Source organism: Mobiluncus curtisii ATCC 43063 (assembly GCF_000196535.1).
Classification (GTDB): Bacteria; Actinomycetota; Actinomycetes; order Actinomycetales; family Actinomycetaceae; genus Mobiluncus; species Mobiluncus curtisii.
This window is the reverse complement of record NC_014246.1, coordinates 1,383,148-1,439,597: the sequence shown is the minus strand read 5'-3', so window position 1 is coordinate 1,439,597 and position 56,450 is coordinate 1,383,148. Positions and strand designations below refer to the sequence as shown.

The window sequence follows — 56,450 nt, the reverse complement described above, 5'->3', positions numbered from 1 at the left end:
GGTCGGCGGGTTGTTGATTTATACGCCCAACTAACTGATCAACCCCACTAAACCCTTAAGAGAGGAACTTTTTACCATGACTACTGTTACTGATCTTTATGCCCGCCGTGCCGAAACCTGGAATAAGGCGAAGGCTTTTCTTGATGGACACCGCAACTCTGAGACCGGCTGTCTGAATGCTGAGGATGACGCGGCTTACGCGAAGATGGAGGCTGAGATCGAGGCGCTTTCTCACGAGATTGCCCGGTCTGAGCGAGCCGAACGCCTCGAAAACTCCCTGGCTAAGGCGACTCGGGCACCCATCACAGCAACACCAGGTGCTGGATCAGACGAGAATGTGGGCAAGGCGAAGCCTGCCCGTGCTAGAGCTTCCTACAAGCGGGCGTTTTGGGATGCGATGCGGCTTAACACCTCCCCCATGGAAGTAAGGAATGCGCTAAGCGAGGGGGTGGATTCTGAGGGCGGATACCTAGTGCCTGACGAGTTCGAACGCACCCTAGTGCAGTCTTTAGCCGACCAAAACATCATGCGAAGCCTCGCCAAGGTTATTCAGACCACTAGCGGAGATCGTAAAATCCCTGTCGTGTCTACCCATGGCACCGCTACCTGGCTGGATGAAGGCAAGCCATATAGCGAATCCGATGAAGCCTTCACCCAAATCTCCCTGTCGGCATACAAGCTGGGAACCTTCCTGAAAATCAGCGAAGAACTGCTCAACGATGCAGCGTTTAACGTTGAACAATACCTAGCGAGCGAGTTTGCTCGCCGTATTGGAGCTGCTGAAGAAGAAGCCTTCCTAATTGGCGATGGTAAAGGTAAACCCACCGGCATCTTCAACCCAACCGGCGGAGCAGACTTAGGCGTGACCACCAGCAAGCCTACCGACATTAACGCTGACGAACTCATCGATCTGCACTATAGTTTGCGTGCCCCGTACCGGGCGCGTGCGGTGTGGATGATGAACGATGCAACAGTAAAGACCGTACGCAAACTCAAAGACGGTAACGGGCAGTACCTGTGGCAGCCAGCCCTGACCGCTGGCACACCAGACATGATCCTTGGCCGACCCGTTCACACTTCCGTTTTTGTGCCTGAACTGAAAGCGGGGGCCCGCACAGTAGCGTTCGGTGACCTCGGTTTTTATTGGATTGCTGACCGGCAAGGCCGCTCCTTCAAACGCCTAAACGAACTATTCGCCACCACAGGGCAGATCGGGTTCCTCGCCTCCCAACGCCTAGACGGCAAGCTCGTCTTACCCGAAGCGATCAAGGTACTTACCCAAAAGACCGCCGGGTAAACCATAAAAATAGTTAGGAGGTGGCAGCCATGAAAACAGACGAACTCATGGCCTTAGTCAAGCAAAATCTACTGGTCAACCATAGCGAGGATGATTCTTTGATTGCCTCGTTTGTGTTGGCTGCCATCTCCTATGCAACCGCTTACCAACATCTACCCGAGGGCTACTACCAAACGGAGCCCATGTCGCAGGCAACCCGGCAAGGCATTATCATGCTCGCCACCCATTTCTACGAATCCAGAGATGGAGCAACCGCCGGGTTTTGGGCAGACAAAACCGATGCTGCCCGCGCCGTGTGGAACGCAGTCAACACCCTGCTTCGTCTGGATCGGGACTGGAAAATCTAAAGAAGGACGCGCCTTGTGGCAACGCTAGGCAAAATGAGCGAGCACATCGACCTGATACAGCCAGTGGTTACCAAAGACGCTGCCGGGTTCGCCACTACTAGTGACGAGGTTATAGCTTCGGTGCGCGCATATATGGAAGTGCGGCACGCTTCACCGGCTTGGGTAAACCGCGCCGCCTACACCAAAGCAGACCTGTTATTTAGGATCCGAGCAATACCGCGCATAAAAATAACCGAGGCAATGCAAATCAGCTCCGCACATGGCAGGTACGTTATTGATGCGGTCGAATACCTCGGCCGCTATGTCGAGATCTTGGCTCACCGCACCGAACCAGAAGGAGCACTCTGATGGCTCGCGTACAAATAAAGCTTCCCAACGATTTCATTGACGCACTCGACTCAGCCAGCAGCCTCATTGATAACTCCGCTGAACAAGTACTTAAAGCCGGGGCTAACATAGTGGAGCCGCGTATGCGCTCTAACCTTTCTGCCGCCATCGGCAGCTCAACGAAACAGCCCTCCCGTTCTACCGGTCAGCTCGCCAAAGCGTTAGGAACCGCGCCAGTAAAAGTCAATAGCCGCGGAGACTATAACGTTAAAGTTGGTTTCGCCGAGAACCGAGACGATGGTAGAGCTAACGCACTAATCGCTAACGTTCTTGAACACGGGCGCTCCAACCAGCCCGCTAGACCCTTCCTAGCCCCCACGCGTTCACAAACCAGGCGAGCCGCAATCACCGCAATGAAACAAACCCTAGCCGCGCGAATCGAACAGGTGAAACCATGAGCGGGCTTTTAGAAAACCTAAGCCACATCGCTAAACAACTTGGGCTCGCCTATGCAGTCAGCTGCTACACCGATTCCCCAGCCCCAGACACGTATCTAGTCTTCACCCCGTTAACAGATTCTTTCGAGATCTTCGCCGACAACACCCCCGGTATTGAGGTCGAAGAAGTCCGCATCGCACTGTTCACGAAGACCAACTACCTGGGGCTGCGTAACCAGCTCACCCGAGCCCTAATTGATGCAGGGCTGACGGTGACCGCCCGCCGCTATATCGGATACGAGGCGGATACCGGTTTTCACCACTATTCCATCGATGTTTCGAGTTTTAGAGCCTGTCCTTAAGAGTTTGCAATGATGAGGAAAGTCAAAAATCCGATGAACAAGATCTCCAGGACTAACCCGATGACGTTAATGACTTTTTCGCTCTTTTCAGGCCAGAATCTGGCTAGCAGAGCAAAAACTACTAAGCCAGTAGCGGCTCCAGCAGTGTTCATTATGACATCGGTGATATCGCTGACCCCAATAGCGAAAACGTACTGAACGACCTCGAATGCCACGCTTGCTAAAAACGGTGGGAGCAATTGAATTAACCATGAGCGCCGTTTCAACAACATCCTCATGTACAAGCCAAACGGGATGAAAACAAGGAAGTTGACCACGATCTCATCAAAGAAGTTCGACCCGTAAAGATTCGCAGAATCTGTAAATGGGATCAGATTTAAGTAGCGCGCATGCCGCATGTCCAGTATGTCGTCAACGCTGGTGGCGAATTTGAACAGCACCATCCACAACAACAAGAGCAGATAAATCCCGAACACCGCATAGGTCAAGCATCGCTTTTTCTCTCTCATTCCCCAATTCTATCTGTCGATGACATCTAACGAAAATTACTACCCAAAAGGAGAAACATCATGGCAACTATTGGTTTAGACAAGCTCTACTACGCCACTATCACCGAAGACCCCACCACTGGTGAGGAAACCTATGCCACCCCGAAATCCCTCGCCAAAGCCATCAGCGCTGAACTCTCCGTGGAGGTTGCCGAGGCAATCCTTTACGCCGACGACGGGGCATCCGAGATCGTTAAAGAATTCAAGTCCGGGACGCTCACCCTAGGTGTCGATGATCTTGGTGCAGAAGCCGCCGCAGCACTCACCGGAGCCACCTTGGATGCCAACGGCGTGCTCATTAGCGCTAGCGAGGATGGCGGTACACCAGTAGCCATCGGTTTTCGAGCGGCACGTAGTAACGGAAAATACCAGTACTTCTGGCTCTACCGCGTCAAATTCGCCCTCCCAACCACGACCCTAGCTACCAAGGCCGACAGCATTACCTTCAGCACTCCGTCGATTGAGGGCACGATCCTGCGCCGTAACAAGCCCGACACGCAAGGTCGTCATCCGTGGAAGGCCGAGGTCACCGAAGGCGCTGCCGGAGTCAAGGCAGAGACGATCACTGGCTGGTACAAGCAGGTCTACGAACCCGCCGCAGCCTCCACGCCTAGCCGAACCAACAGCCACTAAAAGAAAAGGGAGACAGTAATCGTGGGAAAGAAAACCGCAGCCATCAATACCGTTGATTCGTCCCGCAGCGCCACCATCACTATAGGTGGCGAGGATTACGAGCTGGTTTTGACAACGCGTGCGACTCGGTTGATTGCGCAGCGCTACGGCGGACTCGAACATCTAGGCGAAGCTCTCGAAACATCGGAAGATGTGGACAAGTCGTTGGGTGAGGTGATCTGGCTAATCACACTACTAGCAAACCAGTCAGTACAGATTCACAACCTCACGCATCCCGATGATCAGAGACCTGAGCTTACTGAGGATGCGGTGGAGTTGCTGACTGTTCCAGCTGACCTGGCCGACTACCGAACCGCCATCAGCCAGGCTCTGCAGAAGGGCACTCGTCGGGCTATCACCACCGAGACACCAGCCCCAAAAGACTAAACCAAGGCAGAGTCCTAGACAGCGATGAGGCGGCCTTCACCCGCCTGACCTATATCGGCATAGCCCACCTCAACCTCACCCGCACCGAAATAGAGCTGACTGTATTTGGTGAGCTACTCGACCTGGTGGACTGCTGGCGCATAGAGACCGGACGGGCTGAGCAGAGGCGTGTTTGGTTTATTGATGATGTGATTCCAGCAGGTATCTAGGCATTTTGTGTAGCGAGAGTTATTTTGAGTCCTAGGGCTTTCATGATTTTCGTGATAGCCGCAAAGGACGGGTTGCCGTCTTTTGATAGTGACTTGTAGAGGGATTCACGGTTGAGTTGAGTTTCTTTAGCTAGCTGGCTCATGCCGTGTGCCCTTGCAATGTCACGCAAAACCACCTGTACGGTTTTCGTATCGCCGTCTTCGAGTGCGATAGCTAGGTAATCGTTCATTGCTTCTTGGCTATCGAGATATTTGCTTGCGTCGAACGCTGAAAATGTTACTTCCTTCATGACTGTTCCTTCCTTACCTGTTGTGCGAGCTTTTGAGCGGTTCGAATGTCTTTAGCCTGGCTGGATTTATCTCCTCCGGCCAGCAGGAAAACCGTTACTGCACCTAGTTGGGTGTAGTACACCCGGTAGCCGGGCCCGAAATGAAATCTCATCTCGTTAACTTTCTCGCCAACGGGTTTGATGTCTCCAACCATTGTTCCGTGTGCTTCGCATCGGGCTATTGCATGCAAAATGCGCCGCTGAGCATGTTTGTCTTTCAGCTCACCTAACCAAGCGTCAAACAAGCTACTAGAAATAATCTCCACACACCTAAGTGTAGCCTAAAAGCTACATGAGTCAAGAAGGGAAACACCTCTCATGGCCGACTCGTCTTTTGGTCTCAAGATTGGTTTGGAGGGTGAGCGGGAGTTTAAACGCGCGATCACCGACATCAACCGCGAAATGCGAGTACTCGGGTCTGAGATGAAGCTGGTGGCTTCTCAGTTCGATAAGAACGATAAGTCTGCTTCAGCGTTGACTTCTCGTAACCAGGTTTTGGGTAAAGAGATTGAGGCGCAAAAAGCCAAGATCCAGACCCTTAAGAGCGCTCTTGATAACTCTGCTACCAGTTTTGGGGAAAATGATTCTCGTACGAAGAATTGGCAGATTCAGCTCAATAACGCTCAGGCGACTTTGAATGGTCTTGAGGGTGAGCTTAAAGAGAATAATTCTGCTCTTTCCAAGTTTGGCGATGAGGCTGACGGCGCAGGTGATGACGCGAAAGATGCCGCCAAGGACACTAGCCATCTTGAGAGTGCTGTTGATGATCTGGGTTCCGAGATGGATGACACGTCGGGCAAGACCCGCATCTTCGGTGACGTGTTGAAAGCCAACATTGCAGCCGAGGCAATCGTTGGTGGGGTTAAGGCTATCGGGCACGCCATCGCAGGTATCGCTAAAGGCTTCGGGGCGGCAATGAAAGACGGGGTTGAGTACAACGCCCGGATGGAGCAATACACCACATCGTTTACCACCATGCTGGGTGATCAGGCGAAGGCCCAGAAACTCGTCAACGACCTCAAGCTGGAGGCCGCTCGCACACCGTTTGGTATGGAGGATCTGGCTAAGGGCACCCAGACTCTGATGGGTTTCGGGATGAGTGCCGAGGAGTCCCAAATCAGGCTCAAGCAGCTCGGCGATATCAGCCAGGGTGATGCCCAAAAGTTCGAGTCTTTGACGCTCGCGTTCGCCCAAATGAGCAGCACGGGCAAGCTGACCGGTCAAGATTTGAACCAGATGATTAACGCCGGTTTCAACCCGCTCGAAGAGATCTCCCGTAAGACAGGTAAGAGTATCGGCGAGCTCAAGGAGGAGATGGGTAAAGGCGCTATATCTGCCGATATGGTGGCTGATGCGTTCGCTTCCGCTACATCTGAGGGTGGGCGGTTTTATGGGGCGATGGATGCCCAATCCAAAACTTTCTCCGGTCAGCTCGCCACCTTGCAAGATGGTGTGGCTAATTTGAAGGGCCTGTTGGCTGGTGGGCTCACGACGGCTCTTGCTAGCACGGTGATGCCGATGGTTAACGGCTGGGTCGACGAACTCACAGAAGCCTTCGAGACCGGCGGGGCACCAGCCCTGATCGACACCTTCGGCGGGATCCTGAAAGAAGCACTGGCATTTATCGCCGAACAACTCCCACAAGTAGTTGAGACCGGCATGACAATACTGACCAGCCTGCTTGATGGGATTATTGCGGTGCTGCCGTCCCTGGCAGAAACCGCCGTAACCCTAATCGTGGCACTTGTAGAGGCGATCATTGAAGCCCTACCTTCGCTGCTTGAGGCTGCGGTGCAGATCATTACTACGCTGGTAGCCGGTATTGGTGAGGCGCTGCCGCAGTTGATTCCGGCGGCGGTCGAGATGTTGACCACCATGATCCAAGGCCTCGTCGACAACCTACCCTTGATCCTGGACGCCGCGCTGCAGTTGATCACGGGCCTGGCTGAGGGCCTGATCGCAGCGATACCGGTGTTGATTGATGCTTTGCCGCAGATTATTCAGGGGCTGGTGGATTTCCTTGTGGGTGCTATCCCACAGATCATCCAAACCGGCATCCAATTACTCACCAGCCTCGTAAGCGCGCTGCCAGAAATCATCACTGCAATAGTGGCAGCCCTGCCGCAAATCATCACAGCCATCATCAACGGCGTGCTCGGTGCTATCCCGCAACTGATTCAGGCTGGTATTCAACTGTTTGTCGCGCTGATCGGTGCCTTACCTCAGATCATCACCACGATTGTGGCCGCGTTGCCGCAGATTATTTCTGCTGTGGTATCGGCTATCGGTGGAGCTATACCGCAGTTAGTGCAGGCCGGTATCCAGCTATTAACAGCACTGATTGGTGCGCTACCGCAGATTATTGGCACGATTGTTTCCGCTATCCCGCAGATCATTGGCGGGATTGTTTCTGCTGTTCTGGGTGGTGTGGGCCAGATGGTTTCAGCTGGTGCCTCCTTGGTGTCTGGTTTGTGGCAGGGCATCCAGTCGTTGGCGGGCTGGTTGTGGGACAGGGTTTCTAGCTGGGTATCGAGTATTTGGGATGGGATCCTCGGGTTCTTTGGTATCCACAGTCCCTCCAAACAAATGGCGTGGGTCGGTGACATGCTCGTAGCAGGCCTGGCCGGAGCAATCACCAGTGAGGGTCATAAAGCAGCCGATGCAGCAAAAGACATGGCTAAAGACACCATGGGTGCCATGGACGAACTCGCGGCGGGCATTGATGTGCCAATCAACATCAACGACACGGACTTGCACCTACCGAATGTAGATCTGGCACCAGCAGCCATTCGACACCCCGATGTCAACCCATCACCAAATAAGGCTTCGCCTGTGGATGTGGAGGGCGTTGTCGATATCACTGCGAGGCGGATTCTCGGTGCCTTGGATGTTCAGGTGGTGCTCAATGATGGGACACTCGTCGGCAAGCTGGCTCCGCGCATCGATGCTCAGCTCTCGCGGCTATCAAGACGCAACAACCTAATCATGGCGGGAGCGTGAGGCGATGTATGGGTTTACTCTCGACCATAAGATCTCCTCGAAACAGTTGGGTTTGCGGTTCACCGCACCCGTAGAGATCCCAGCCGCCACACGGCGGGTAGACGACATTGAGGTGTCAGGTCGCGCCGGTTCTTTAACTCGGTTTGCTGGCTGGAAGGACACTGAAATCAGCCTGCCACTAGCGGTCAAGGGTGGCGTGGAGGCTTATCGGCAAGCATGTTTTGTATTGATGGATGCTTCGGCGATTTCGTTTAGTGGCGAGCCTGGCTTGTTCAGGTATTTGAAGCACGTCGAGGTGTCGCCACTGGTTCGTGAGATGGGTTCTTGGGGCATGTTCCAGGCAGATCTGACATGTGCCCCGTTTACCTATTTGGATGCCGGCCTGAAATCGGCCACGCTCGATGCTTCGGGAACCATCACGAATCCTGGGTTGTTGCCTGCTGATCCGGTCATCACTGTGTTTGGTACCGGGCAGTTGGAGTTGACGATCAACAGCACCAAGCATGTGGTGGCATCCCCAGCTGGACAGGTGACACTCGATAGTGCCCGGTTGGTGGGGCACGTGGCTGGTAAAGCCCAAAGCGACGCCCTAACCGGGGTCTTCCCACAATTGCAACCTGGTGCTAACCAAATCGAGTTCGGTGCGGGTGTCTCGAAGATTGTGGTGCAGCCCAACTGGCGCACTCTATAGCAGAAAGGCCTATTGATGATTAGCGTCCACAACCGCGCCGCCCAGACTTTTACCGCCACTGGTTTGGCTGTTCTCGACCGCGAGATTATTGATCCGGTTGTGACAGAGGAACTAAACGGGGGCTTCACGCTGAGGTTTAACTATCCGGCAGACGGCCCGGCCGCCCAACATCTGGTGTTGGAGAATATCGTCGCAACACCGGCGCCTGGCATACAGTCTCGTCAGGGTTTCCGCATCACCGAGATAACCACCACCCTGGACGGGCTACTAGAAATCACCGCGCATCACGTGTTTTATGACCTGGCAGCAAACCTGATCGCCGACACCTATGTCGTCAACAAGACGGCTGCTGATGCGCTAAAGCAGCTTCTTGATGCTGCTAATAGCAAGCACGGGTTTACAGCATCTAGCTCCGACACCAGCACTCGTGCTTCGGCTCGTATCGTGCGTCAGTCTCTAGCCGCTGCAATCCTAGACTCCAAGACAGACAATAGCTTTGTCTCGCGATGGGGCGGCGAACTGGCCTTCGATAACTGGCACATCCACCATGCACCCCGCAGAGGCCGAGACGCTGGCGTGGTGATCAGAGATCGTAAAAACCTCACCGGCTACGAATCTGCACTGGACTACACAACCGTAGTTACCCGGATTCTGCCGGTCGGTTACGACGGGTTGTTACTGCCGGAACTGTATGTCGACAGCCCCCGAATCAATGATTATGTGGCTCCGCGTATCAAGGTCATCCGCTATGGGCAGGTAAAAGCCATTAAAGATGCGGATAAACCGCGTGAGGATGAGCTGCCACTTGCGCAGGCTCACGCGAGATTGCGTGAACTAGCTAAAGCAGAGTTCTCTAGTTGTCATGTCGATCAACCGCATTGCGCTTACAAGATCTCGTTTGTGGATCTGGCTTCGACGAAAGAATATGAGGGTTTTTACGACCTAGAAACCGTGACCCTAGGCGACACAGTAACCGTCCGCCACGATGACCTCAACGTGGCACTCACCGCCAGGGTTGTTGCTTATGACTTCGACCCACTCGCAGGTGAATACATCAACATCGAACTTGGCAGTACTGCAGGAAAATTCACCGACATCACCCACACCATCACCGCTGCCCGCAGCGAAGCTAGCCAAGCCCAGCAGGCAGCAAGTATTGCGCTAGCTAGCGCGGATGGGAAAAACACCAACCACTATGGCACCACCCAACCGGAATCTGCACGGCTTGGGGATGTGTGGTTTAAAGACAATGGTGAGCAAGTAGGAATCTGGATCTACCGCGTTACTGATACTGGTCAGCCCGGGTGGGTCAGTCTTGCCACTGACCTTAACCACGCGCTGGTGAGTGCTGAGTTAGAGCAAGCAAAAACCGAGGTTGCCCAAGCTAAACAAGCCGCTAAACAAGCTGGCGATTTGGCTGGGCAAGCCCAAGCCAGCGTAGCGAAAGCAGCCAGTGATGTTGCGGCGGCGCGCAAACAAGCCGACCAGGCGGTCAAGACTGCTAGCCAGGCTAGTGAGGGCGTTGAGGGTTTGAAGATTACGCTGAGCGATAACCTGCAAAACGTGTGGGGCTCCATCGCCATGATGAGCAACAACATCAACCTGCGTGTGACTAAAGGCGATGTCATCAACCAAATCAACATTTCACCTGAAACCATCCTCATCGACGGCAAACGGGTGCATATCACTGGGCAGACCACTATCGACAACGGAATTATCGGCACGGCGATGATTGCCGATGCGGCGATCACAAACGCTAAAATCTCTCAGCTGTCAGCAGATAAAATAACCACCGGCACCCTAGCAGCAGCCAGGATCGCCGCAGGCTCCATCACCTCCGACAAGTTGACCATCAGCAATGGGTTTATCCAAACAGTGATGATCCGTGATGCGGCTATAACCTCGGCGAAGATTGCTTACATAGATGCCAGCAAGATCACCACTGGGTATTTGAACGCTGCCAGGATTCAGGCAGGCTCTATTAGCGCCGATAAACTCGCGGCTAACGCGATCCAGGTTGGATTGGCGGGGTGGAATCAGAATATTCGCATCAGCCCCACTCAAATCTCTTGGTATAACGGTTCCCGGTTGGAGGGAACAATTAGTTCTCGGGGTATGCAGTTTTGGTATGGCGAGCGTTACGTCGGTGAGCTGTCGCGTGGTGGCAAAAAGAACAACGAAAACATTCAAGGCATCTCTATGTCACTAGCCAACCAAGGCGACTACGTGGCATGGACATACCAAACACAAGCGAACGGTACCTTCTACACGTGCTTGACACTGGATCCTAAAGGCAAGTTCTACGGTTCAGCCGGCATCCATTTAGGTTCTGATCTGCGCACAAACGGTTACAAGTTCTACACCAATGGAAACCGCTATGTCACCTTGCAGGACGTGTCTTTGCAGGGGCGTGGTACGCATCCGGGCTGGGTGGGGCCAACCGCTTTGTCGAAGGTTGTGTTTCATACCTACGACGTCATGGTCGTTACCAACGGCTCGTTCTACAACATGACGAGATTATTCGACCGTGTTGGGGATTTGATGAACCGCGTTAACGGAATACTTGGGCTCTTGAACCAAGGCTGGATTTCTAAAATCACCTCCCGCGCTGATGGCTCCATCTCCTGGACCTATTTCGACAACACCGGCTACCAGAAAATGTCCACCAATCTCGCATAAAAGGAAACCAACATGAAAATTCTTCTTCCCAATGATCAGCTCGCCGCAGTCACCGAACTGCTGGCTGGCATGTCGCTGAAGCCAGCCGCCTCACGTGCGCGTACCAAACTACTGCATTTGGTACGTGAAGCTTCTACGCGCTTCGGAGTCGACGAATACGAACTAATCAGCCAATACGCGACCCTCGACGATGCTGGCAAGCCCATCATCGATACCGATGGAACATTCAATCTCGCAACCCCAGAAAAAGCGCAAGAGTTTTTAGCGGCTAGGAGTGAACTTTTTGAGTCTGTCGTCGAGGTTTCCGGGCCCACATACGGCCGTCACCTAACCGATATTAAAACTCTGCTTGATGGCTATGACGGTGAACTATCGGGAGAAGCAGCGGAAGCCTTCGACGTGCTTTACGACGCCGTCGCTGACGCACTAGCCAAGGAGACTGACGATGAGTGAAGAACCGATTGTTTCTATTCCCTCTGATCCCACACCAGCACCACCAGCACAACCTACCGACGAGAAATCAGGTGAGGTGGTCTGCCCGCGTGAAGCGCACCTCGATCTAAGATTGCCGATTTTAGAAGTGCTTACCAACCCCAATCTGCCAGACCTATAACCTCAAAGGTTATAGTCTCCAGCTACTTACGCCTGCCAGTTTTGGTGGGCATTTTTTATGCGCCCTACACCCTGTGTCGGGCGTTTTTCTTTGTCTTTTTGAAAGGAATCACTCGATATGTCCATTAAATCTATCTGGGTCACTATCCAAGGCGTCATCACCGCTATGGGTGCTTGGCTGGGAGCCTTTCTCGGTGGAACTGATTCCCTGCTATACGCGATAGTCGCATTCACTGTTATCGACTATCTAACCGGCGTGCTCGCCGCTATTAACACCCACAAGCTATCGAGCTCGGTAGGGTTTCGCGGTATCGCCCGCAAAATCTTAATCTTCGCCCTCATCGGACTAGCCCACTTATTGGATGTGCATGTTCTTGGTACCCCCGGAGTGCTACGCACCGCCACGATCTTCTTCTACCTATCCAACGAGGGCATCTCCATCCTCGAAAACGCTTCACTGCTGGGTCTGCCGATCCCGGGCGGACTAAAACAAGCATTAGACACAATCAAGCAAACCGGTCAAAACCAGCCCGCCTTCAAAACCAGTTCAACACCACCGGCTCGGGCGAGCAGTCCAGATAAATACTCCCCGCCCATCCCCCACGCAGGCCAGATTAATCCAGGCAAATATCTGCCCCAACATGCCCTCCCCGACGACACGGAAAAGCCATGAAAACCTGCTCGAAAACAATTCTTAAATTCCTGGCACTCCTAGCAGTCTTAACGCTACTTACCGCCGGGATCTGGCTCCTTTTCGCCTTATTCCTTTCATGGATAATGACCCCGCTTATCTACCTGATCGCACTTTTTATCTTGGCAACTGGCTAAGTCAGTTTACAAGGAACTACACGCAGACCACGAAACGGGGGCTGCTGACAACAAATAAAGGCTGAGTATCAAGCACCGGGAAAGTGCGAGATATTCAGCCTGTTTTGTTGTCCGGGGTTTCCAAAGGGGCTTACCCCTTTGGAGATATTGCGGGTATCCACGATACCCTTGCATATATCAATGAGAGGATGGATTTGGAGGGGGCTGGAGCTTCATCAGGACGGTGAATCCTATCCCAACGACTATTTTGAGAGCCCTCACTATGACTTCATCAGCCGTTGTGACGGAGATGAGTGGCCGGAATAAAAGGAGGCGTGACGGATGTATATCAAAAAATACTGGCTCATGACGCGGATGCCCTGCTGGACAAAATGAACGGCATCAGCTTTGTGGTGGATCCTGACCGTCAGGATGCTATCACTCGTGGCACCCTTTCCAATGATGATTTTGACGGTGAGATGGACGATGCCTCCTATCATATCGAGAGCATTGAGGAGAAGGGTCTGCCCATTGACCCCATCAATGCCTACAACCATATGGCCATCTACTTGCGTTGGTGCATGGAGCATGATTTGATGGGCGAGGAATTCCTGAAAGAATACGGCGAAGTGGCCAAACAGGTCAAAGCCGACCCTGCCAGTGTGGACCTGCGGGAATTTATCCAGAATGAGTTGGACGGCTGCTTGTTCTTTGTGCTATTCGATCAGAGAGGTCGTGCTTTTGCAGGCAATTACTATGGAGGGGGCGACAGCCCCTACTATCCTGCCGATGTTGATGACAACGCCCTCCGCTTCTTCGGCCCGGAGCGGTATCACTCCAATGAGTTCCAAGATGAAGCCTACCTGTTCATCCCCTTTGACGAGGACTACTACCAGGCCATGGCAAAGGTGATCGAGGAACGCTTCACCAACTGGCAGGGACAGGACTTCGACGAGGACACACTGGAGCCCTCTGAACTGGCTGAGGCGTTGATGGAGTATCTGGACTGTGAATGCACCTATTTCCCCTCCATGAAGGACGATGATCCCATCATGTCGGCATACAGCTATGCCAAACGGGAAAGTGTCAAAGAAGGCTTTGTGCCGGTACTCATCAAGGCGGATGACGAAACGCTGCTTGAGTGTCTGGTGATGAACGCCGACCCGAAGAATGATGCAGACATTTACGAATTTGACCTCAAAACTGTAACGGAGTACCGGAAGAAGATGCTCTCCACCTCCTTCAAAGACGGAAAGGCGGTTTTGCAGGAATTGACCGGCCAGCGCAAGGAAGAAGCCGAGGATGACGATATGGACTGGGATGAGGAAATCCTGGGCGAGATGGAAGGCGGCTATGAGAATAACCGTTTTTCCTGCTACTGGGATTCCGACACTGATATGACCTACCCTCTCATTCTGGCGAAAATCCCGGTCAAGAACCCCTGGGAGATCTTTGCCTACCTGCCCTTCGGAAACTGGAACGACTGTCCCGACACACCCCAGCTGATGGCAGCGGCCAAATACTGGTTTGAGCAGCACGGCGCGGTGCCTGTCGCCATGAGCCACGACGAACTGGAGTTCCTGCTCCCGGTCCCCGTTCCCAAGGAGAAGGCCGTGGATTCAGTAGTGGAGCTGTACAGTTTCTGCCCGGATGTGATCGACCAGGGGCCGGAGGACGCCACTGTGGGCGCGCTGGCGGATGTGCTGCGGCAGTCCACTGTCTGGTATCTCTGGTGGGATTGATGGGATTCCCGCGCCCTCTGGAACGGAGGAAGATCTTATGGACCAAAAAAACCTGACAGCAAAGCTTCTGGACTTGGTCGAAGGCCGGGAAATACCGGAAAGTTGGCGGAACTGGTGGGACGAGCATGAGCTGGAACTGGAAGCCCTGCTGAGTCGGGGTGAATTCCTGAAACTGAAGCCCTGCCGACACGGCTTTCAGTGGGTCCCGGTGTTTGGCAGCCAAAAGGGAGCCATCGCCATTCTGGAAAAGAGCGGCATAGCATTTGAAGCCAGCAATCTCTACTAGGAGCGGTATCTGGCCGAGCTGGACGCTTTCTGTAAGGAACAGGAGCGGGTGCAGCAGGAAAAGCAAAAGGAATTCAAGGCCAGCCACCCAGAACTATTTGGCCAATACCCCAAGTTTTGCAAGGCATTGGCAAAGGTGCTGGACCCCACGGATAAAATCCAGCCTGCCGCCGCGGAGGAACAGATCAGGGATCAAGAAAGCGTGCTGGACTTCACGCTCCCGTCCCAGGTGCGGAAGTTTTTCCTGCTGACCGCAGGTATCAATGTATCCACTGGCGTGATTCTTACCCTTTCCGGGATGTTTGATCTGACCATCCATGGAGAGCGGTATTGTGTGCTGGGCGAGTTCTGGAAAGAAGCGGACGGCGACCAGCTCCTGCTCCGCCCCGGAGAGGATACCATCTGGTACTACGCCCATGAGCAGGACAAGGTAAGGCGCCTCTGCAATGATATGACAGAACTGCTGGAGAAGAAACTGGCGAGGTATCTCAATGAACACTGAAAACATTGCCCATGAAAAACGCTATCGGGACTGGTGGGCGCAGTATGATGCTATGTTTGCGCCGGAGAACCGATCTCCTCAGCAAGACGAGCAGTTTCCGCTGACGGATGGGTATTCCATCCGCTCCAAAGCCTACCTTTATGTATGACGGCGATCTACATCATTCGTCCATCGGTAAAACCGCCTGTTGGAATTGAAGTCTGCCCTGTCCGCCATGCGTATCTGCTCAATGGTCGCTTCATCAACGCCGCACTCACGCAGCAGCTTTTCCTCCGCTTCTTTCCAGATACGCCATTTCCTGTCCTCCCGTCCGTGGTTGTATGCCATTCTTACTTCCTCCAATCAGAATTGATTGAGAGGGCAGAGAAAAGCCCCCTCATCTTCCCAAAGGAAAAAACAAGGGGGCTGAACGCCTTAAATTTTAATTTTCTATTATCTTTCTTAGTTTTATTAGGATTCTGGCTTTGCGTTTGTTTACAACGCTCTGGGTTATGCCCAACCTCGCCCCGACTTCACGCTCGGAAAGTCCGTCAAAAAAGATTGCCTGTATCAGCTCCTGTTCACTATCCGACAGCAAAGGCAGGGCGGCTTTCAGCCTGTCCACCATGACCGCATTGACAACGGTTTCTGCAATGTCCACCGCTTCATCAGTGATAAAGTCCAGAGGATTCCCCTCGCTGTCCGTAAATCCGTCGAGAGATAGCAGTCTATTCTTTGTATCTAATTTTTGCAGATAACGCCACCGTTCCTTGTCACGGTAGAAGTCTGTGTATTGCTCCCTCACGACTTCAAGCAGACAGCCTTGAATGGGGATAAACAGCTTGTCCATATAGGTCTGGTCGGATTCCCTGCAACGGCAGAACTCCGTGTAGGATAATTCCACATAGCCGCCACTTTCTCTGATATATACCTTTCTTGGTGCATATTTCACCATAAATACCTCCCATCTGAATTTTTGAAATGTAAAAAATCCAGATGGAGAGGCGGAGAACGACACCGCATATCAGAAACAGCCCTACGGCACTTTCCAACAAAAATCGACAAAAGAAAAACCGCAAAGGCTCTGTGACCTTTACGGTTATAGGAAATAGTAATTCTATTGTATGGAGATTGTACTTCTACTTTCAAGGTGAGAAGTACCGTTGCACTGGCAGAAATTTTTTTAACTGGTTTCCTGCCGTTCTCTGATATGCTATGTATTGATAAATTTTGCTTCGTATGAGCAGATAGATAACTGCCCGAAAAAAGGACATAAAAAAATCCCTCCAAATTTAAAAACAAATTCAGAGGGTAATTTAGGGTATAACAAAATAACCCACCCGAATATCGTTTTTTTTATTTGGTGAGTTTGTTCTTTCAAATACGAAACAAAAAGAGCCGATGATTCGTGAATTGTTCCACAATTTCATCGGCTCTGCGTCTTAAGCGTCTGGCTCTTTGATGACAGTTATCTTCAAGTTGTCAACTTTAATCAATCTTTCTTGTCTGCATTTTGGACAATAAAGGGGATAATTCTCCAAAACAGTGTCCTTCCTAATTTTATTACGGGTTTTGCTCCCACAAACAGGACACAATATCCATTCGCATTTCATCATAATTAGTCTCTAATCCTTTCAAATCTCATTTTATATGACTTTTGCAAGCTGTTAAGCTAACTTGTGGAACATATGCCGAACCTTATCTATACGGCTATTCGGGCGGCGGGGTTGGCAAATAAATTTACCAATAGCTGGCTGGTATCCTTTTAACTCTGTCAAGCAGACTCCCTGCCCATTTGTGAAATAAGTTAAATCGTTCCTGTATTCTTGAATACATCTAGCAGGGATTTCTCCTTTCAGAATGACCTCGTCATTCTTTATCTGAGTACTTACAATATCTGCACAATACCTTGGAGCATCATGATACGCCCGTGAGAGATATTCCTGCGGTGCATAAATTTCAAAGTGGAGATATGGCTCTAATAGTTCTGTCCCTGCTTTTTTTAAAGCCTGCTCCAATACGATAGGGGAAAGCAGCCGAAAGTCTGCGGGGGTACTTACAGGACTATAATACAATCCATATTCAAAACAGATTTTACAGTCTGTCACTTTCCATCCATACAGCCCCTGCTCGCAGCCATAAAGAACCCCCTCCATAACCGCATTTTGGAACGATTGATTTAAATATCCAAGTGAAACTCTGCTTTCATACTGCACTCCGCTTCCAATAGGGAGCGGCTCTATGGACAACCCGACAGAAGCCCAGAAAGGATTTGGCGGGACTTCTATGTGGATGGTATATTCTGCTTTTCTAAGCGGTCTTTCCATATATATAACAGTAGGCTCTTTTATTTCTGCCTCCACATGATATTTTTCCTCAAGGATGGCACAAATGACTTCCATCTGCACATTCCCCAAAAAAGAAAGTATAATCTCATGCGTTGTAGTATCCACATAATATTTTAAAAGAGGGTCGCCATCTGAAATTTCTGTAAGTGCCCCAAGCAATATTTCCCGCTGTTCAGATTTCTTTACTGCAATCGTTGTTTGGAGCATAGGGAGAGGATTTTCAATAAATTTTCTCTGCGGCAACAGTATTTCGTTCCCCAAAATACTGTTTAGCTGCAAAACATCATTTGGTAAAATTACAATATCACCAGAGCAGGCTGTATCGGATGAATATAATTCACCGTTTGTCGGAACACACATCTCTGTGATTTTTATTTTCTCTTTTTCAGATATTCTAATAACATCCCTCAAATGCAATGTTCCGCTATATATACGCACATAAACAAAACGCCGCCTTTTCTCTGAATATTCAATCTTAAAAACCTGCCCGCATAGTTCAGATTGACCTTCAGGCGTTGATGAATAAAATTTACTGGCAATTACTTCTATAAGCTGCCGAATCCCCAGATTGTTTTTAGCGCTTCCGTGATAAACGGGAAATAACGTTCCGTTTTGGAATCTCCTGTTTTCTTCCTGTTCCAGTTCTGACATTTTAAACGGTTTCCCTGACATATATTTCTCTAATAGTTCATCGTTTCCCATAATTACCGCATCCCACTGTTCCATATCGTCATTGTCCGTTACATTTATATGGGGATGCTGCCCAACCTTTTGCTTCACTATAATTTCCGAAGAAAGCTTTGCTTTCATTTCCCGATATACCATTGGCAAATCAATCCCCTCTTGGTCAATTTTATTGATGAAAAAAATTGTCGGAATCTTCATTATCTGTAGTGCATGAAACAGTATACGGGTCTGTGCCTGTATGCCATCCTTTGCAGAAACTAATAATACTGCTCCGTCTAATACGGATAAAGAACGGTATACTTCCGCCAAAAAATCCATATGGCCTGGCGTATCTATAATGTTGACTTTTACATCCTCCCACTGAAAAGATGTCACTGCTGTCTGGATAGTGATTCCCCTTTGACGCTCCAAATTCATTGTATCTGTCCTTGTTGTGCCTTCATCTACGCTCCCTAGTTCTGCAATTGCACCACTGGTATACAATAAACTTTCCGTTAATGTTGTCTTTCCTGCGTCAACGTGAGCCAGAATGCCTAAGTTAATTATTTTCATGTGATTTTCCTCCTATCAACACCCAAAAAAGGGCATAAAAATACCCAGTGATAAATACTCCTATCACTGGGTAAATAACTCCAATAGCCCCAAAACACTTATATGTTTTCGGGCATATAAAATTACATGATAAAAGTATTCTTAAACTGGGTACAAAAAACTAAGCCCCATATTAAAAGTGAAACGGGACTGCTACTTTTTGTTCCCACTATCAAATTGACAGTTTATTTAAGAATACCTTGCCGCATATTTATTAACTCCTTGTATAATACTGAATCTAATTATATTCCTTAACCCTTTATTTGTCAAGCTGACAAACTAAAGCAGAAAAAGCGGCAGGATTTCCCCCTGCCACTAATCATCTGTTTATGCAAAAATAATTTCCTTTTCCACAATCTCCCTCGCACAAGCCCTTATGTTATTGAGGCATCCTGTCCATTCTAAGGCGTTTTCTGCCTTTAGCTGTTCCGTTATGCCCTGTGCCTGTTTCATACCCTCTATGAGCCTTTCAAAGCGTTCCTGTGCCTGTCTGTTGATGTCGGCAAGGTAGGCGTTTAGCCTGCCGCTTGTAAGAAGATTGGTGTATGTAACTTTACGGTACTGTTTTAGATAATCTAAATGCCGTTGCCCCCAGATGCCTATTGCCTGTTCTTCTTCGGCGGGTACAGTTAAGCACGGTATCAAATAATCCCCTTGCCTTTCGTATTTGCCGCCCAGTTCCTCAAATAATGATTTTGCCATTGTCTGTTACCTCCACATTCTTTTTTATTTTGAATGTCCGCAAAATCCGTCCTACATCTCTGCGGCAGTGAAAGCGAACTGCTGAACAATGAGGGCAAGGTGCGGTATCTTGGCGTAATCTGGACACGGATGGTGAATTCTGCTCCCTGTTTCGCCACCGCAACGGAAAGCACTATCTAATCTCCCGAATGGGTGATTTTTTGTTTCGGACAACCCCAGCAGATAATCGGCGGTCAAGCCGTAAAACTTCGCCAGCTTGATAAGGGCATAGTGGCTGATGTCCTTAAAGTCCTCCGCTTCATAACTGCCCAGCGCAGACTTAGAGAGGTGGGTCTGCACCGCAAACTGTTCCAGCGTCAACCCACGCTCCACGCGCAGGTCTTTCAATCGTTCTTGTATGGATAGTTCCATGCGTTCCCTTATTGTCTGCTTAACAATTTGGAAGTTACAACTTAATCAAAATCCATCCAAAGCAAGTGTTTTCCGCAGTGTAAGCATTGGAACAGATAGCATTGCAAATGCCCTCCATTGACGGACTCCCGTATCATTTTTTTCTGTTCCTCGTCCCACATGGGGTCATCCAGCACTTCTTCCAGTACACCCAGTGCCCGCAATTCTCTGGCACCTACATAGCCCAGAAAGGCGCAGTAGTCGCCGCAGTGGGCACGCCAGTATTCCTGCTGCCAGCCAGAATAGCCGGGTGTGCGATGTATGAGTTCGTCTAACTTCTCTGGGTCATCTACACCATCGTCCAGAGAAAAATCGTCTTGAAAGCTACCGCTATACTTTCTGGCTGCTTCGCCACTGGCGATACACCCTGGGCACAGATACTCAATGTCCTCAACGGAGAAGAACGGATAGGCATAGAAAATATGTGTGGTCTTGCCACAACAGTCGCAGACAACACCCTCTTTGGACTCATCAAAAGCCCCAGTGTCCAAAGGGTCTGGGTGATACCGGAAGGTAGGTAGCCCCAATTGGAGCCGCCGCTGCTTGTTCTGCTTTTCTTCCGGCGTTTTGGGTTTTGGAATGGCATGATGGTTTCCCCAATTTTCCGCATAGTCCTTCAGCGCGCCCAACCGCTTGAGCATTTTTTTGTCGGAGCGATTTCCGATTTGACAGAGCAGTTCATAGGCATCCTTCTTAAAGTCCAGTAGGTCATATACATTCACCAATACTTCCTTTGCCTGTTCGTCCTCCGTATGCTCCAATTTCTCCTTAAAGGCATAGAGGGCACGGACACTGTCTGGGCCGTTATTGGTCGCATCAAACTGCTTTTTCAACTCAATGTATCTTTTCAAATATTCGTTCATAAAAACTCTCCAATTCCGATTCATCACTCTATTATTTCATTCGACCATATTTCCGAGAGCATGGAAATAGAGAGTTTTCCGAGCTGATTTCCGACCTTATGGATGTACGGGGCGGGCGGTCTTTCAGGTGTAGACTTAGGGTAGTTCATCGATGAGCTGCACCTTGAAAAATGAATGACCGTCCGAAAAGGAATACCCAGGCAGGGGAAGCACCGCAACGAGCCAGGGGCTGTCCTCAGCCTATGGGACAAAATGTCCCGAACCATTTTGATAAGCAAGCGTACTTTTCAACCTTTACCCTTTTTGAAAGAACCACTACCACGATAAGTGTTGACAACACAGGTAAAAACTTGTCCACAGTGTTTGCACCGTACCACGTGAACCATAATTTCATCCGCCCAGCCATCTTCGGTCTTTACCTGATTCAACGGGCAAGTGGATTCTTCCTCAAGCAGTTCAAAACCGCCATTTGTCACAAGCTGTTGGATGTATTCGATACACGCCAGATAATCTTTCGGTGCGTTAAATCTCTTCCATTTCTGAACCTTATGACAGTATTCACACATTGCAACTCCCTCCATAAACAAATTTTTCTAAATTTTGAAATGGGCGGGAAGCCGTTTTAGGGCTTTCCCGCCTTGATTGCCCATCAGCAAAGACGTGCGGGACTGTCAACGGCGGCGCATTTATGCGCCGTTCATCTTGACCGTTGACTGGCTCGACTGGCTTTGCTATCTCCCCCGATAAACTGAAAGTTTTAGATCAGTCCCACACGATCTCCAAACAATCGAAGTTATCTGGAATTGGTGGTACGCACGAATAAGTATTTAATTCAAACGCCTCTATTGTAATTACTCCATCAGAGCATAGCCATTCGCAATTTACTAATTTTTCTAATTCCGCAGGCAAAATGGTTGTGCAAATCACGATTGTATCTCCTGCAAGAACTAATTCTTCTTTCCCATTGTTTTCTACGATTCCTGTATCATCGTGAAGAGCAACACGCACCCATGCTATGTCAGGCATTAACTCAATCTTTTGTAGCATATTTCGTATTTCAGAAAGCGTTGGACGGCCAAATCCCCATTGGTTCGGAGCAATGGAATCCTCCTCTGTGTTTCCATCGAAAAATTCATCAAGCGTTAGCAATGGCAAGCGTTCTTCATTTTCTTCCAATATTTTTTTGAATGTATTCAGCTCTGTCATAGTCACAATTCTCCTCGCAAATCAGAATTAGTTGATTTTATCCTCTCCCCGGATTTTCTTGTTTTTCCGTTCTTCTAACTCCGCTCATCTTGACCGTTGACTGGCTCGGCTGGCTTTACTATCTCCTCGATAAATGGGAATTTTTCTTTTTTATTCGTCCAAAGCGTCACAAAGCTTGTCCATAATTTCAGAAAGAGCAGCTGGAATTCCTTCTTCCCAGTTTGGACTTTCTAAAACTTCTCCATCTAAAGCCATATACATCTCTTTAGGTATCTCTCTTTTCATTTCCTCTACGCCAACTTCTTCTGTCCAGTCATAATCTGAATTATATGGATCATTTTTAGGGTCAAAAGCATATTTTTGATTTTTGTAATATCCTGAAATATAGTTTTTTTCAAGAGTTTCAACAATATCAAAATCTTCTAAAGCCCAGCTACCCTCTTCTGCACATTCTTTTCTATTTTCATATTTCTTAAAAAATTGAGGATCCATATACCAATATAGGAATAGAGCTGTTCCCTTGTCAGTATCAGGCTGTTCTGCTATCCATTTGATAACTTCCTTAGAATTATCAAAGTTCCAATCTATTGCTAAAAGTTGCCTTTCTTTTGGAGAGTTTTTCTTTAAATAATTTATAATTAACTGTTTTTCTAACTCAACAAATTCATTTTCGTCAATCTCTACATTTTCCCAATCAAAATCTTCTCTTAAAATATCTTCAATTTTTAACATCAAAATACCTCCTAAAATTCATATTTGCTGTTCTCCTACTTCTGCCCCCGTTGTGGATTTAGATTTTTCAGCAAGTCCGATTTCCCCGCAATCTGTTTCAGACACTTCCGCTCTTCCTCTGTCAGTTTGCTTAATTTCAGTTTAAACCAACCAAAAAAAGAAAAGGAGAACCCAAAATGAAGAACTGGAACACTCTAGAAGCTGACCTGAACCTGCTAATGAACAAACACTTCACCAAAGGCAGACAAGGCCGATCCATCAACAAAATCATCCTGCACCACAACGATGGAAACCTTTCCATACAAGGATGCTGGAACGTATGGCAAACCCGACCCGCCTCCGCGCACTACCAAGTAGAAACCAGCGGCCGCATCGGTCAGCTCGTCTGGGACCGGGACACTGCCTGGCACGCGGGAAATTGGGTAGCCAACACCACCTCGATTGGAATCGAACACGCAGACGCATCCACCCACCCCTACCGCATTTCCGATGCCTGCCTAGAAAATGGGGCACACCTGGTCGCCGCCCTGTGTCACTACTACAAGCTCGGCCGACCCGTCTGGGGTAAAAACGTATTCGGACACCGCGACTTTTCCGCAACCGAATGCCCCGCATCCATAGCCGGATCCCAACACGGCGCTTACATGGCCAGAGCCGGCTACTGGTACGACCAAATCAGCGGAAACAAACCCCAGGCATCATCTGCCGGTAAACCAGATATTGAAGCACTAGCCAACGCAGTTATCCGCGGCGAATACGGCAACGGAGACCAGCGACGAGCACGCCTAGGCGGACTCTACGACGCCGTGCAAGCCCGTGTCAACGAAATCCTCGGGCTCAAATCCAAACCCGCAGGCAAGAGCATAGAGACCCTGGCGCGCGAGGTGATTCGTGGGGATTGGGGTAACGGACAAGAACGCTACAACCGTCTCACCAATGCTGGCTACAACTACCAACAGGTACAAAACCGCGTGAACCAAATCCTTGCCTAACCAGCAAATTAGCCCGCTGGATTCTAAGAGCCGCCTCAGCGAGACTTCACCGTCTTGCTGAGGCGGCTCTTTTTGTTTTCCCTGTTTATATTTCTTGCTGCTCGAAGCCCTCCTTATAGGAGGAATAAGCGATGATTGACCCGATTCAAAAAGAGGCGATAGTAAAACTCAACCAGCACGGGCTGACTGCGGCGATGATTGCGCGGGTTCTTGGGCTAGAGCCAAGCAGTGTTCGCAGTCATCTGGCACGAAACCCCCATAAGCGCCCACAAAGCCAAGGTATGGAGGATGGTCGCTGGTGTCGTTGGTGCGGTGACCCCATAGCGACTCAAGCGACTGGCAGACCTGCATCTTTTTGCTGCAGTGAGCATAGGCGGGCTTGGTGGGCGGCACATCCCGAAGCGAAAAACCGTGACGCCACCTACACCTTCACCTGTATCGGCTGTGGCACCACGTTCACCGCGTATGGGAATAAGCATCGACGCTACTGCCGCCATGAATGCTACGTAACTCATCGGAGCAAGAAATGCCCGCGATGAGCGCACCCCAGTTTACTCGGGAAGCCACCTACCGAGCCACCATGCTGGCAGCCACGAAAGCAGCCAAGACAGGGATACTCACCGATACAGATGTGAACCGCATTCGAGGTGGGCTGATAGCCCGCAATCTTCCTCCGATTGGGCGGCTGCATACGGCGCTAGTACTGGATAAAACAGGCGTTCAGAGTGATATATAGACACACCGGACTTGATACAAGGAGACGCGCATGGAGATCTGCAAACTACCACCCAAACCAGCAGCGTTGAAGCTCACGCGGGTGGCGGCATATGTGCGGGTCTCACGAGAATCCGAGCGCCTCACTCACTCGTTCTCTGCCCAGGTTTCTTACTACAACAAGCTCATCACGAACACCCCGGGCTGGGAGTATGCCGGGGTCTATAGCGACTACGCAACGACCGGTACGTCTATCTCGGGGCGCGGCGAGTTCAACCAGATGATCGAGCAAGCACTCGCAGGGAGTATCGACATTATTCTTACCAAATCCATCTCGCGGTTCGCTCGCAACACCGTCGACCTACTCACCACTGTGCGAGCATTGAAAGCCGCTGGGGTTTCAGTGCGTTTTGAACGTGAAAACATCGACACCGCTAACGCTGAGGGCGAAGTTCTCCTCACTTTACTAGCCTCGTTCGCGCAAGCTGAATCCGAATCTATCTCGGCTAATGCGAAGTGGGGCATCCGTAAAAAGTACAAGGATGGTCTGTTGCATTCGCGCCACCCCTACGGATACCGCTACCACCACGGCCAGCTCGACATTATTGAAGAAGAAGCCGTGATTGTGCGGCGTGTGTTTGCTGAGTTTCTTGACGGGATCAGCCCAGAGAAAACCTGCAAACAAATGAACCAAGAGGGTTTGCGTTCACGTGGTGGCGGCAAGTTCAGCGCCTCGGTGACCCGCGATTGGCTGGAGAACCCCACCTATATCGGTACCGCAATCTTGCAACAGTACTTCAGTGCTCACGCTGGAGATAACACACCGACTCTGAATCGTGGCGAGCTGGATAAATATATTGTAGAAGACTCCCACCCGCCGATTATCGAGCGTAGCGTTTTTGACGCCGTTCAAGCAGAACTAGCCAGGCGGCGTGCCACGGGCGGACGCGGCTTGACCCCAACCGGTGGCAGTAGCGCCCTTACGCACCGTATCACCTGCACTATCTGTGGCAGGAACTATCATCGGCGTACCCGCCGCTTGGCACACTCGACCTATAAATACTGGTGGTGCGAAACCGCCACGAAAGGCAAGGGCAACCCCTGTCATGCTCATCAACTACGAGAAGAAAACCTGCACACCATCATCAAGCGCCTGCTTGGGCTTCATGCTTGGGACGACCAGCAGGTAGTTGATCGGATCGAGCGGATTGAGGTCTGCCCGAACTGGCTCCTGACCATCCACCTCAGTAGTGGGAACACTGCCACGGTTGATTACCTCACCGGTGAGGAGGTGACTGCCTGATGCCACGGATTACCACTATCCCTGCCACCAAACCCTTACACTCCACTACGACCACGATTAGTGGCCAGCAGCTACGCCGCGTTGCTGGCTATGCTCGCGTCTCCACCGACGATACTGACCAGGCGAACTCGTATGAGGCGCAGGTGGATTATTACGAGCACTACATCAAAAACCACGACGGCTGGCAGTTCGTTGCTATTTACACTGATGAAGGAATCTCTGGCACTTCCACGAAACACCGGGAGGGATTCAACCGCATGATAGCTGACGCTCTCTCAGGAAGAATCGACTTGATCGTCACCAAAAGCGTCTCCCGGTTTGCTCGCAACACCGTCGACTCCCTCACAACGGTGAGGAAGTTGAAGGATAAAGGTGTGGAGGTGTTTTTCGAGAAAGAAAATATCTGGACCCTCGATTCCAAAGGTGAACTGCTAATCACCATCATGTCGAGCCTTGCCCAAGAAGAATCCAGATCTATCTCCGAGAACGTCACGTGGGGTCACAGGAAGCGTTTCCAAGACGGCAAAGTTTATATGCCCTACGGCAACTTCCTCGGATACGATCGCGGCGAAAACGGCGAGCCCGTAATCAATCCTGAGCAAGCCGAAACAGTGCGCCGCATCTACCGCCAATACCTCGAAGGCATGAGCATTCCACAGATCGCAGCCTCACTAGACGCTGACGGAATACTGACCCCTCGGCGTAAACACAAATGGAGCCACACCACCATCCACTCCATCCTCACCAACGAGAAATACAAAGGCGACGCACTCTTGCAAAAGCGTTTCACCGTAGATTTCCTCACCAAGCAGCGCAAAGCCAATGAAGGCGAAGTCCCACAATATTACGTGACCGGCTCCCATCCAGCCATCATCGACCCTGAAACCTGGGAACTCGTGCACTACGAGCTAGCAAAAAACACGAACCAAGGCCGACGCGAGCGTGCCTTCACCGGTATGGTCTACTGTACCCACTGCGGCTCAGCCTATGGCAGCAAAACCTGGCACTCCACTGATAAATACCGGGCTATCATCTGGCAATGCAACCACAAATTCTCCACACCCCACCCCGCCAAAATGCCGATCCTACGCGATAATCAGCTGCAAACAATCTTCCAAACAGCGCTCGCCCAGATCATCGAGCAACGCGGCCTCATCGACTGGAAACTCTTGCAAACCATACTCACCGACACCAGCGAGCTGGAAACCAAAGCTGCTGAGCAAGCTGCTGAAATCGAGATTGCCACGAAACTGATCGAGCAAGCTATCAACACGAATGCGCATCAATCCCAAAACCAAGACGACTACCACCAGCGCTTCAAGAAGCTGGAACAACGCCAGCGCGAAGCCATCGACGCCTACGAAGCAACCACGGCGGAGATTGAGCGTCGCACAGGCATCAAAGCCACACTCAACCACTACCGGCGCACCCTCACCACACTAGACAGTGTAGGCGACTTTAGGCCCGCTACATTCCACGCCCTGTGCCAACGCATCGAGATAGCACCAAGTGGCAAAGCCACCGTGATCTGGAAAGACGGAACCAGCACACCAGAGCAATAGCGCCAAAGCCCAGAAATCAAAAGCCAGCACCAATCATTTCAAGATAAGCGTCACGTGGGTATTAACCCAGAAAAAGCGACTAAGAATTCTATTTCTTAATCGCCTTGTCTCTTCAGTATTAAATTTTACTCAGCTCGACAAACTGGGAGTTGTATGTAGCAATTAATTTAAAGCAATTCTACATCAATATTTTCAGCATCAAAAATTTCCTTTACTTTATCAAAATCGCTGCTCATTATTGTTGCTTTCCTAAGATTTGGAAATTGACTTAATTCTGAAATAGTCACATTATTTAAATCAAAACAGTCATCTTCTCCATCCCAGTGTGGAATTATATTCATATATACTTCATTTCCACCATCCATGTAGATTTGTTCCACATACTGTGCAAATTTCTTTGGAATAGAAATTTCTCTAAAGAAATTAAGGGCTGGTTCTATTACAGTATAACTGTCTGTATCTATCTCTTTCTCTTTGTATTTATCAGCAAAATCATAAATATCAAAACGAGGCTCTAATAAATTCAACTCATACATCAACACTTCAACTATAGCCAGTTTGAAATTCAAATTATCAAAGTACAATATTTCTTCTGTATTATTATCACTATATTCTCTCAAAAACTTTTCTTTTTTGACATCTTTTACTTTATCTAATTCAAATTCTTTTTCCCTTCCAAAAAGTCCGAATAAACCCATTCTTCTCTTCCTCCAATCATTATATTTAAGAACAATTTATTATTCAGTTAGACAAACTGGGATTTAAAGTTCTCTGATTATCCATTTAGCCTCTTGATTTTTCCTTGTTGCGCAACATCCACAAGGCATTTCTGCCAAAGTTCCTATCGAATTATCTAACTCAAATACAGACTGTAAAGAAACTAGTTTAGCGTCCTCTGCTTCGTGTGTTTTTCCGCATAAGAATTGCCACATGCCATCATCTTCATCATGTGATACAAATAAAATTGGTTCATCTATATTTATTACATGACTACATAAAATAGCTACTGTATTTGGCTCATCATAAAAAGGAAATTTCTGCTCTACCATTTTAGCATTTTCAATTCATTTTCTTTTCCGAAAAAACCGTCTATTATTTCATCTGAAAGATAATATTTATTTTTAAAATATGTTACGATAGCTAACTGAAAATCATTAAAGCCGTCATCATCTCTACAGAATGTTTCTGAACTCACGTCTAAAATAAGATTATGCAATTTATTATAATCGTACAAAAATTTTTCTGATAATTCTTTTTTTGAAACCCTTTCTTCATTTGGGAAGTTTCCGCTTGCTTTAATTTCAAATGGATACACTTTGCTACTTTTTTTCGTTTTACGAGATTCAACTAATATACAAGTTGAGCCATATGTTATAACAATCCCCGGTGTTGTGTCTCTAAATTGTGCAAATGAAATATGATCCAGCTCATCTTTTTCCATAGCATTTTTTATAACTAATTCTTTTCTATAAGGATTATGGATATTCCAACTAAATTTGTTTTTATAATCTGTATATTCACTTATAATATGTAGTATATCAGCTAAAGAATATTGCATCGGCAAATACATCGATAACCTAGCTTTATTATGCTTATCGCATAAGCAAAAAGTTATATATTTTGTTATTATACTTTTCATCATTCTCTCTTTCCAGTTCTTCGGTTTTTAACTTTGGTAGAAGCTTCAAAACCTTTGATCTAACTGAACTATTTACCTCTGCCATTATTATGACACGAGACCCAGCACACCAGAGCAATAGCAGCAAAGCTCAAAACCCAAAAGCCAGCACCGATCATTTCGGTTGCTGGCTTTCTATTGGGCTAATGCCCATTTGGGTATTAACCCAAAATATCCCCAAATTTAGGTATTAGCCCCAAATAGAGGTTCCAGCAGATAGCTATTAGAGCCACGCAAAACAAAAGGGCTGACCACCGTTCAGGTAGTCAGCCCTATTTTTATGCTTGTGAGCAGGACTTTTAGATTTTGCGCGCGTTTTCAAATTTTGCGCGCACCTTTGCGCAAAACCCTAGTTTTGCGCAATTGTATCAATTCAGTGTGCTCGTAGTGGAGGTGGGGGGAATTGAACCCCCGTCCGATCGGGAATACTTGCTTCTTCTCCGGGTGCAGTCTGTATTAGATTCTCGACCCCATGCCGCCCACAGACCGGGCTACATCGGGCTAAAGTTACCTAAAAATCTCGAATCAACCTAAGTAACCCAGGCGATTCCAGTGGCTCTAAAAACGACGCCAGAATCCGCAGCTAGAGCAACTGCGGGCTGACGGAATCAGTTCCCTTGGGTTAAGCAGCCAAGGCGAAGGATTCAGTACTGTTACGTTCAGCACTTATTGTTTCGTATCCGTCGTTTACGAGATGAGGACACCTCCTCGACCCGCTTCTCTCAAGACACTACCGACCGTCGAAACCGATCACCCCCGCTATTCAGTTATCTATGCAAAAGGCAAGTATCCCATTGTATCCCCAGCCCGGAATTCTGTCCATCGGTCGGCACACCCGGCGCATATATGCTGCCACGATTCTCTGTATGTGCACGAACGACCGATTTCACTTCCCAGAATTCTCCTATTGCCACCGGCAAAATGCCCCTATCTGCACATACACAATTTGCAATCAGGAAAAATTCTGCCTGCACACTCTAAAATCGGTCACTCGTGAAACGAACTCCACCAAGAAACCCCGGTCAGGCGGCGCCACCAGCGCGAAATGCCCCCAGTGCCGTCTGCATCAGCTAGGCTTTTACCATGAGTTCCGTCACCCGCCTGCACGCTGACCTCGTTGTTATCGGGGGTGGCGCTACCGGCGCTGGGGTGGCTCGCGATGCCGCAATGCGCGGCTACGATGTCATTCTGTTGGAACGAGCCGATATAGGGCAAGGAACGTCTGCCCGCTATCACGGACTACTGCACTCGGGTGGACGCTACGTCATCTCGGACCCCGAATCTGCGACTCAATGCGCCGATGAAAATGCTATTTTGCGACGTATCAATGCTGATGCGCTGGAAGACGTCGGTGGTATGTTCGTGCTGACCCCCGACGACCCCGAAGACTATGCAGACCGTTTCCTACCAGCCGCCCTCAAAGCAGGGGTAACCTGCGAAGAAATCCCACTCAGCACCGCTTTTAAGATGGAACCGCGACTCAATCCACAGATTAAACGCGCTTTCCGGGTCAATGATGGCGCAGTTGACGGATGGAAACTCATCTGGGGAGCCCTGGAATCCGCCAAGGAATACGGGGCAAAAATTTTACCGTACCATCGAGTCCAAGCAATCGTGGTTAAAGACGGTGCAGTCTGCGCGGTGTCAGCTCGAAACGAAAAGACGGGCGCGGAGGTTCACGTTGATTGTGGCTTCATAATTAACGCCGCGGGTCCCTGGGCTGGTCAGATTGCTAAACTGGCAGGTGCCGATAATATAGAAATTATACCTGGTCGAGGTATTATGATTGGTTTCAATCAACGCTTGGTACACCATGTCATCAACCGTTGCGCCCTCTCTGGCGACGGCGACATCTTGGTGCCGGCTCACCCAATCTGCATCATTGGCACCACCGACCAGCCGGCGGCTAAACCAGATTTCCTGGACATAAAGCCGGAAGAAGTCCAACAAATGCTCGACAAGGGTGAGCAGCTAGTTCCCGGTTTGCGTCAAGCTCGTGCCCTGCACGTCTGGGCGGGCGCTCGCCCGCTGCTGCGTGATAGTCGCGTCAGCGCTAGTGACACCCGGCACATGACGCGGGGCATGGCCATTCTCGACCATCAGGAACGCGACGGTATCCGCGGTTTCCTGACCATCGCGGGTGGCAAACTCACGACTTACCGCCTAATGGCGGAAAAAGTCGTCAACATTATGTGTCACCAACTGGGCGATAATCGAGTCTGCACCACTGCCCAAGAGCCAGTCCCCTCCGCTCAAGCGCGCCGTTTCAGTCGCCTGTCTGACCGGCTGCAAGCCCGCGAAACAGACCGCCACGACGACCCCATTATTTGTGAATGCGAATTAGTCAACCAGCGGATGATTTTGGAGACCCTGGCTGAAAATCCTTTGGCTAATATCGACGATTTACGCCGCCATCTGCGCATCGGTATGGGACCTTGCCAAGGCAGTTTTTGCGGGGCACGCACCGCGGGCATTATCCACGATTTTCGCTTGCAGAATCTTCCGACGCCGCCCGCTTCTGCGGTGGTAGCTCCCCCAGATTCCCCCACTTCCAATACCGTTACTCCTACCGCCACCGACTGCCCCGCGGCACTGCGTGCTGACGTCAGCACCACCATGCTGAACCTGTTCCTGTCCAACCGCCTAGGGGGAATCACTCCGATTCTCTACGGAGCATTGGCGCGCGAAATGGCTCTGCAGAGGTGGATTATGGGAACCTTAGACTTGGAACATCTGCCCGGTCCCACCCCGGAGTCTAGTCGAGCCACTGGCGACCTGGCTTTGAATCACGGCACGGGTCATACCGAACCGACAGGAGGTGCCCGATGAAAATCGCAGTAATCGGTGCCGGTCTGGCGGGTTTAAGCGCCGCACTCATGGCTCGAGAAAAAGGATACCTAGTTACGGTATACACTAAAGGTATCGGCGGAATGGCGCTTTCTGCTGGTACCGGTGACCTATTGGGTTACCTCCCGAATGACCCCAACCCAATCGTTGACAACCCCTACCAAGCCGTTACAAATCTGCCAGACGACCATCCCTATTACCAAATCGGGACAGCGCACTTGCGCGCCGGGATGGAGTGGTATCGTCAAGCTCTGCCCGATTTTTGGGCTCCTGCCAACACCGCAAACGCAAACACGTTCTTAGCTTCTGCCCTCGGTTCCGTCCGACCTACTTACTTGGTGCCCCAAACCTGCGCCGCAGGAGCTCTGCGCGACCAGATGAAACTGCTGGTAATAGGATTAAAACAGTTCAAAGACTTTCCCGCGACGCTCATCGCAGACAACCTCAATCGTGCTGAGCGGTTCTCGCTTTCCGCCCGCGCCGTGACCCTGGACTTCAGCGGTCGCGGAAATGAAGCCGATGTCACTGCCACAGACTATGCCCGAAACTTGGACATCTCTGACCTAGACCCGCAGCGAGCCGCTAAACAGCGTCGAAAATTTGCGACCCTGCTGAATAACACGGTCCACAGCGGGGAAACAATCCTCATTCCTGCTCTGCTGGGATTGAACCCGCAAACTTTTCGCGAATTTCAAGCCCTGGTTCACGCGCCGGTCGCTGAAGTTCCCACCGTTCCCCCGTCAATCTTAGGTCGGCGCGCCTACGACATCCTGGTAAACAGCTGCCGCGAGGCTCGGGTGGACATCCACACCAACTGCGAGGTTTTGTCGGCAGCCAGTCAGAACGGTACCGTGTCCGCGCTGCGGATCGCACGCGCCGGGGGCGTGGACGAAGTCAACATTGACGCGGTTTTGGACGCGGCGGGTGGACTGACATCGGGCAACTTTGAACGAGACTCACACTTAAATATCCAAGAAAAGGTCTTTAATCTCCCCGTATTCACCCCCGAGCCAGAGGCTACCGGCTATATCAATTCCATTCATCAGATTGACCGAATAAATCGCCAGGAACTCGAGAGAATTCTGATGTCAGGAGTAGCAGTCGACGCCACGATGCGTCCCGTTGACGAGTCCGGGCACCGGCTTTACGAAAATGTGTTTTGCCTGGGAGAAATGCTGGGAGTCTGTGCTCCATGGCGGGAGCTGTCCGGGGAAGGTCTCGCTTTAGGCAGTGCCTGGGCAGCTGTGCAAGCCTTGGCGTCCCTTGAGAGGAGCCATTCATGACGCACCACACTGCACTCGACTACGCCAAAGCGAACTTAGCGCGTACTTCTCTGGATCAGTGCCTGAAATGCACCATCTGCGAAACGCAATGCCCAGTCCTGCGGGTTACTCCGAACTTTTCCGGACCCAAGTTCGTGGGTCCGCAAGCGGAACGGTTCCGCAAGGGGCAGTCAGTGGATAAGTCCCTCGATTACTGTTCCGGCTGTTCCATCTGCACCACCGTCTGCCCACAGGGGGTGAAAATTGCCGAGCTCAACGCCCAGGCTCGTGCCGTCATGAAAGCTGATCACATGCCTGTACGCGACCGCCTGATTACCCAAACGGAACTGGAAGGCAAACTGCTAACCCCGCTGGCCCCCCTCGCGAACGCTGCACTAGGGAACCGCCCGATTCGCAAGCTTGTGCAAGCCCTCATTGGGGTTCATGCCGACGCACCCACCCCGGTCGCTCAATCCACCAGCTTCTTGACCTGGTGGAGGAAACATGAAAAGGCGGTCTATGGCGGCCCCTATGTCCCGCATCGTACCCAGTCAACCAGGTACCTGCCTGCTGAAGCCCGGTGGCATCGCGGTCCTATCGTGTTCTTCCATGGTTGCGCCGGAGCGTACTTTGAAGTGTCAACTTCCATCGCGACAGTCGAGGTGTTGGAATACCTGGGTTATCGCGTCATCGTCCCGAAACAGGGTTGCTGCGGGCTGGCATCGCAGTCCAACGGACTGTTCAATGAGGCTTCGCGCAGCGTCTTGCAGCTGGCACGCCAGCTGCAGCGCGCCGGGAAACACCTGCAAATTGTTTCTTCTTCCGGATCTTGCGCGGGAATGCTGCGCCACGAAGCCCGCGAAATCATGGGACTAAACGATGCCGTGTTACAAGACGTGGGCGCGCACCTGTTTGAAACTTCCGAATTCATCGCGCACCTGATGGACGAGGGAGAATTCCCGGAAGCAGACTTGCGACCGCTGAATCTGACTCTGACCTATCACCAGCCCTGCCAAGTGAAATCCCAGGGCATCGGCAAACCTGCGATACAGATGCTGGAAACCATTCCCGGTGTGCACGTGGTGGAATCTGGACAGCCCTGCTGCGGTATCGCCGGAACCTACGGTCTGAAAAAAGAAAAATTCGCCGTGGCGCAAGCCATCGGTAAGCCGTTATTTGCAAAAATTAAAGCCGTCAATCCCCACCTCGCGGCTTGCGACACCGAGACGTGCCGCTGGCAAATCCGGAAAGGCACCGGTGCCGAAGTCGTTCACCCCATCGAGATTCTCGCACGTGCACTGGGATTGACGAGTCAGGGCGCAAACGGTTCTCCCTGAATGCTCCCCCAAAACGCCTCAGTCTGACGAAAAAACAATATGAAAGGAAGACAACGATGTCTCAGAAAAAATATGTGATGGCGATTGACCAGGGCACGACTTCGTCTCGGGCCATTATTTTTGACCACTACGGTCGCATAGTTTCGGTCGGTCAGATGGAGCATGAACAGATTTTTCCATCTCCCGGTTGGGTCGAACACGATGCTTCCGAAATCTGGTTCAACGTGCGGGAAGTCGTGGGGCGTGCCCTGGCTAACGCCACGAAACAAACTGGAATGGAGCTCAACCACCACGACATCGCTGCCCTGGGCATCACCAACCAGCGCGAAACCACGATTGTGTGGGACAAAAACACCGGTCAGCCCATCTATAACGCGATTGTGTGGCAGGATACTCGTTCCCAAGACCTGGTGGATCGGTTGGCAGCAAACGGTGGACCGGATCGGTGGCGTCCGATAGTGGGCGAAACCCTGTCCACCTATGCGTCTATCACGAAAATTATGTGGATTTTGGAAAATGTGCCCGAAGCGCGGGAGCGTGCCGAACGAGGCGAGTTGCTGTTCGGCAACCCGGACACCTGGGTCATCTGGAACATGACCGGAGGCATTAACGGCGGTCTGCACGTCACCGACGTGACCAATGCTTCGCGCACCATGCTGATGGACCTTCACACTTTGCAGTGGCGTGAGGACATTTGTCATGAGGCCGGGATTCCCTTGAGCATGTTGCCCGAGATTCGTTCCTCGTCAGAAGTTTACGGTCAGTGTCGCCAGGATGGTTTGCTGGCAGGGGTGCCGGTCGCCGGAGATTTGGGGGATCAGCAGGCCGCAACCTTTGGTCAGGCATGTTTCGAGCCGGGAATGGCAAAGAATACCTACGGAACCGGTTGTTTCATGCTGATGAATACCGGCACCACCCCGATGCCCTCGGAAAACGGCATGATTACCACGGTTTGCTACAAGATTGGCAATGAGTCGACCGTTTATGCGTTGGAGGGATCCATCGCCGTGACCGGCTCGCTGATTCAATGGCTGCGGGACAATCTGAACATTATCGAGGCCTCCGATGACGTGGAAGATTTGGCTTCTTCCGTGAAAGACAACGGCGGAGTCTATTTCGTGCCGGCATTTTCCGGGCTGTTCGCGCCTTACTGGAAGGGAGATGCTCGCGGGACGATTGTCGGCATGACTCGCTATAACACGAAAGCACACCTAGCACGCGCCGCCCTGGAAGCCACTGCATTCCAAACCAGGGAAGTCTTGGACGCGATGGAGTCAGATTCTCACGTGTGCCTCGGCGAGTTGCGCGTTGACGGCGGGATGACGGCAAACAACCTGCTGATGCAGTTTCAGTCCGATATTTTGGGCGTACCGGTGGTGTTGCCCACAGTCGCCGAAACGACGGCTCTCGGAGCAGCCTACGCCGCCGGTATCGCCGTCGGCTTTTGGAGTGGTACCGCGGACGTCACCAATAACTGGCAGGAACATTACCGGTGGAACCCCACTATGGACCCGACAGAACGAGACCGCACCCTGCGCTTGTGGAAGAAAGCCGTGACCCGGACTTTTGACTGGGTTGACGAGGACGCTCGGTAAACCTCGACGGCTACCGAAAGAATCGCTTACCAGTAGTAACGCTGGACGATGGCGTCCACGAAGTTGTCCACGGCTTCGCTCGTTGATTCCAGATACAGGTTGCCTTCTACCAGCGATATTTCCATGACATAGTAGGAGCCTTTGCCGTCTGCTACCAGGTCAACACGACCATAAAGTACTTGAGTATCGTGCTCTGAGGTCTGCTTAATGTAGTCGTGGACATAACGGCGCACCCGTTCGCCCCATCCCCATTCTTCCTGACTGGGATAACGAGCGGTGACAATTTGTTCCGGTTCGGGACCATCGCAGGCGGCGTGCAACATAGCCGTCTTTTGTACGGTGTGAGAAATGACCCCGTTGTAGTACACCAGGGAGACTTCGCCTTGCGTATCGACTTGCTCCAAGTAGCGTTGAATCATCACACCCGAACCACTCGCCAGCAGGTCCATAGCATGTTCGATAGCTTCGCGTCGGGAATCGGCAGAGGTCGAAGTGTAGCGCCCCACCCCGCGCCCCCCGCTAGAGATGGTCGGCTTCACCACGAAGTCACCAAAGGCGGGAAACCGAGAGTGTACCTGGTGTTTAGTCAAGTTCTGTTCAGGTTCCAGCCAAATGGTCGGGATGATGGGCATTCCCAGCTTTTCCAGCTCACGCAGATAATGTTTATCTATGTTCCATTCCAGGATTTCTGGGCTGTTCAGCAACTTTGGTACGGAATGCGCCCACTTCAGGAAGTCCTCATGGCAGTGCGAATAGTTCGGGGTCGAACGCAACACGGCGAAACGACCTTCTGACCAGTCCACGCTGGGGTCGTCCCAATTGCGCAAGACGGGTTCGATACCGTGGTCACGCAGGGCATCGCATAAGTGCTGGTCGCCTTCCAACCCGTGGGGGGTCTCGGAGCTCATTACCAAAATGACTTTATTGTCTGACATCGTTGTCCTTTCGATTTACATTCATTCTATCTGTAGTTTTGGTTGACGGGTCCCCTCCGGGCGGGACAATAACTGGACCGCGGCTCACCGCAACCCTTGCGGATGAGCCAAAGCCAGCTCGATGAGTTCGGTAACCAGGTCTGTGTAGGACAGCCCGACGTTCTCCCACATTCCCGGATATAGGGAATAGGGCGTCATGCCGGGCATAGTGTTGACTTCGTTGAGGATAATTTCCCCGGTATCAGGCACATAGAAAAAGTCCACTCGACTCAGCCCCTCGCCACCCAGAATCTGGAAAGCCTGGCGGGCGTAGCTCTGAATTTGCGCCGCAACCCCGGCGGGAATCTGGGCGGGAATCTGCAGCTGCACCGCCTCATTCGCGAAATACTTGGATTGGAAATCGTACATTCCAGGGGTGGAAACCATCACGACCTCCCCCGGTGGAGTGGTTCGGGGGGCTCCTCCGGCACGACCTTCCAACACGGCACACTCAATTTCACGAGCGCCCTGCACCGCGGCTTCCACGATAACTTTCGGGTCATGACGGCGTGCCGCGACGACCGCAGACTCAAAGTCCTGCCACGAGTCCACCCTGGTGACCCCCAGGGAAGACCCGGCACGTGCCGGCTTCACAAAGACCGGCAACCCCCAAGACAAAATCGGGGTCGGGACTTCGTCCGCACGGTGACGCCAATCGAAATCGCTGATGACGTGGTAGCGCCCCACCGGAATTCCCCCGTGCTCCAAGAGGACTTTCGCACACCCCTTGTCCATGCCGTTGGAGGAGGCTCCCACCCCGCACCCGGTATAGGGCACGCCAACCATCTCACACAGACCCTGAATGGTCCCGTCTTCCCCATAAGGTCCGTGCAACAGTGGCATCACCACGTCAATGCGCCCCAGGTCCTTAATGGGAGAGCTGGGGGTGCGGGAATCCCAAAAGAATAGATGCTGGTTTTGTGGCACCAGCGCCACAAAAGTCCCGTTATCCTCAATTTCAGCGCCCTGACCATCCTGCAGACGCAGCGAATCGGACTCATCGGGCATCAACACCCACGCTCCGGCCTTAGTGATTCCAATCGGTACCGGTTCAAAACGTGTGCGGTCGATATGGTCGAGTACTCCCGCTGCGGTGGCGCAAGAAATCGAGTGTTCCCCGCTGCGTCCGCCAAAAATAACCGCTACCCTGGTCTTTTGTTCGCCTTTACTCATGGGTAAAACTTTAGTCCTTTCAGTGGATTTTCTTGAATTTCTCTAGGCTGGCTCAGTGACGGTAGGCGTGGGAGCCGGTTTGGGGGCAAAGTTTTCCAGCCAGCCGTCCAATTTAGATTCCTGTTTGGGACACAGGGACATCGCCGCGGATTGCTCGACCCCGATCCAGAATTGCACCTGCGTTGCGGGCATCGGCAGCTTGTCGGAGTCAAAGCCGCTGTCGCTTTCGGAGATAAACGCCAACACCTGGGTCGGATTCCAACCGGATTCCAGCTTTCCGCACGCCCGCCACCCCATTTTTGTGACCTCTTTGCGCAGTTCGGGTGGGAAACCGGGGTTCAGGAAAGTAATCTGTTTCCAATAGGTCTGTTCCCGAGCGGAAACATCGGCGGAGCGCTGCTCTGGATGGTTGCCGTTGAGATGACCAAATTCCCACGCCAGCAGCAATCCGGCAGCAAAGAAAACGAAAGCCCCAATCATGGTTTTTTTCATTTTCCGGTCCCAGATTTTAGCCTCGTCGGCGTCATCTTCGGAATCTCGCAACACTCGCCCCCCTTTCATCTCCGGATGTTTAGCAAGGTCAGGTCTAGCGCGATTTTTTCCCGCTCTTAGCGCGGTTTTTCTTACGTCCGTAGCGGTCGCCGTCAACCTTCATATCCCAGACTTTCGCGGGAGGTTCTTCACCGGGTCGCAGACTCCGCAACAGTCCCGTCAGGTCTGCCATAATCCGCCGGGTCGCCTCAGTAACGGCCTCGTGCTCGTCATGTTTCCCGTAGAGGTCACTCAAGTCGACGGGAGGACCTGCCACCAGCGACACCCGACCACGAGGTGGCCAGTGCAGTTTTCCATAAGGCGCCAAGGTCTTATGCGAACCCCACTGGGCGACGGGCACGACCGGGACGCGAGTTTCCAACGCCAAACGAGCCGCGCCGGTATGACCTTTCATCGGCCACAAGTCGGGGTCACGAGTGAGGGTACCTTCCGGAAACATTCCCACGCACTCTCCCACTTTCAGGGCAGCTTTGGCGGCAATCAAGGAATCCGCCGCATGGGAAGTCTCCCGGAACACCGGAATCATCCGGGAGTGTCGGGCACAAAAACCCACTACCGGCCAGTGCATCATTTCTTCTTTCACCAACATGCGCGGGGAATAGTGATTAGCCACCAAGAATTGCGCGAACGTGACCGAGTCGATTTCCGTAACATGGTTGGACACAGCGATGAAACCACCGCTCTCAGGCAGGTGTTCCACCCCCGTATAGTGCCGCTTCATCAGCGCTATCAGCACCCCGCGCACCGGCAGCGAAGCCCAAAAATACACCCACCCCATCGCGGGACGACCCGCCCGGTTCAACCGAAAAGGACGGGAAAACTGCGCGACCAGCCTGGTGCGGTCAGAACCAGAATATTTCGTCATGAGTGCAGCTCCACCTGGGCGTCCAACGCCCTGAGCTTGTTCATAAAGTTTTCATAGCCACGATTGATGATGTCCACTCCGGAAACATTCGATACACCTTGCGCCGCCAAAGCTGCAATCAGGTGCGAGAAACCGCCACGCAAATCCGGAACCTCGATATCTGTGCCATGCAACGGGGTCGGTCCCGAGATGACCGCGGAATGGTAAAAGTTCCGCGCCCCGAAACGACACTGCAGTCCGCCCAAGCACTCGCGATAGACCTGAATATGCGCCCCCATCCGACGCAGCGCCTCGGTGAAACCGAAACGATTTTCATACACTGTCTCGTGCACAATCGACAAACCCTGAGCCTGCGTAAGCGCCACCACCAGAGGCTGCTGCCAGTCAGTCATGAAACCGGGATGGACATTAGTTTCCAGCACAATCGATTTCAAATCGCCCCGGGTACCGTGACGGAACCGAATCGAATCCTCTGTAATGTCGAAATCCCCGCCAACCTTGCGAAACGTGTTAAGGAACGTCATCATGTCAGCCTGGCGGGCACCCTTGACCGTGATATCTCCCCCAGTCACCAGCGCCGCGGAGGCCCAGGAAGCCGCCTCAATCCGATCCGGCAGGGCGGTATGGGTAAATCCGCGCAGCTCATCAACTCCCTCGATACGGATGACCCGGTCGGTGTCCACGGAAATAATTGCACCCATCTTTTGCAGGATGGCGACCAAATCCATGATTTCGGGCTCTACCGCTGCCCCGCGCAGCTCAGTGATGCCCCTTGCCCGTACCGCGGTCAGCAAGGTTTGTTCGGTAGCTCCCACGCTCGGGTAGGGCAACTCGACTTTCGTACCCTCCAACCCGTTGGGGGCGGAGAGGTGAATGCCATTAGGGAGTTTCTCTACTTCTGCCCCGAAAGCCCGCAACGTATTCAGATGAAAATCAATGGGCCGCCCGCCGATATTGCAGCCGCCCAGATTAGGAATAATCGCCTCGCCCAGCCGATGCAGCAGCGGTCCGCACAGCAAAATGGGGATACGCGACGAACCGGCGTGCCGATCAATGTCATGCACAGAAGCCGCGACGACTTGGGCGGGATTCATCGTCAGCACACCCTCGGTTTTGTCGAAATCGACCTCGACCCCGTGCAAGTTCAGCAGTTTCGTGACCACTTCGACGTCACGAATGTCCGGCACCGACGCCAGCTGGGATGTTTCCGGGGAAAGTAACGAGGCCACCATAGCTTTGGGGACCAGGTTCTTGGCTCCCCGCACGGTTATCTCGCCCTGCAGCGGTCGCCCGCCATTCACCTGCAAAACCGACATCGGCTTCCTTCCGTCAACTCAATAGGGTCCCCCTATTTTACCCCGTGACGCTCGCACCCCGTGTTAGGGGCGCCGCGTCCGGCGCCTAGTTCACGGGGCGAGCAGACTGAACCGGCTGTGGCGGCAGGTGTTTCGCCGGCAGGGTCTGAGGTTTAAATGACGGACGGCGCGCTTCATAGGCAGCGATGGTCTCCTCATCGCGCAGGGTTAGCGAAATATCGTCCAGACCTTCCATTAGACGCCAGCGCGTGTAATCATCTATGGCAAAACTGCAGGTGAAATCCCCGACGCTGGCGGTACGTGCCTCTAAATCTACGCAGACTTCCGCCCCCGGACGCGCTTGCAGAAGCTCCCAAAGCCGGTCGCAGTCATCTTGGCTGATGACCCCGGTCACCAAACCTTGTTTCCCGGCATTGCCGCGGAAAATATCAGCAAATTTCGGCGAGAGGATGACTTTGAAACCGTAATCGCGCAGCGCCCAGACCGCGTGCTCACGGCTGGATCCGGTGCCAAAGTCCTTGCCTGCCACGAGCACGGTTCCCGGTCGGTAAGCCTCTTGGTTCAGCACAAACTTCGGGTCAGTGCGCCAGGCGGCAAACAGCGCATCATCAAACCCGGTCTTTGTCACACGCTTCAAATAAACCGCCGGAATGATTTGGTCGGTGTCCACGTTCGTGACCTGCAGCGGAACTCCCACACCGGTATGCTTCGTAAACTTTTCCATTTGTTTCCCTCGTTTCCAGGCTGTTTCTATAGGTCGTTGGGGGCACTGAGCGTGCCACGAATCGCGGTAGCGGCAGCCACCAGCGGACTCACCAGGTGGGTGCGCCCGCCTTTGCCCTGCCGTCCCTCGAAGTTGCGGTTGGATGTCGAAGCTGAGCGCTCACCGGGTACGAGTTTGTCCGGGTTCATTGCCAAGCACATGGAACACCCCGCGTTGCGCCACTCGGCACCGAAATCGCGGAAAATTTGATCCAGACCTTCCCGTTCTGCCTGCAGCCGCACTCGCGCCGACCCCGGCACCACCAGCACCCGCACGTCCGGGCTCTTGTGACGACCCTTCACGACCTCGGCAGCGGCACGCAAATCCTCCAAACGCCCGTTCGTGCACGAGCCGATAAATACCGTGTCCACTTTCACGTCACGCATTTTTGTGCCCGGCCGCAAATCCATGTAAGCCAGGGCTTTCTCCGCAGTCAGGCGTGCGGTTTCATCGCTCAGAGTGGCAGGGTCGGGCACTTCCCCGCTCAACGCTACCCCCATTCCGGGGTTCGTCCCCCAAGTCACAAACGGCTCCAGGGCGTCGGCATCAATCTCGATTTCCGCATCGTAGACCGCGTCGGCGTCGCTCGGCAGAGTTCGCCAGTACGCTACTGCAGCATCCCAGTCAGCTCCCGCGGGGGCGTGCGGGCGACCCTTCAGGTAGGCAAAAGTCGTGCCGTCCGGCGCAATCATGCCGGCACGCGCCCCGGCTTCGATAGACATATTGCAAATCGTCATCCGCGCTTCCATCGATAAATCCTCGATGGCGGAACCGCGGTATTCCAGGACGTAACCTTGCCCACCGTTAGTGCCAATCTTCGCAATAATCGCCAGAATCAGGTCTTTCGAGGTCACACCCGGTTTCAAATGCCCGGAAACATTGATTGCCATGGTCTTAAAAGGCGCTAGGGGCAAGGTTTGGGTCGCTAACACATGCTCGACTTCCGAGGTGCCAATCCCGAAGGCGAGCGCCCCAAAAGCCCCGTGGGTAGACGTGTGCGAGTCGCCGCAGACGATGGTCATTCCCGGCTGAGTCAGCCCCAGCTGTGGACCAACCACGTGGACGATGCCCTGGTCAGCGTCTCCCAGAGAGTGCAGACGGACTCCGAACTCCGTGGCATTTTTCCGCAAGGTTTCAAGTTGCAGCGCGGAAGTGGGGTCGGCGATGGGACGGTCGATATCTTGTGTTGGAGTGTTGTGATCCTCGGTCGCGAGCGTCAGTTCGGGGCGGCGCACCTTACGTCCGGCTTGACGCAGCCCGTCAAATGCTTGTGGACTGGTCACTTCATGGCACAACTGCAGGTCAATATAGAGCAAGTCCGGTGCTCCATTTTCACCTTTTTTCACCACGTGGTCGCGCCATACTTTTTGCGCAAGCGTCTCACCCATTTTGCCTCTTTTCGTCGCGCAGCTCGAACCGTTCGCCCGTTGGGGACGGCGCGGAGGTCCCGCTGGTTTTCCTCTTGTTACCAATATGTACCCGGCATTACCAGCCAACTTGCATTTCACAATGTGAGATGGCAATATCAAGGTATGGACAAGTCTAGCGCAAATTCCGGTGTAGGGGTACTCGACAAAGCTGTACTGATTCTTTCAACGTTAGAGGCCGGTCCCGCGACCCTAGCGCAACTGGTAGACACTACACATCTGGCGAGACCCACGATTTATCGACTGGCGGTCGCTTTGGAGCATCATCGCTTCTTGACCCGCGATATCCAAGGTCGCTTTACCCTGGGTCCCCGTCTAGCGGAACTGGCAGGAGCAGCCGGGGACGACAGACTTTTGAGCGTCGCCGCACCGGTGCTGGCTGCCCTGCGGGACCACACTCACGAGTCCTGCCAACTGTATCGACGCCAAGGCGACCAACGGATTTGTGTGGCTGCCGCCGAACGACCCATCGGTTTGCGCGACTCGATTCCGGTGGGAGCCACCCTGACTATGCAGGCTGGATCAGCTGCCCAGATTTTGCTCGCGTGGGAGGAGCCGGAACGCCTGCACCGCGGGCTGCGGGGAGCGGCGTTCAACGCCACTATGCTTTCAGAAGTGCGTCGGCGCGGCTGGGCACAATCGGTGGGAGAACGCGAGCCCGGCGTCGCCTCCGTGTCTGCCCCGGTACGCGGTGCGACCGGTCGCGTGGTTGCTGCCGTGTCTGTCTCGGGACCTATCGAGCGCTTGGGACGCCAGCCCGGTCGTGCCCACGGCACCGCCGTTGTCGCCGCCGCCAACCGCTTGAGCGAATTCCTGCGCCGCGACGAGGAATAACCCGGTTAATCCACCCAAAATACATGTAGACGTCTTTGCAACACTGAATTATCTTCTGTCTATTCAAAGACGATACGCCTGCGCAGGTTTAATAGTTTCAATCGGTTTCCACGTTACAGCGGCGGGATTGGACGGAGGAGTATAACCAAAAACTGCGCGGAAACCGCGCAGTTTGGAAACACATATTCAGTTTGCAGACCTTTTTCAAGGCTGTACCCCCAACCGGATTTGAACCGGTGTTACCGCCGTGAGAGGGCGATGTCCTAGGCCGCTAGACGATGGGGGCGCTGGGGTACCAGGATTCGAACCTAGACTGAGTGAACCAGAATCACTAGTGCTGCCGTTACACCATACCCCATAACACTCGATACAAAAAACTCTGACGAGCTTTCCGCACCGAGTGTCAAGGTTACCCTAATAGCTAGGCATTTGGCAAGTCGTCAGATTTGCCTTTCTTTTCATAGACCAACGACGAGATGCTGTCATACATTCCTTGCGAGGCTTCCACCAGTTCGTCCGAAGCGTGCTGGAGGGTTTCCACACCCTTGCCGGCTTCCTGGGCAATCTGCTGGTACTGAGAAATGGTTTCCGCAATAGAAGCCGAACCGGTCGCCGCTTCCGCTACAGAACGGCTCATTTCGTTGGTCGTGGCAGTCTGTTCTTCCACGGCTGCTGCGATAGTGGTCTGGTAATTGTTGATCTGATTGATGATGTCAGAAATCTTTTCGATTGCTGCCACCGCTCCATCCGTATCCGCCTGAATAGCCGTAATCTTGGCGGTGATGTCATCGGTGGCTTTACCAGTTTCCTGAGCCAAATCCTTAACCTCACCCGCTACCACTGCAAAGCCTTTGCCGGCATCACCGGCACGTGCCGCCTCAATAGTGGCGTTCAAAGCCAGCAAGTTGGTCTGCTCAGCGATGGCAGTAATGGTGTTTACCACGTCCCCAATCTCACGTGAGGAGACCCCCAGCTTAGAAACTGTTTCACTGGTCCGCTGCGCCACTTCGGTAGCCTCTCCAGCCACCCTGGCAGCTTCGTTAGCGTTGGAAGAAATTTCTCGAATCGAGGCACCCATTTCTTCCGCACCGGCAGCCACAGTCTGAATGGACTGGGTCACATCCCCGGCAGCGCCAGCCACCACCTGAGTCTGGGCGATGACTTCCTCAGTTTCCTTGTGCCCCTCGTCGATACCGTCTCCGACTGCTTTCGCCACCGAATTGACCTTTTGAGCCGTCGCGGCGGCAGAACCGACAATCTGACGCAGATTTGCCAAACTCTCATTGAGCTTCATCGCTATGTCGCCGAGTTCATCATTCATCAGAATCTCGGCTTCATCCGTCATGTCGCCCTTAGACAGAGACTCGATAGAATCGCCGGTATTAGCCACGGTCTTACGCAAGATACGGCGCACAAATACCCCAATCAGCAGCGCAATAGTCAGCACCACCAGGTAAACGACTGCCATAATAATCAAAACAGCAGTCGCCATCGTCTCGGACTGTTCGTTAGCGTCATCCATCTTGGATTTCAAAGCGTTGACAATCTGCGGGACCAGGTCGTTGAGTTGATTAACCAAGTCCCGCGCATCAATAGCCGCGGCTTCTTCGCCCTTGCCCTGGTTGACCAGTTCGTTCATCTGGTTGGCCTTAGCTGTAAACTTCTTCGTCACATCTGTGGCCTGAGCCACCAGCGGCGCGATAGTCTGATCGTCAATCTTTGACATTTCCTCCATTCTCTGATTCGTCAGCTCCGTGAAGTGCTTAATGTCCTCGGTAGTCGCCTTCATCAAGCCCTCGCGCGCTTCGGGACTGATGGTCTGGGACGCGCCGATCTGTTTGAGCTCGCGTCCCGAGGCAATCAAACGCGTAATGTCATAGTGCAACGCTTGAGCTGACTCGACTTGAGCCTGTTCAGCTACAAAGGCTTGCGTGGAGTTGCCATAGAAGCGCACCCCCACCACGAAAATCAGCAGCATCACCAACAGACCAGCGACACCGGATGCACCGATGGCACCAATTTGGACTGCCAGAGGCAGTCGCGGCATTTTCTTTCCTTTGGCGTTAACCCGCGCTTTATCTGCTTTCTTAACCGCCGCATCACTCATTTTCTTTTCTCCAGTATTCGCGCTCACTGTACTTTCTAAATCCGTAGTCACAGTCGTCCTCCCTAGTACTTGAACTCATTGAGTCGGGTCACCAGGTCGTGTGACTCTGTAGCCAGTACGCCCATCTTTTGATCCACATCAGCGAACCGTTCCGCCAAATTGTTGGTGTTGCGTGCGATATCCGCAACATTTTCCGCGATGGTGGTGGAACCGTCAGCAGCCTCCGAAACCGACCGGCTCATTTCGTTGGTCGTAGCGGTCTGTTCCTCAACCGCCGCCGCAATAGTGGTCTGGTAATCATTGATGGAGGCGATGATGTTAGAGATTTCTTCGATGGCGGCTACCGCGGCCTGAGTATCTGTCTGAATCTGCTCGACCTTCACGGCGACTTCCTCAGTGGCTCGCCCCGTTTCTGCCGCCAAGTCCTTGACCTCGCTAGCGACCACGGCAAAGCCTCGTCCGGCGTCTCCCGCTCGTGCGGCCTCAATAGTGGCGTTCAGAGCCAGCAGGTTCGTCTGTTCCGCTACCGCCGTAATCGTCTCGATAACCTCACCAACCTCGCGGGAGGACTCCCCCAGCTTAGCCACGGTTTCATTCGTTTGCTGGGCGACTTCCGAGGCTTCCTTGGCGACTCCGGCAGCCGCGTTGGCGTTAGAAGAAATCTCTTTGATAGAGACGCTCATTTCCTCCGCACCGGCGGCTACGGTTTGAATGGAGCGAGAAACCTGCTCTGCCGCTGCCGCTCCGCTGTTGATGTAGTCAGTAGCCTTCTGAGTCGCAGCCACCGCGCCGCGCGAGCCTTCCCCAATGCCTTCGGTAATCTTGCCAACATTCTCAGCCGTCCCTATGGTTACGGTGAGGCTTTGACGCAAACCGCTCATAGCATCGTTGAAGTGGTCGCCCATATCGCCGACCTCATCGCTGCTGTAACGCTGCACCTCGGCTGTAAAGTCGCCTTGCGTCAGTTTTTCCATCCCCGCAGAAAGAGCGTGAACAGACTTAATCATAGGAGCTACCAGCATACGAACCAGCATGAATACTAACGCGGCCCCAATGGCGAGAATAATGATGGAAACAACGACGGTGGTGCTTTCGGTAGTCGCCTGCGCCCGCGCGGAAGCCTCACTTTCGGCTTCGTAAGTGTCCAACAGAGCGCGGGACTTGTCCGCAAAAGTGAAACCGTTTTCTTCCTGGAACTGCGCAAAGACGTGCGCAGCCTGCAGAGCTTTAGCTTTATTCCCGGATGCGTTTCCAGTGAATTCACCCCAAGCAGCGGTATAGTTTTCCACTGCGCCATGCATATCCGCAAGCAGGGCTTTTTGCTCACTGCTAAAAGAGGCTTTTTCCATTTCGCTGAGACGATCATTAACTTTCCCCAGCAGTTCATTGACCTCGTTGATAGCATCGCCAGAACCGCTCAAGTTATCAATCTTTCCAGACTGCAGCTGAGTGAGCAGCATAATGTCTTGGGAACGGAGGTTAGACCAGTTAATCCTGGCGTCTTCCACCATTTCTACTTCATCGAAACTAGCAACTTCAGTTTGGAATATCCCCCGGTATGCCTGCAGCGATATGATCATATAGATGAGCATCAGACCCAACAGCACCGCTGCGAGCAGTGCTATGATATGGGTCTTCATCGAGACAGAAAGCTTCTTTGTTTTCACTTGTAACTCCTGATTATTCACATTTGTGCCAATCGGATAGTGCCAGACTATCGGAGTTAAGTATATTAAAATATTAGTGAAAATTAGGGCTTTTAGAGATTTACCAAGAAAAAAACTCCGCCTGTAAGGAAAGTTAACTTAAGAAATCGGTAAATTTTTTGATCCTTCGCAGGGTTTCTTCATTCCCCAAAATACACATGGAATCAAAAACTGGAATAGATACGTTAGTCCCGGTTATTGCCACGAACAGCGGTGCGAAAGCCACGCGCGGCTTGACACCCAAGCCGTCAATGAGAGCCGTGTTCAAGACCTCGTGAATCGTCTCCGCATCAGCAAAGGCAGGTGCGCCGGCAGTTTCCAATGCCTGCGCGGCTGCCTGCAGAATCGCAACAGGCTCACCTTTCAGTTTAGCGACAGCCCTTTCGTCGTATTCCACATCATCCCGGAACAGGAATCCAATCAGTGCGGGAAGTTGGTCTAGCTGCTGGACACGGGTTTGCGCCAGGGGGGCTGCCTGATCCAGCACAGCACGCTGCTCCGGGGTCAGGGAATCATATTCCGTAGCCTCGACCACACCCGCTTCCGCCAAGAAAGGCACCGTCCGACGGGTGAAATCGGCAGCATCCAGCAGGCGAATGTGCTCGGCATTAATCGCGTTGCATTTCTTAATGTCAAAGCGCGCCGGATTCGGGTTGACCGCGCGGATGTCAAAAGCCTGAGCCATTTGTTCACGGCTGAAAATATCGTTGTCCGCAGCGTAAGACCAGCCCAGTAGCGCCAGATAGTTGACCAAGCCCTCGGGAATGATGCCGTGCTGTTTGTGCAGCAGCAGGTTCGATTCCGGGTCTCGCTTGGAAAGCTTCTTGTTTCCCTCTCCCATGACGTACGGCAAGTGCCCAAAATAAGGCATGAATTTCGCCACTCCGAGTGCATAAAGCGCTCGATAAAGCACAATTTGACGTGGCGTGGAAGACAGCAAATCCTCACCACGCAGGACGTGAGTAATCTCCATCAGCGCATCGTCGATAGGGTTCACCAGGGTGTAAAGTGGCTCTCCATTGGCGCGTACGATGACGTAGTCGGGTACTGAACCAGCCTTAAAGGTAATGTCGCCACGCACCAGGTCAGTGAAGGTAATATCCTCGTCCGGCATCCGCAGTCGCAGCACAGGTTTACGACCTTCCTTGAGATAAGCCTCGCGCTGGGCAGCGGTAAGGTCGCGGTCGAAGCCGTCGTAGCCAAGCTTCGGGTCCTCACCGCGTTCCCGGTGGCGTGCCTCCACTTCTTCGGGCGTCGAGAAAGATTCGTAAGCAAAGCCAGCCTCTAGCAGTTGACCAGCCACTTCGCGATATATATCCATACGCTCTGATTGACGGTAGGGACCATGCGGACCGCCCACATTGATGCCTTCGTCCCAATCCAATCCCAGCCAGTCCAAGGATTCCAGAATCTGATTGAAGGATTCTTCGGAGTCCCGCGCCGAGTCGGTGTCCTCAATGCGGAACACGAAGGTCCCCCCTTGAGAACGCGCATAAGCCCAGTTGAACAGGCAGGTGCGCACCATGCCGACATGGGGGGTGCCGGTCGGAGAAGGACAGAACCGCACGCGGGTCTTCGGTCCGTCCGCAGGCGGCACAGGGATTGCAGAGACTTCAGGCAAATCAGTATTCATCACAGAATCAATCATATATCCCTGTGTCAATGCTTGTTTCAGAGCAACACCAAATCTCGGTTCCGAGTATTTTGACGGTTACTGTTTGGTGACTTTCGAGGCATGTGTGGATTATAGGGTGGGATTTGGGCAGTAGCTGCCATTATTGGCAGCTACTGCCCAAATCCCACTGTTTATTTACGCTCAAGGCAAGTATCAGCCGCGTTCCGCGATTGATAAACTACCCTCATGCGAGTTATACGTTTTGATAAAGGCGACGATACCTACGGTTTTGGTGTGATGGAGGACGACTCCGATCGGATTACGGTTCTGGCGGAAAATCCCCTGTACAGTCCCGACAAAATCACTCCAACCGGTCAGATTCTGCAGTTAGAGGACGTGCGCCTGGTCGCCCCGGTCATTCCCGCCTCGAAAGTCGTGTGCGTGGGGAAAAACTACCTGGAACATATCCGCGAATTCGGTTCGGTCGTGCCTGATGCCCCGATCCTGTTCATCAAACCCAACACCTCGGTGATTGGTCCCGGCGCGCCTATCGTCCTGCCGAAGTGGTCCAACCATGTCGATCATGAAGTCGAGCTCGGTGTGGTCATCAAGCACGTCGCGAAAGACATTGACCCCAAGCACTGGAAAGACTATGTGTTTGGCTACACCATCGGTAATGACGTCTCCGCTCGCGACGCCCAGAAAGCCGACAAACAGTGGACCCGCGCCAAAGGCTTTGACACCGCTTGTCCGCTGGGACCCTGGATTACCGTGAACCCTGACCTCGACGTACAAAATCTGCGCATCCGCAGCGAAGTCGACGGCGAGGTCCGCCAAGACGACACGACTGCCAATATGATGCACCCGGTGGGCGAACTGGTGACGTACATTTCCCAAGCCATGACCCTGCTGCCCGGCGACGTTATCCTCACCGGCACCCCTGCCGGGGTCGGTCCGCTCACTGCGGGCTGCACTGTGACCTGCGAAATCGAGGGCTTGGGACAGCTGAGCAACCCGGTGCGCCGCTGATGGAGGCCCTCAATCAACTGCTGGACGATCTGGAGGATCGCGGCGCGCTCACGGACCCTGTGGAGGTCTTGCTCGCGTTTCAGGAATGGGCAGAGTCCACTGGTCGTCCCCTGTATCCTCACCAGCAGGAGGCTGCCGAGCGCCTGATTTTGGAGGATAAGCACCTCATCGCTCCCACACCCACCGGCTCAGGAAAGTCCCTGATTGGGGTGGCTGCGATTTTGTGGTCACTAGCCAGAGGCGGTGTTTCCTATTACACCGCACCTTTAAAAGCACTGGTCAGCGAGAAGTTTTTTGACCTGGTGGACCTGTTTGGTGCCGCTAACGTGGGTATGGTCACGGGCGATGGCTCAGTCAACGCCGATGCGCCAATTATTTGCGCCACAGCGGAAATCCTCGCGAATCAGGCGCTGCGCTGGGGAGACGACCTCAACGTCGATACCGTGGTGATGGACGAGTTTCACTACTATGCTGACCCGGAGCGGGGCTGGGCGTGGCAGGCTCCCCTGCTGACTCTGACGAAAACTCGGTTTGTGCTGATGAGCGCCACTTTGGGAGATACCACGTGGTTTGCAAAGAATCTGCGGGAAGTCACCGGGCGCGAGGTCGCGGTTCTCGATTCTGCCAAACGCCCCGTGCCACTGGAGATGTCTTACGCGGCTGAGCCACTGGAAAAAATCCTGCAGGGGCTAGCTAATCAGGACCGGCTACCGGCTTACGTGGTGCACCCCAGTCAACGCGCCGCAGTGGAAGAAGCCGAGCGAATCGCCAGCCTAGATTTGCGCCTGGGACTGGATTCCGACACCGCCACCCGGCTCAAAGACCAGGTGAACACCGTGCGGTTTCATTCCTCGTTTGGAAAGACATTAAAACCACTGCTGTTAAAAGGTATCGGAATCCACCACGCGGGAATGCTGCCCCGCTACCGCCGGCTCGTCGAAAAACTCGCTCAGGCCGGGCTCTTGCGCGTCATCTCGGGGACCGACACCCTCGGGGTCGGTATCAACGTCCCCATCCGCACTGTCGTCATGACCTCCCTGGTGAAGTTTGACGGAAACAAGGAGCGTCACCTGAATTCTCGTGAGTTCCACCAGATTGCCGGGCGGGCAGGTCGCGCCGGGTTTGACACCGTGGGATACGTGGTGGCACAAGCCCCGGAGTGGGAAATCGACAACGCTATCGCGCTCGCTCGAGCGGATGGGAATGCGAAACAACTTGAGAAAATCAAGAAAAAGAAAGCCCCGGAAGGGCGTACTTCCTGGACGGAAGGAACGTTCCACCGTCTGGCACAAAGCTCCCCGGAAGCGATGGTGCCACGGTGGAAAATCACGCACGCAATGGTGCTGAATACCCTGCAAAGACCCGGCGACCAGGCGGAAAACCTCAACGCTTTGGCGTACCGCAACCACAACGTGCTTCGCGCCACCGGACCCGCAAAGGACCGCAATCGTTTTGCAGACACGCTGCAGCACGTCCTGGAATCCCTAGAGGATTCCGGGGTCATTTCTGAGAGACAGCCTGTGCACGGAGACAGCAGCGAATCAGGTTCTGGCTCCGCTGGCGGTGAGGGGCATCCGCAGCACGGAAACTGGACTTTAACCGCGGATTTACCCGAGACTTTCGCCCTGAATCAAGACTTGGCGCCGTTTGCTCTGGATTATTTGCAGGCGTTTACATGCCGCACAGGCTCCTCCAGCGCGGATACGCCCGCTGTCGAGAGTGCTTTCGGAGACACCCTCGATGTTATTTCCGTGGTGGAGTCCGTTTTGGACAACCCCAACGCTATCTTGCGCGCCCAGGAACGCGCCGCCAAAGACCGGGTATTTTCGGAACTGAAAGCAAGCGGGGCGGACTATGACGAACGGCAAGCTGCCTTGGAAAAGACGACTTACCCAAAGCCCTTATGCCAGGAACTTGAAGCCGCGTTTGCAACCTACGTGAAAGCGAACCCGTGGGCGCGCGGATATTTCATCTCCCCGAAATCCGTCATCCGCGAGATGGTAGAAACGGGCCAAACATTCCAAGCTTTTGAAACCAGCTTAAAGATTGAGTTTTCCGAAGGCGTACTGCTGCGCTACCTGTCAGACGCGTGGCGCGCGCTGACCCAAATCGTGCCCGAACCGTTGAAAACCGAACGGTTCATCGAAGTTCTCGATTGGCTCAACGATACTATCGACAGAGTCGACTCATCCCTGCTGGATGAATGGAAATTCTTGGAAAACCCGGAACTGCGCAAAACGGCAAATCTGGACGGGACCACCTCCGCCAGCGGGCAGGACGAAACCGAACGGGCTTTTGGCGAACGTCCCGACGGAACTTTTGACTACCGCCTCAACCCCGCCAAACTCGGCACAGAGCTGCACCGAGAACTGTTTCCCTGGCTGGATATGCTCGGTGGGGATGAGTTCGAGCGGCTCAGTGCAATGGAGACGAAACTGCGCTCAACTCAGGGTGGCGTGTCTCGACCACTGGCAGAAATTCCTCCGATTACCGAAGCTGGCTGGGATCGACAGTTGGGAGCCTATTGGGATGCCCACGACTTCATGGAAACCGTCGGGGAAGCACGTCACCAGAGCAACTTCCGTATCATCACCCATCCCACCGAGGCTGACCTGCCCGCGGAGGCGAGCATTTCACCCAATGGTATCCCGGAAAATCTCTGGCTGGCAGAGTTAACCATCGTCGATGGAGAGGGCGACCGAGACTTTGGCTTTTACGCACTGGTAGATCCGGAGGCCTCCAACGAGGCATTTCATCCCATCTGGCTGCCGCTGGGACTGTGGGAACGACTCTGAACGACTACCGAACCCGGAACTAGCGCCGTGGTAATACCGAACTAGCGCTGGTTATCGTAATCGCTGAGCTGACCGATGCGCCGAGAGTGGCGTTCTTCATCGGAAAAGTCCGTAGTCAGGAACACTTCCACGAAACGTTCGCAGTCCTCAACCGAATGTTGGCGGGCACCCAAGGAAATCACGTTGGCATTGTTATGCTGGCGGGCAAGACTCGCGATTTCTTCGTTCCACACCAGCGCCGCGCGGATACCTTTTACCTTGTTAGCAGCGATTTGTTCACCGTTGCCCGAGCCGCCCAACACGATACCCAAAGAGCCTTCGTCAGCTATCACGCCTTGGGCACAAGCAATGCAGAAGCCTGGGTAGTCGTCATCAGGGTCGTAGGCGGCAGGTCCGTGGTCAACAACTTCATAGCCGCGTTCCCGCAGCCAAGTAACCAGATGCTGCTTCAACTCGAATCCGGCGTGGTCGGTACCAATGTGTACGCGCATAGCTTTTCCTTTCGTGTCGAATCTGGCCCGCCTGGGCACAGCCAAGAACATTTATATCCTAGCGAGAATCTTTGGAGGCCACCTAAAACAGCTCAAATCACTGCCAAACCCCCTAATCGCCAAAGATTTCCCGCAATTCCGGGTAAAATCGTCCCTTGAAGTGTGTATGCGCAAAATCCGGCTCTGTTTGGAAAGCAGCCGGCTACGCTGCTGACAGTGAAGAATGGAAAGGACCGGCACATGAGCGAGGCTGCCCCGCAATTGCTGACCAGTGAAGATATTTTTTCTGCCCAGTTCCCTGCAACAAAATTTCGTGATGGGTACGACCAGAATCAAATCGACGACTACCTTGATGAAGTAGTGCGTGTCCTTTCGTACTATGAAGCGTTAAATGCTTCTCCAGAAGCCGAGGTGGATTTGGCTTATATCACGGTCCGCGGTCGAGACGTCCGCGAGGTCGATTTCGACTACACCCGGATGCGCGTGGGATACGACCAAGATGCCGTGGACGACTACCTGGACCAGGTCGCAGCTACTTTGGAGGCTTACGAAAAACTCTACGGCATCCCCCCTTCAGACCAGCGTTACCAGGTGCTACAGGTGGATGGAGCAGCATTAGAAGCGGAAGCCGCCGAACAAGCCGCTGCCTCTGGCGAACTACCCAGCAGCAGTGCGCCTAACGAAGATGCAGCTGTGACTCCTATTGAGATTGCGGCTGAAACTCCCCCGAGCCAACCCGCGGAGCAAACCGTTGCTAGCGCAGCCCCGCTCCCCGTGACCCCCGCTGCAACTCCGAGTGAGGACTTGGGGGTAAGTTCCTCTATCCTGGGTACTCCCACCGGGTCGATTCCGGTGACGCAGCCGGTTCCTTTCGAGCAGGCAGTGCTAACTAATCACGAGGACGGGTCGCCGGCTGGTCATGAATTTGACGCCACCAGCACGGCGAGTTCTCCCCTGTTTCCTCCCCTCAACGCGGCGATGTCACCCCAGTCGCAAATGCCAGAGACGGGTACAAATGCGTCCCCGGTCGAAAGCATCCCCGAACAGAATTTCGCCAGTGCCGCCCTGCCCGAAACGGAGACTCCGATAGCACCATCTGTCGCAGCCAGCGGAGAAACCGCTCCGGCAGTTCCCCTCCCTGAGCCTGACGATGAATGGGGTGAAGTTCCGCAGTATCCTGTAGACGCGCCGGAGCCACAGACCCCGGACGCAACCGCTGCGCAAACCTATTCTGAGCCCGGATACGACCCTTACCAGCCCTACGAATATGACGCTTACGACCAACCGATGAGCACGGCTCCCGCTGAATATCAGGGCAGTTCCGAGCCATATCCGGAGGCTCCCACCGAAGCTGGATACCCCTCGCCCTATGGCGCGGCAACACCGGAGGGCTACGACTACCCGCCACAGGCGGAGGGAGAAAACCAGGCGTTCATTCCCGAAGACACCACGATGGTGATACCGGTCACTCCCGCTGCACCGGTTGATACTGCACCCCCTACCGAGGTCCCGTCTGAGTATGCGCAAGACTATGAACCGGGAGAATACCCGGAAGGAGACGAATCATCCTCGGAGGAGACCCCTGATTACGACTCGACCTTTGCTGTGGATCAAGAAGAACCCTACGACCTAGAAGAATCTCTGGACGATGATTATCCCGAGGAGATCACGCTGGACGATGCCCCGGATTTACCGGTAGAAACGACCGACGTTCAGGCTGATTCCACCGCTTTGCAAGAGGATTTTTATGCTCCTGCTACCCCGGAAGAAACGCCGGTCGCCCCCGTCGCGGCGGAACCTGCCGAATATTATGCCCCAGAATCTGTACCCGAGTCGATATCTCAACCCTATGTTGAACAGCCGCAACCCCCTTATGCGACCCCGGAGTCACCCACGATTGACCCGTTAACTTATGCGACCCCGGAACAGCCTGCCGCCACGGACTCGTGGCAGACACCAAATCCCTACCAGGCAGAGGGCTTAACCCCGAGTGAGTGGGATGGGACCCCACAGCCGCCGAATTACGAGCAGTTCGATGAGCAGCCCAGCGTGCAACCCGACTTGCAGCCTACCGACCAGTACAGCGTCCCGGACTTTTCGGCAAATGAACCAGCCTATGCCACTGCCGCTCCGGAAATGCCGGAGGAACTCGCGGTGGAACAGCCTGAGCCGACGAGTGAAACTCTCGATGCCCCGACAGAACTGTCTGAGCCTGTTGAAGCTGCCGAACCCGCCGAGCCTAGCTTTTCGACTTTCCAAATGCCCCAGCTCGAAGCCGTGGAACTGGGCAAGGACGAAGTCGCACCCGTGGAAGTTAACGATGCAGAGTTCGCCCCTGCTGATTACAGCACTCCAACAGAAACTCCGAAAGCCCCACTGACCGACGTGGTGGCTCCTCCGCTGCCGACCCCCGGAGTGGGGCTGGATTTGGGTCAGATTCGCGAAAAACTTGCCCCTGAACAGGCAGATTCTTCGGCGGAATCGGAACAAAAGCTGGCTGATGTGCCGGGTGTGTTGATGACTCCCACCCGCAGCGCTACGGACTTTCCGCCTACCGAGTCACCTACCGAGTCACCCGCCGCGGGAGCACTGACCGAACCGGAACCGACCGGGACTGTCACGGAACATCTTTCGGCGACGCGGCTAGAGGAACTGGCAGTGCAGAATGCTGCGTCGGTCCCTGAAACCGCAGCGGACATCCCCATGATTGATACCCAATCTG

General features: G+C 52.8%; 59 protein-coding genes, 2 tRNA genes and 1 other RNA gene (2 of these 62 only partly in view). 32 read left to right on the top strand and 30 right to left on the bottom strand.

Going from position 1 to position 56,450, the window contains the following annotated elements; genetic code table 11:
- The 6 genes in view from HMPREF0573_RS06065 to HMPREF0573_RS06040 are tightly spaced (at most 29 nt apart) and all read left to right on the top strand, a layout consistent with a single transcriptional unit that may run on beyond the window.
- Positions 1-51 carry the 3' end of a head maturation protease, ClpP-related gene (locus HMPREF0573_RS06065; RefSeq protein ID WP_013189235.1) on the top strand. The gene continues 834 nt to the left of window position 1, outside the view, so only the last 51 of its 885 coding nucleotides appear in the window; its start codon lies off the left edge, out of view; its stop codon occupies positions 49-51.
- A 25-nt stretch (positions 52-76) separates the two neighbouring features.
- On the top strand, positions 77-1,297 hold the full coding sequence (locus HMPREF0573_RS06060) for a phage major capsid protein (RefSeq protein ID WP_013189234.1): 1,221 nt from the start codon (positions 77-79) through the stop codon (positions 1,295-1,297).
- 29 nt (positions 1,298-1,326) lie between these two features.
- A complete protein-coding gene (locus HMPREF0573_RS06055) occupies positions 1,327-1,644 on the top strand; it encodes a head-tail connector protein (protein WP_013189233.1) in 318 nt (105 codons plus the stop codon).
- Between the two features lie 15 nt (positions 1,645-1,659).
- Positions 1,660-1,992 carry a phage head completion protein gene (locus HMPREF0573_RS06050; RefSeq protein ID WP_041797999.1) on the top strand — a complete coding sequence of 111 codons (333 nt, stop codon included), beginning with the start codon at positions 1,660-1,662 and terminating at the stop codon, positions 1,990-1,992.
- Positions 1,992-2,429: an HK97-gp10 family putative phage morphogenesis protein gene (locus tag HMPREF0573_RS06045; protein WP_013189231.1), complete on the top strand. Its 438-nt coding sequence runs from the start codon at positions 1,992-1,994 to the stop codon at positions 2,427-2,429. Before HMPREF0573_RS06050 ends, HMPREF0573_RS06045 begins: the two co-directional genes overlap by 1 nt.
- Positions 2,426-2,770, top strand: coding sequence for a hypothetical protein (locus tag HMPREF0573_RS06040; RefSeq protein WP_013189230.1), 345 nt, complete (start codon positions 2,426-2,428; stop codon positions 2,768-2,770). The genes HMPREF0573_RS06045 and HMPREF0573_RS06040 overlap by 4 nt, the downstream gene beginning before the upstream one ends.
- On the opposite strand, the gene HMPREF0573_RS06035 is transcribed toward HMPREF0573_RS06040, so the two are convergent.
- Positions 2,767-3,279: a VanZ family protein gene (locus HMPREF0573_RS06035; RefSeq protein ID WP_013189229.1), complete on the bottom strand. Its 513-nt coding sequence runs from the start codon at positions 3,277-3,279 to the stop codon at positions 2,767-2,769. The two genes, HMPREF0573_RS06040 and HMPREF0573_RS06035, sit on opposite strands and share 4 nt — an antisense overlap.
- A 60-nt stretch (positions 3,280-3,339) precedes the next feature.
- Here HMPREF0573_RS06035 and HMPREF0573_RS06030 point away from each other — a divergent pair, with 60 nt between their 5' ends.
- The gene (locus tag HMPREF0573_RS06030; protein ID WP_013189228.1) at positions 3,340-3,951 is read left to right on the top strand and encodes a major tail protein; all 612 of its coding nucleotides are present in this window, start codon (positions 3,340-3,342) and stop codon (positions 3,949-3,951) included.
- Positions 3,952-3,972: 21 nt separating this feature from the next.
- A complete protein-coding gene (locus HMPREF0573_RS06025) occupies positions 3,973-4,377 on the top strand; it encodes a hypothetical protein (RefSeq protein WP_013189227.1) in 405 nt (134 codons plus the stop codon).
- A gap of 205 nt (positions 4,378-4,582) precedes the next feature.
- Here HMPREF0573_RS06025 and HMPREF0573_RS06020 read toward each other — a convergent pair whose 3' ends face one another.
- Both HMPREF0573_RS06020 and HMPREF0573_RS06015 read right to left on the bottom strand, forming a co-directional pair.
- Complete coding sequence (locus HMPREF0573_RS06020; RefSeq protein ID WP_004009166.1) at positions 4,583-4,876, bottom strand: addiction module antidote protein; 294 nt, start codon at positions 4,874-4,876, stop codon at positions 4,583-4,585.
- Positions 4,873-5,181 (bottom strand): type II toxin-antitoxin system RelE/ParE family toxin, encoded by a 309-nt coding sequence (locus HMPREF0573_RS06015; RefSeq protein WP_013189226.1) that lies wholly within the window; start codon positions 5,179-5,181, stop codon positions 4,873-4,875. The genes HMPREF0573_RS06020 and HMPREF0573_RS06015 overlap by 4 nt, the downstream gene beginning before the upstream one ends.
- A 52-nt stretch (positions 5,182-5,233) precedes the next feature.
- On the opposite strand from HMPREF0573_RS06015, the gene HMPREF0573_RS06010 reads away from it, so the two are divergent.
- The 11 genes from HMPREF0573_RS06010 to HMPREF0573_RS09740 all read left to right on the top strand — a co-directional run bounded on the left by HMPREF0573_RS06010 (position 5,234) and on the right by HMPREF0573_RS09740 (position 15,381).
- Positions 5,234-7,915: a phage tail protein gene (locus HMPREF0573_RS06010; protein WP_013189225.1), complete on the top strand. Its 2,682-nt coding sequence runs from the start codon at positions 5,234-5,236 to the stop codon at positions 7,913-7,915.
- 4 nt (positions 7,916-7,919) lie between these two features.
- Entirely contained in the window at positions 7,920-8,606 is a 687-nt protein-coding gene (locus tag HMPREF0573_RS06005) for a hypothetical protein (protein WP_013189224.1), read from the top strand.
- A 15-nt stretch (positions 8,607-8,621) separates the two neighbouring features.
- Entirely contained in the window at positions 8,622-11,285 is a 2,664-nt protein-coding gene (locus HMPREF0573_RS06000) for a phage tail spike protein (RefSeq protein WP_013189223.1), read from the top strand.
- A gap of 12 nt (positions 11,286-11,297) precedes the next feature.
- Entirely contained in the window at positions 11,298-11,738 is a 441-nt protein-coding gene (locus HMPREF0573_RS05995; RefSeq protein ID WP_013189222.1) for a DUF1617 family protein, read from the top strand.
- Positions 11,731-11,898, top strand: coding sequence for a hypothetical protein (locus HMPREF0573_RS09780; protein WP_169311389.1), 168 nt, complete (start codon positions 11,731-11,733; stop codon positions 11,896-11,898). The genes HMPREF0573_RS05995 and HMPREF0573_RS09780 overlap by 8 nt, the downstream gene beginning before the upstream one ends.
- A 117-nt stretch (positions 11,899-12,015) precedes the next feature.
- Complete coding sequence (locus HMPREF0573_RS05990) at positions 12,016-12,570, top strand: phage holin family protein (protein ID WP_013189221.1); 555 nt, start codon at positions 12,016-12,018, stop codon at positions 12,568-12,570.
- 335 nt (positions 12,571-12,905) lie between these two features.
- Positions 12,906-13,031: a DUF6547 family protein gene (locus HMPREF0573_RS10100; protein ID WP_353954042.1), complete on the top strand. Its 126-nt coding sequence runs from the start codon at positions 12,906-12,908 to the stop codon at positions 13,029-13,031.
- A gap of 8 nt (positions 13,032-13,039) precedes the next feature.
- Complete coding sequence (locus HMPREF0573_RS05985) at positions 13,040-14,446, top strand: DUF4253 domain-containing protein (protein WP_236589659.1); 1,407 nt, start codon at positions 13,040-13,042, stop codon at positions 14,444-14,446.
- A gap of 37 nt (positions 14,447-14,483) precedes the next feature.
- Positions 14,484-14,732: a hypothetical protein gene (locus tag HMPREF0573_RS09835; protein ID WP_013189218.1), complete on the top strand. Its 249-nt coding sequence runs from the start codon at positions 14,484-14,486 to the stop codon at positions 14,730-14,732.
- A gap of 48 nt (positions 14,733-14,780) precedes the next feature.
- A complete protein-coding gene (locus HMPREF0573_RS09830) occupies positions 14,781-15,233 on the top strand; it encodes an SMI1/KNR4 family protein (RefSeq protein WP_013189217.1) in 453 nt (150 codons plus the stop codon).
- A complete protein-coding gene (locus HMPREF0573_RS09740) occupies positions 15,223-15,381 on the top strand; it encodes a hypothetical protein (RefSeq protein WP_013189216.1) in 159 nt (52 codons plus the stop codon). The genes HMPREF0573_RS09830 and HMPREF0573_RS09740 overlap by 11 nt, the downstream gene beginning before the upstream one ends.
- Here the strand turns inward: HMPREF0573_RS09740 and HMPREF0573_RS05970 are convergent.
- From HMPREF0573_RS05970 to HMPREF0573_RS05930, 10 genes are all read right to left on the bottom strand, one after another.
- On the bottom strand, positions 15,372-15,560 hold the full coding sequence (locus tag HMPREF0573_RS05970) for a hypothetical protein (RefSeq protein WP_013189215.1): 189 nt from the start codon (positions 15,558-15,560) through the stop codon (positions 15,372-15,374). The genes HMPREF0573_RS09740 and HMPREF0573_RS05970 overlap by 10 nt on opposite strands.
- A 94-nt stretch (positions 15,561-15,654) precedes the next feature.
- On the bottom strand, positions 15,655-16,167 hold the full coding sequence (locus HMPREF0573_RS05965) for a sigma-70 family RNA polymerase sigma factor (RefSeq protein ID WP_000241709.1): 513 nt from the start codon (positions 16,165-16,167) through the stop codon (positions 15,655-15,657).
- Between the two features lie 487 nt (positions 16,168-16,654).
- Positions 16,655-16,825, bottom strand: a complete 171-nt coding sequence (locus HMPREF0573_RS09575; RefSeq protein ID WP_004614788.1) for a cysteine-rich KTR domain-containing protein — start codon at positions 16,823-16,825, stop codon at positions 16,655-16,657.
- A 54-nt stretch (positions 16,826-16,879) separates the two neighbouring features.
- Positions 16,880-18,799, bottom strand: coding sequence for a tetracycline resistance ribosomal protection protein Tet(O) (gene tet(O) / locus HMPREF0573_RS05960; protein ID WP_000691758.1), 1,920 nt, complete (start codon positions 18,797-18,799; stop codon positions 16,880-16,882).
- Positions 18,800-19,165: 366 nt separating this feature from the next.
- Positions 19,166-19,540 carry a TnpV protein gene (locus HMPREF0573_RS05955; RefSeq protein WP_001129922.1) on the bottom strand — a complete coding sequence of 125 codons (375 nt, stop codon included), beginning with the start codon at positions 19,538-19,540 and terminating at the stop codon, positions 19,166-19,168.
- A 51-nt stretch (positions 19,541-19,591) separates the two neighbouring features.
- Entirely contained in the window at positions 19,592-19,951 is a 360-nt protein-coding gene (locus tag HMPREF0573_RS10145) for a helix-turn-helix domain-containing protein (protein ID WP_004009156.1), read from the bottom strand.
- 41 nt (positions 19,952-19,992) lie between these two features.
- Positions 19,993-20,853 carry a CbrC family protein gene (locus HMPREF0573_RS05945; protein ID WP_004009155.1) on the bottom strand — a complete coding sequence of 287 codons (861 nt, stop codon included), beginning with the start codon at positions 20,851-20,853 and terminating at the stop codon, positions 19,993-19,995.
- Positions 20,854-21,140: 287 nt separating this feature from the next.
- Positions 21,141-21,434, bottom strand: a complete 294-nt coding sequence (locus HMPREF0573_RS09565) for a hypothetical protein (RefSeq protein ID WP_236589661.1) — start codon at positions 21,432-21,434, stop codon at positions 21,141-21,143.
- 181 nt (positions 21,435-21,615) lie between these two features.
- On the bottom strand, positions 21,616-22,059 hold the full coding sequence (locus tag HMPREF0573_RS05935; RefSeq protein ID WP_004009153.1) for a hypothetical protein: 444 nt from the start codon (positions 22,057-22,059) through the stop codon (positions 21,616-21,618).
- A 150-nt stretch (positions 22,060-22,209) separates the two neighbouring features.
- Positions 22,210-22,791: a DUF4274 domain-containing protein gene (locus HMPREF0573_RS05930; protein WP_004009151.1), complete on the bottom strand. Its 582-nt coding sequence runs from the start codon at positions 22,789-22,791 to the stop codon at positions 22,210-22,212.
- 176 nt (positions 22,792-22,967) lie between these two features.
- On the opposite strand from HMPREF0573_RS05930, the gene HMPREF0573_RS05925 reads away from it, so the two are divergent.
- From HMPREF0573_RS05925 to HMPREF0573_RS05910, 5 genes are all read left to right on the top strand, one after another.
- A complete protein-coding gene (locus HMPREF0573_RS05925) occupies positions 22,968-23,783 on the top strand; it encodes an N-acetylmuramoyl-L-alanine amidase (RefSeq protein WP_013189212.1) in 816 nt (271 codons plus the stop codon).
- 131 nt (positions 23,784-23,914) lie between these two features.
- On the top strand, positions 23,915-24,322 hold the full coding sequence (locus HMPREF0573_RS09730; RefSeq protein WP_154645706.1) for an RNA polymerase sigma factor sigma-70 region 4 domain-containing protein: 408 nt from the start codon (positions 23,915-23,917) through the stop codon (positions 24,320-24,322).
- A complete protein-coding gene (locus tag HMPREF0573_RS05920) occupies positions 24,319-24,519 on the top strand; it encodes a hypothetical protein (RefSeq protein ID WP_236589663.1) in 201 nt (66 codons plus the stop codon). Before HMPREF0573_RS09730 ends, HMPREF0573_RS05920 begins: the two co-directional genes overlap by 4 nt.
- 30 nt (positions 24,520-24,549) lie before the next feature.
- A complete protein-coding gene (locus tag HMPREF0573_RS05915; protein WP_013189210.1) occupies positions 24,550-25,800 on the top strand; it encodes a recombinase family protein in 1,251 nt (416 codons plus the stop codon).
- Positions 25,800-27,362: a recombinase family protein gene (locus HMPREF0573_RS05910; protein ID WP_013189209.1), complete on the top strand. Its 1,563-nt coding sequence runs from the start codon at positions 25,800-25,802 to the stop codon at positions 27,360-27,362. Before HMPREF0573_RS05915 ends, HMPREF0573_RS05910 begins: the two co-directional genes overlap by 1 nt.
- Positions 27,363-27,529: 167 nt before the next feature.
- Here HMPREF0573_RS05910 and HMPREF0573_RS05905 read toward each other — a convergent pair whose 3' ends face one another.
- From HMPREF0573_RS05905 to ssrA, 4 genes are all read right to left on the bottom strand, one after another.
- Positions 27,530-28,060: a DUF6892 domain-containing protein gene (locus HMPREF0573_RS05905; protein WP_013189208.1), complete on the bottom strand. Its 531-nt coding sequence runs from the start codon at positions 28,058-28,060 to the stop codon at positions 27,530-27,532.
- A gap of 63 nt (positions 28,061-28,123) precedes the next feature.
- Entirely contained in the window at positions 28,124-28,411 is a 288-nt protein-coding gene (locus tag HMPREF0573_RS09560) for a hypothetical protein (protein ID WP_076388631.1), read from the bottom strand.
- The gene (locus HMPREF0573_RS05900; protein WP_146741549.1) at positions 28,405-28,932 is read right to left on the bottom strand and encodes a hypothetical protein; all 528 of its coding nucleotides are present in this window, start codon (positions 28,930-28,932) and stop codon (positions 28,405-28,407) included. Before HMPREF0573_RS05900 ends, HMPREF0573_RS09560 begins: the two co-directional genes overlap by 7 nt.
- A 493-nt stretch (positions 28,933-29,425) precedes the next feature.
- Positions 29,426-29,798, bottom strand: a transfer-messenger RNA (tmRNA) gene (gene ssrA / locus HMPREF0573_RS09340).
- A gap of 325 nt (positions 29,799-30,123) precedes the next feature.
- Here ssrA and glpA point away from each other — a divergent pair.
- Genes glpA through glpK form a run of 4 tightly spaced genes read left to right on the top strand, consistent with a single transcriptional unit; the run spans position 30,124 to position 36,081 of the window.
- Positions 30,124-31,869: an anaerobic glycerol-3-phosphate dehydrogenase subunit GlpA gene (gene glpA / locus HMPREF0573_RS05895; protein WP_013189205.1), complete on the top strand. Its 1,746-nt coding sequence runs from the start codon at positions 30,124-30,126 to the stop codon at positions 31,867-31,869.
- Entirely contained in the window at positions 31,866-33,170 is a 1,305-nt protein-coding gene (gene glpB, locus HMPREF0573_RS05890; RefSeq protein WP_013189204.1) for a glycerol-3-phosphate dehydrogenase subunit GlpB, read from the top strand. The genes glpA and glpB overlap by 4 nt, the downstream gene beginning before the upstream one ends.
- Positions 33,167-34,486 (top strand): anaerobic glycerol-3-phosphate dehydrogenase subunit C, encoded by a 1,320-nt coding sequence (locus HMPREF0573_RS05885; protein ID WP_013189203.1) that lies wholly within the window; start codon positions 33,167-33,169, stop codon positions 34,484-34,486. The genes glpB and HMPREF0573_RS05885 overlap by 4 nt, the downstream gene beginning before the upstream one ends.
- 56 nt (positions 34,487-34,542) lie before the next feature.
- Complete coding sequence (glpK, locus tag HMPREF0573_RS05880; protein WP_013189202.1) at positions 34,543-36,081, top strand: glycerol kinase GlpK; 1,539 nt, start codon at positions 34,543-34,545, stop codon at positions 36,079-36,081.
- A 26-nt stretch (positions 36,082-36,107) separates the two neighbouring features.
- Here glpK and HMPREF0573_RS05875 read toward each other — a convergent pair whose 3' ends face one another.
- The 7 genes from HMPREF0573_RS05875 to leuC all read right to left on the bottom strand — a co-directional run bounded on the left by HMPREF0573_RS05875 (position 36,108) and on the right by leuC (position 43,112).
- Positions 36,108-37,016 carry an ATP-grasp domain-containing protein gene (locus tag HMPREF0573_RS05875; protein WP_013189201.1) on the bottom strand — a complete coding sequence of 303 codons (909 nt, stop codon included), beginning with the start codon at positions 37,014-37,016 and terminating at the stop codon, positions 36,108-36,110.
- A gap of 84 nt (positions 37,017-37,100) precedes the next feature.
- Positions 37,101-38,228: a D-alanine--D-alanine ligase family protein gene (locus HMPREF0573_RS05870; protein ID WP_004009140.1), complete on the bottom strand. Its 1,128-nt coding sequence runs from the start codon at positions 38,226-38,228 to the stop codon at positions 37,101-37,103.
- Between the two features lie 42 nt (positions 38,229-38,270).
- Positions 38,271-38,789, bottom strand: a complete 519-nt coding sequence (locus HMPREF0573_RS05865; RefSeq protein WP_013189200.1) for a DUF732 domain-containing protein — start codon at positions 38,787-38,789, stop codon at positions 38,271-38,273.
- A 25-nt stretch (positions 38,790-38,814) separates the two neighbouring features.
- Complete coding sequence (locus tag HMPREF0573_RS05860; RefSeq protein WP_013189199.1) at positions 38,815-39,645, bottom strand: lysophospholipid acyltransferase family protein; 831 nt, start codon at positions 39,643-39,645, stop codon at positions 38,815-38,817.
- Positions 39,642-40,961, bottom strand: coding sequence for a UDP-N-acetylglucosamine 1-carboxyvinyltransferase (gene murA / locus HMPREF0573_RS05855; RefSeq protein ID WP_013189198.1), 1,320 nt, complete (start codon positions 40,959-40,961; stop codon positions 39,642-39,644). Before murA ends, HMPREF0573_RS05860 begins: the two co-directional genes overlap by 4 nt.
- Before the next feature lie 85 nt (positions 40,962-41,046).
- A complete protein-coding gene (leuD, locus tag HMPREF0573_RS05850; RefSeq protein WP_004009136.1) occupies positions 41,047-41,685 on the bottom strand; it encodes a 3-isopropylmalate dehydratase small subunit in 639 nt (212 codons plus the stop codon).
- Positions 41,686-41,711: 26 nt separating this feature from the next.
- Complete coding sequence (gene leuC / locus HMPREF0573_RS05845; protein WP_013189197.1) at positions 41,712-43,112, bottom strand: 3-isopropylmalate dehydratase large subunit; 1,401 nt, start codon at positions 43,110-43,112, stop codon at positions 41,712-41,714.
- Positions 43,113-43,256: 144 nt separating this feature from the next.
- Between leuC and HMPREF0573_RS05840 the strand changes: the two genes are divergently transcribed.
- The gene (locus HMPREF0573_RS05840) at positions 43,257-43,985 is read left to right on the top strand and encodes an IclR family transcriptional regulator (RefSeq protein WP_013189196.1); all 729 of its coding nucleotides are present in this window, start codon (positions 43,257-43,259) and stop codon (positions 43,983-43,985) included.
- Positions 43,986-44,198: 213 nt separating this feature from the next.
- Here the strand turns inward: HMPREF0573_RS05840 and HMPREF0573_RS05835 are convergent.
- The 5 genes from HMPREF0573_RS05835 to gltX form a co-directional block, all read right to left on the bottom strand.
- Positions 44,199-44,271: transfer RNA gene (locus tag HMPREF0573_RS05835), tRNA-Glu, on the bottom strand.
- A 1-nt stretch (position 44,272) separates the two neighbouring features.
- A tRNA-Gln gene (locus HMPREF0573_RS05830) sits at positions 44,273-44,343 on the bottom strand.
- 63 nt (positions 44,344-44,406) lie between these two features.
- Positions 44,407-46,092 (bottom strand): methyl-accepting chemotaxis protein, encoded by a 1,686-nt coding sequence (locus HMPREF0573_RS05825; protein WP_004007250.1) that lies wholly within the window; start codon positions 46,090-46,092, stop codon positions 44,407-44,409.
- 62 nt (positions 46,093-46,154) lie between these two features.
- Complete coding sequence (locus HMPREF0573_RS05820) at positions 46,155-47,780, bottom strand: methyl-accepting chemotaxis protein (protein ID WP_013189195.1); 1,626 nt, start codon at positions 47,778-47,780, stop codon at positions 46,155-46,157.
- 112 nt (positions 47,781-47,892) lie between these two features.
- The gene (gene gltX, locus HMPREF0573_RS05815; RefSeq protein WP_041797990.1) at positions 47,893-49,446 is read right to left on the bottom strand and encodes a glutamate--tRNA ligase; all 1,554 of its coding nucleotides are present in this window, start codon (positions 49,444-49,446) and stop codon (positions 47,893-47,895) included.
- 213 nt (positions 49,447-49,659) lie between these two features.
- Here gltX and HMPREF0573_RS05810 point away from each other — a divergent pair, with 213 nt between their 5' ends.
- Both HMPREF0573_RS05810 and HMPREF0573_RS05805 read left to right on the top strand, forming a co-directional pair.
- Positions 49,660-50,442: a fumarylacetoacetate hydrolase family protein gene (locus HMPREF0573_RS05810; RefSeq protein WP_013189193.1), complete on the top strand. Its 783-nt coding sequence runs from the start codon at positions 49,660-49,662 to the stop codon at positions 50,440-50,442.
- Complete coding sequence (locus tag HMPREF0573_RS05805) at positions 50,442-53,237, top strand: DEAD/DEAH box helicase (RefSeq protein WP_013189192.1); 2,796 nt, start codon at positions 50,442-50,444, stop codon at positions 53,235-53,237. The genes HMPREF0573_RS05810 and HMPREF0573_RS05805 overlap by 1 nt, the downstream gene beginning before the upstream one ends.
- A 41-nt stretch (positions 53,238-53,278) precedes the next feature.
- Here the strand turns inward: HMPREF0573_RS05805 and HMPREF0573_RS05800 are convergent, their stop codons facing one another.
- Positions 53,279-53,779 (bottom strand): ribose-5-phosphate isomerase, encoded by a 501-nt coding sequence (locus HMPREF0573_RS05800; RefSeq protein WP_004007255.1) that lies wholly within the window; start codon positions 53,777-53,779, stop codon positions 53,279-53,281.
- Positions 53,780-53,890: 111 nt separating this feature from the next.
- Between HMPREF0573_RS05800 and HMPREF0573_RS05795 the strand changes: the two genes are divergently transcribed.
- On the top strand, positions 53,891-56,450 hold the 5' portion of the coding sequence (locus HMPREF0573_RS05795) for a DivIVA domain-containing protein (RefSeq protein WP_013189191.1). Its footprint extends 404 nt past the window's final position; only the first 2,560 of its 2,964 coding nucleotides appear in the window; the start codon lies at positions 53,891-53,893; the stop codon falls past the right edge of the window.

Bases quoted from the DNA above. Each gene is read 5' to 3' on its own strand.
- HMPREF0573_RS06060 (WP_013189234.1), top strand. From the start codon at position 77: ATGACTACTGTTACTGATCTTTATGCCCGCCGTGCCGAAACCTGGAAT.
- HMPREF0573_RS06055 (WP_013189233.1), top strand. From the start codon at position 1,327: ATGAAAACAGACGAACTCATGGCCTTAGTCAAGCAAAATCTACTGGTC.
- HMPREF0573_RS06045 (WP_013189231.1), top strand. From the start codon at position 1,992: ATGGCTCGCGTACAAATAAAGCTTCCCAACGATTTCATTGACGCACTC.
- HMPREF0573_RS06040 (WP_013189230.1), top strand. From the start codon at position 2,426: ATGAGCGGGCTTTTAGAAAACCTAAGCCACATCGCTAAACAACTTGGG.
- HMPREF0573_RS06035 (WP_013189229.1), bottom strand. From the start codon at position 3,279: ATGAGAGAGAAAAAGCGATGCTTGACCTATGCGGTGTTCGGGATTTAT.
- HMPREF0573_RS06030 (WP_013189228.1), top strand. From the start codon at position 3,340: ATGGCAACTATTGGTTTAGACAAGCTCTACTACGCCACTATCACCGAA.
- HMPREF0573_RS06020 (WP_004009166.1), bottom strand. From the start codon at position 4,876: ATGAAGGAAGTAACATTTTCAGCGTTCGACGCAAGCAAATATCTCGAT.
- HMPREF0573_RS06010 (WP_013189225.1), top strand. From the start codon at position 5,234: ATGGCCGACTCGTCTTTTGGTCTCAAGATTGGTTTGGAGGGTGAGCGG.
- HMPREF0573_RS06005 (WP_013189224.1), top strand. From the start codon at position 7,920: ATGTATGGGTTTACTCTCGACCATAAGATCTCCTCGAAACAGTTGGGT.
- HMPREF0573_RS06000 (WP_013189223.1), top strand. From the start codon at position 8,622: ATGATTAGCGTCCACAACCGCGCCGCCCAGACTTTTACCGCCACTGGT.
- HMPREF0573_RS05995 (WP_013189222.1), top strand. From the start codon at position 11,298: ATGAAAATTCTTCTTCCCAATGATCAGCTCGCCGCAGTCACCGAACTG.
- HMPREF0573_RS09780 (WP_169311389.1), top strand. From the start codon at position 11,731: ATGAGTGAAGAACCGATTGTTTCTATTCCCTCTGATCCCACACCAGCA.
- HMPREF0573_RS05990 (WP_013189221.1), top strand. From the start codon at position 12,016: ATGTCCATTAAATCTATCTGGGTCACTATCCAAGGCGTCATCACCGCT.
- HMPREF0573_RS10100 (WP_353954042.1), top strand. From the start codon at position 12,906: ATGAGAGGATGGATTTGGAGGGGGCTGGAGCTTCATCAGGACGGTGAA.
- HMPREF0573_RS09835 (WP_013189218.1), top strand. From the start codon at position 14,484: ATGGACCAAAAAAACCTGACAGCAAAGCTTCTGGACTTGGTCGAAGGC.
- HMPREF0573_RS09740 (WP_013189216.1), top strand. From the start codon at position 15,223: ATGAACACTGAAAACATTGCCCATGAAAAACGCTATCGGGACTGGTGG.
- HMPREF0573_RS05970 (WP_013189215.1), bottom strand. From the start codon at position 15,560: ATGGCATACAACCACGGACGGGAGGACAGGAAATGGCGTATCTGGAAA.
- HMPREF0573_RS05965 (WP_000241709.1), bottom strand. From the start codon at position 16,167: ATGGTGAAATATGCACCAAGAAAGGTATATATCAGAGAAAGTGGCGGC.
- HMPREF0573_RS09575 (WP_004614788.1), bottom strand. From the start codon at position 16,825: ATGAAATGCGAATGGATATTGTGTCCTGTTTGTGGGAGCAAAACCCGT.
- HMPREF0573_RS05955 (WP_001129922.1), bottom strand. From the start codon at position 19,540: ATGGCAAAATCATTATTTGAGGAACTGGGCGGCAAATACGAAAGGCAA.
- HMPREF0573_RS10145 (WP_004009156.1), bottom strand. From the start codon at position 19,951: ATGGAACTATCCATACAAGAACGATTGAAAGACCTGCGCGTGGAGCGT.
- HMPREF0573_RS05945 (WP_004009155.1), bottom strand. From the start codon at position 20,853: ATGAACGAATATTTGAAAAGATACATTGAGTTGAAAAAGCAGTTTGAT.
- HMPREF0573_RS09565 (WP_236589661.1), bottom strand. From the start codon at position 21,434: ATGGAGGGAGTTGCAATGTGTGAATACTGTCATAAGGTTCAGAAATGG.
- HMPREF0573_RS05935 (WP_004009153.1), bottom strand. From the start codon at position 22,059: ATGACAGAGCTGAATACATTCAAAAAAATATTGGAAGAAAATGAAGAA.
- HMPREF0573_RS05930 (WP_004009151.1), bottom strand. From the start codon at position 22,791: ATGTTAAAAATTGAAGATATTTTAAGAGAAGATTTTGATTGGGAAAAT.
- HMPREF0573_RS05925 (WP_013189212.1), top strand. From the start codon at position 22,968: ATGAAGAACTGGAACACTCTAGAAGCTGACCTGAACCTGCTAATGAAC.
- HMPREF0573_RS09730 (WP_154645706.1), top strand. From the start codon at position 23,915: ATGATTGACCCGATTCAAAAAGAGGCGATAGTAAAACTCAACCAGCAC.
- HMPREF0573_RS05920 (WP_236589663.1), top strand. From the start codon at position 24,319: ATGAGCGCACCCCAGTTTACTCGGGAAGCCACCTACCGAGCCACCATG.
- HMPREF0573_RS05915 (WP_013189210.1), top strand. From the start codon at position 24,550: ATGGAGATCTGCAAACTACCACCCAAACCAGCAGCGTTGAAGCTCACG.
- HMPREF0573_RS05910 (WP_013189209.1), top strand. From the start codon at position 25,800: ATGCCACGGATTACCACTATCCCTGCCACCAAACCCTTACACTCCACT.
- HMPREF0573_RS05905 (WP_013189208.1), bottom strand. From the start codon at position 28,060: ATGGGTTTATTCGGACTTTTTGGAAGGGAAAAAGAATTTGAATTAGAT.
- HMPREF0573_RS09560 (WP_076388631.1), bottom strand. From the start codon at position 28,411: ATGGTAGAGCAGAAATTTCCTTTTTATGATGAGCCAAATACAGTAGCT.
- HMPREF0573_RS05900 (WP_146741549.1), bottom strand. From the start codon at position 28,932: ATGTATTTGCCGATGCAATATTCTTTAGCTGATATACTACATATTATA.
- glpA (WP_013189205.1), top strand. From the start codon at position 30,124: ATGAGTTCCGTCACCCGCCTGCACGCTGACCTCGTTGTTATCGGGGGT.
- glpB (WP_013189204.1), top strand. From the start codon at position 31,866: ATGAAAATCGCAGTAATCGGTGCCGGTCTGGCGGGTTTAAGCGCCGCA.
- HMPREF0573_RS05885 (WP_013189203.1), top strand. From the start codon at position 33,167: ATGACGCACCACACTGCACTCGACTACGCCAAAGCGAACTTAGCGCGT.
- glpK (WP_013189202.1), top strand. From the start codon at position 34,543: ATGTCTCAGAAAAAATATGTGATGGCGATTGACCAGGGCACGACTTCG.
- HMPREF0573_RS05875 (WP_013189201.1), bottom strand. From the start codon at position 37,016: ATGTCAGACAATAAAGTCATTTTGGTAATGAGCTCCGAGACCCCCCAC.
- HMPREF0573_RS05870 (WP_004009140.1), bottom strand. From the start codon at position 38,228: ATGAGTAAAGGCGAACAAAAGACCAGGGTAGCGGTTATTTTTGGCGGA.
- HMPREF0573_RS05865 (WP_013189200.1), bottom strand. From the start codon at position 38,789: ATGAAAGGGGGGCGAGTGTTGCGAGATTCCGAAGATGACGCCGACGAG.
- HMPREF0573_RS05860 (WP_013189199.1), bottom strand. From the start codon at position 39,645: ATGACGAAATATTCTGGTTCTGACCGCACCAGGCTGGTCGCGCAGTTT.
- murA (WP_013189198.1), bottom strand. From the start codon at position 40,961: ATGTCGGTTTTGCAGGTGAATGGCGGGCGACCGCTGCAGGGCGAGATA.
- leuD (WP_004009136.1), bottom strand. From the start codon at position 41,685: ATGGAAAAGTTTACGAAGCATACCGGTGTGGGAGTTCCGCTGCAGGTC.
- leuC (WP_013189197.1), bottom strand. From the start codon at position 43,112: ATGGGTGAGACGCTTGCGCAAAAAGTATGGCGCGACCACGTGGTGAAA.
- HMPREF0573_RS05840 (WP_013189196.1), top strand. From the start codon at position 43,257: ATGGACAAGTCTAGCGCAAATTCCGGTGTAGGGGTACTCGACAAAGCT.
- HMPREF0573_RS05825 (WP_004007250.1), bottom strand. From the start codon at position 46,092: ATGAGTGATGCGGCGGTTAAGAAAGCAGATAAAGCGCGGGTTAACGCC.
- gltX (WP_041797990.1), bottom strand. From the start codon at position 49,446: ATGATTGATTCTGTGATGAATACTGATTTGCCTGAAGTCTCTGCAATC.
- HMPREF0573_RS05810 (WP_013189193.1), top strand. From the start codon at position 49,660: ATGCGAGTTATACGTTTTGATAAAGGCGACGATACCTACGGTTTTGGT.
- HMPREF0573_RS05805 (WP_013189192.1), top strand. From the start codon at position 50,442: ATGGAGGCCCTCAATCAACTGCTGGACGATCTGGAGGATCGCGGCGCG.
- HMPREF0573_RS05800 (WP_004007255.1), bottom strand. From the start codon at position 53,779: ATGTTCTTGGCTGTGCCCAGGCGGGCCAGATTCGACACGAAAGGAAAA.